Below are 56992 nucleotides of genomic sequence, written 5' to 3' on the forward strand. Positions count from 1 at the left end.
GCCCGGGACGGGTCGGACCCGGTCGGGGGCCGCCGTGGGGCCCTGCTCAGCGGCCCGAGGAGGCCAGATCGTCCGGGAACAGCCGCAGCCGGTGCGCCAGTGCGGCCGCCTCGCCCCGGCCGCCGACCGCGAGCTTGCCGAGGATGTTGGAGACGTGCACGCTCGCGGTCTTCGGAGAGATGTACAGCTCCTCGGCGATCTGCCGGTTGGTCCAGCCGCGCGCGAGCAGGCGGAGCACGTCCCGCTCACGGGGGGTGAGGTTGAAGGAGTCCCCGGCGGCCTGGGCCGGCACCGCGGCCGACCGCTCGGCCGGGGCGAGGCTCAGTCCGGCCCGCTCGGCCAGCGCGGCGATCTGCCCGCCGAGCAGCCGGTCGTCCCGGACGGCCGCCAGTTCGGCCGCCTCGCGCAGCAGTTCGGCGCCGGCCTCGCGCCGGCCGGCCTGCACCTCGGCCTCGCCGGCCCGCAGCAGGGCCTGTGCCAGCGGGTACGGCAGGCCGGTCGGCCGCAGCGCCTCGACCGCGGCGGCCCAGACCTCCGGAGTGTCCGCCCCCTCGGCGCGGGCCAGTTCGGCCTCCAGCAGCCGGGCCCAGCCGTGGTGCAGCGGGGCCCGGGGACGCAGCTCGGCGGCGGCCGCCGCGATCGCGGCCAGCGCCCCCGGCCGGCCCGCCCCGGCCTGCGGCAGGCCCCGGCTGTCCGCCTCCACCGTCGCGGCCTCGGCCAGCAGCGGGTAGACGTCGGACTCGTGACCGAGCCGGCCGTCCTCCTCCAGCACGGCGAGCGCTTCGGCCCGGGCCTCCAGCGGCCGGCCGCCGAGCGCCGCGAGCCGCACCGCCAGCCGGCTGATCGGCACGCTGTGCTGGACCTGGCCGACCCGGTTGGCCGCCCGGGCCTGCGCCAGCATGGTCCCCGCGGTGGCCAGGTCCCCCTTGAGCAGGGCGAGTTCGCCGCGCATCCGGTCCAGGAACTCGGCGTGGGTGCCGGTCGGGCTGGCCGCCTCGTAGCCGGCCAGCACCTCGGCGGCCTCCCGGACCCGCCCGAGGTCGGTCAGCGCCTCGACCAGGTTGCCGGTCAGGATGGCGCCGATGTTGCGCAGCAGGCCGTTGCCGTCCGCGAACTCCAGGCCCTCCCGGGCCAGTCGGACCGCGTCCTCGGGGTGTCCCAGTCCGCGCTGCATGCTGGCCAGGTTGTTGATGCCGCGCAGCAGCAGATCGGGCACGCCCAGCCGGCGGGCCCGCTCGACCGCCCCGGCGAGCTCGGCGAGCCCGCCCTCGGCGTCGCCCTGCACGTCGTAGCGCAGGCCGCCGAGGGTCATCCGGGCGTGCACCTCGACCGAGTGGGCGCCCACCTCCTCGGCGATCCGGATCGCCCGCTCGGCCAGCTCGATCGCCTCCGCGGTCGGCTTCTTGAGCATCGCCGTCCCGGCGCCGAGCGCGAGCACCTCGGCCTGGACCGCGGTCGGCGGCAGGTGCTCCACCAGCCGGAGCGCGTTCGCGATCTCCTCCTCGTCGCCGGAGCGGCGCAGGCTGCCCAGCATCCGGGCCCGGTTGATCCGGAACCAGGCCGCGCGCACCGGGTGCTCCGCCTCGTCGACCAGCCGCAGCCCGCGCTTGGCCAGGCTCAGGCCGCGCTCCCGGTCGCCGCAGCGCCGGGCCGCGACCACCGCCTCGGCCAGCACGTCGACCAGCTGGATCCGGTCACAGTCCTCGTCCGCGGCGCTGTGGTCGCAGGAGCCCGGCGGGTAGGTCTCGGCCCAGTCGTACGGGCGCAGGGTGTGTGCCAGCACCTCCTCGGAGACCATGTCCCACAGCTCCAGGGCCCGTTCCAGCATCCCGAGCTGCTCGGCGAAGGCGTTGCGGCGGCGGGCCGCGCGGGCGGCGTCCAGGGCCGTCGGCAGGGCGCGGGCCGGATCGTGCGCGTGGTACCAGTAGTTGGCCAGCCGGGCGGCCAGCGCGTCGCCCGGGACGAGCTGCGGCTGGGCCTCCACGACGAGCGCGAACTTGCGGTTGATCCGGTGCCGTTCGCCGGGCAGCAGGTCGTCCGAGACCGCCTCGCGGACCAGCGCGTGGCGGAACCGGTACCCCTCGCCCTCGCTGTCCGGACGCAGGATGTTGGCGCCGACGGCCGCCCGCAGCGCCTCGATCAGCGCCTCCTCGTCGTCGTCCAGGACGGCGGCCAGCAGGGCGTGTTCGACGTGCGAGCCGCCCTCGGCGGCGATCCGCACCACCCGCTGGGCCTCCTCGTCCAGGCCCTCGACCCGTACCAGCAGGATGTCCCGCAGCGAGTCGGTCAGCCCGGCTCCGCAGCCGTCCTCGAAGGCGGTGGCCAGCTCCTCGACGAAGAACGGGTTCCCCTCCGAGCGGCGGTGGATGCGGTCCACCAGCTGGCGGTCGGGGACGGTGGTGCCGAGGATGCCGGCCAGCTGGGCGGCCACCTCGCGGCGGTCGAACCGCGCCAGCTCCAGCCGCTGGACGGTGCGCAGCCGTTCGAGCTCGGCGAGGAAGGGGCGCAGCGGGTGCCGGCGGTGCAGGTCGTCGGTGCGGTAGGTGGCGACCAGCAGCACCCGGGACCGGTGCAGGGTGCGCACCAGGAAGGCGAGCAGCTCGCGGGTGGAGCGGTCGGACCAGTGCAGGTCCTCGACGGCGAGGACGAGGGTACGCTCCGCGCCGAGCCGCTCGAACAGCCTCGCGGTGTGCTCGAACAGCCGGGCCCGGCTGTACTCGTCGTTGGGTTCGCCGTCCACCTCGCCGAGCTCGGAGAGCAGCAGGGCGAGGTGGCTCTCGCTGCCGGCCGCGGCGGCCTCCAGTTCGGGGCCCAGCGAGCGGTGCAGCCGGCGCAGCGCGGCGGCCAGCGGCGCGTACGGCAGGCCCTCGGCGCCGACCTCCAGACAACTGCCGAGCGAGGTGACCGCCCCGCGGGCGGCCGCCCGCTCCAGGAACTCCTCCAGCAGCCGGGTCTTGCCGACCCCCGCCTCCCCGCCGATCAGGATGGCCTGCGGGCTGCCGGTGCCGGCGCGGCGCAGCGCGTCGGTCAGCTCGGTGATCTCGCTGCCGCGGCCGACGAAGACGGGGCTGACCGATGTCTGCTGCATGGAGGCGAGCATGCCATAGCCGGTGGGGCCCGGCCGAGGGGTTATCTCCCCTGGCGAACGGGTCGAAGGACCCGAATGCCCGGAGGGGGAGACGCTGGTGAGCGTCTCCCCCTCCGGAGCTCCTTCGGCACCGCCGTGGTGCCGCACCGTCAGCATTCGGGCCGACGCACGGGGCGCCGCTGGAAGCGGGTGGCCACCGGACGCTGCCGCAGTCGGCGGGCCTCCTTGGCCTCGCGCACCAGGCGCTCGTGCTCGGCGCGGGCCACGAGCTCGTGGGCCTGTTGCTGGAAGGTCTGGTACTCGATCATTTCCGGTTCCCCCTCGGGTTTTCCACTCCGTCTTGCTGACAGGTAAGAGCTTCCTCCGCCAGTGGGGGGTGCCGCATCGGGAGCGTGCCGCATCTTCCGGGGCCCGGATGCCTTAGATCGGTCTCCAAAAATGGTTTAAGGCCCCGCCTCACCCAGATACATAGGTGAGACGGGGCCTTAGGCCTTACTTAGAGGGCCTTAGATGCCTTAGATTCCTTAGGAAGGCAGGGTCGACAGCCTAGGCCGCACCCAGCTTCTCCAGGATCAGGTCCTTCACGCGGGCGGCGTCGGCCTGGCCGCGGGTGGCCTTCATGACCGCGCCGACCAGCGCGCCCACGGCCTGGACCTTGCCGTCGCGGATCTTGGCGGCGATCGCCTCGTTCTCGGCGATGGCCTGGTCGACCGCGGCACCCAGCGCGGAGTCGTCCGAGACCACGGCCAGGCCGCGCTTCTCGACGATCCCGTCCGGCTCGCCCTCGCCGGCCAGCACGCCCTCGATGACCTGACGGGCCAGCTTGTCGTTGAGCTTGCCCTCGGCGACCAGCGCGGCGACCCGGGCGACCTGCGCCGGGGTGATCGGCTGCTCGCTCAGCTCGGTGCCGGTCTCGTTGGCGCGACGGGCCAGCTCGCCCATCCACCACTTGCGGGCCTGGTCGGCCGGGGCACCGGCCGCGATGGTCTCCTGGATCGGCCCCACCGCACCGGCGTTGAGCACCGACTGCATGTCCTTGTCGGACAGGCCCCACTCCGCCTGCAGCCGGGCACGGCGCACCCGCGGCAGCTCGGGCAGAGCGGCGCGCAGCTCCTCGACCCACTCGCGGGTGGGGGCCACCGGCACCAGGTCCGGCTCGGGGAAGTAGCGGTAGTCCTCGGCGTTGTCCTTGATCCGGCCCGAGGTGGTGGAGCCGTCCTCCTCGTGGAAGTGGCGGGTCTCCTGGACGATGGTGCCGCCGTCGGTCAGCACGGTGGCGTGCCGCCGGACCTCGAACCGGGCCGCCCGCTCCACGCTGCGCAGCGAGTTGACGTTCTTGGTCTCCGAACGGGTGCCGAAGGTCTCGGTGCCGTTCGGGCGCAGCGACAGGTTGACGTCGCAGCGCATCTGGCCCTTGTCCATCCGGGCCTCGGAGACACCGAGCGAACGGATCACCTCGCGCAGCTCGGCGACGTACGCCTTGGCGACCTCGGGGGCGCGCTCGCCGGCGCCGACGATCGGCTTGGTGACGATCTCGATCAGCGGGATGCCGGCCCGGTTGTAGTCGAGCAGCGAGTGGGTGGCGCCGTGGATGCGACCGGTGGCCCCGCCGACGTGGCTGGACTTGCCGGTGTCCTCCTCCATGTGGGCGCGCTCGATCTCCACCCGGAAGGTCGAGCCGTCCTCCAGCTGCACGTCGAGGTAGCCGTTGAAGGCGATCGGCTCGTCGTACTGCGAGGTCTGGAAGTTCTTGGGCATGTCCGGGTAGAAGTAGTTCTTCCGCGCGAACCGGCACCACTCGGCGATCTCGCAGTTCAGCGCCAGGCCGATCTTGACGGCCGACTCCACGCCGACCGCGTTGACCACCGGCAGCGAACCCGGCAGGCCCAGGCAGGTCGGACAGGTCTGGCTGTTCGGCTCGGCACCCAGCTCGGTCGAGCAACCGCAGAACATCTTGGTCTTGGTGCCCAGCTCGACGTGGACCTCAAGGCCCATCACCGGGTCGTACGACGCGAGAGCGTCCTCGTAGGAGACCAGGTTCATGACGCTCACAGCGTCCCTTCTCACTTGAAGCTTGGGAGGTACGGGCCCGGCCACCGCGTCGCGCGGGGGCCGGGCCAGGGCGCTTAGCTCAGCTCAGCCCAGCAGCACGTCGTCGGAGCCCAGCCGGCGCAGCTCGCGCACCAGCAGGGCGGTGCCGGTGACCAGCGCGGCGGCGCCGACCAGGGCGTTGACCAGCTTGAGGGTGTCGCTCTCCTCGCGGGCCTTGCGGACGTCCTTGGCCACGGAGATCGCACCGAACGCGCTGGTGCCGATGGACAGCCACAGACCGGGCTTGGAGTGCTTGAAGCCCTTCAGGGAGCCGGAGCCCTTGGTCTTCTCGATCTTGCTCACAGTGCCGGTGCCTCCTCCAGCAGGGTGTGCCCCCACTTGTCGTTGAGTGCGGCCTCGACGGCGCCGCCCACGCGGTACAGGCGGTCGTCCGCCATCGCGGGTGCGATGATCTGGAGGCCGACCGGGAGATTGTCCTCCGGGGCCAGGCCGACCGGCAGCGACATGGCCGCGTTGCCCGCCAGGTTCGACGGAATCGTGCACAGGTCGGCCAGGTACATCGCCATCGGGTCGTCGGCGCGCTCGCCGATCGGGAAGGCGGTGGTCGGCGTGGTCGGCGAGACCAGGACGTCCACGCCCGCGAAGGCCGCGTCGAAGTCGCGCGAGATGAGCGTGCGGACCTTCTGGGCCGAGCCGTAGTAGGCGTCGTAGTAGCCCGAGGACAGCGCGTAGGTGCCCAGGATGATGCGGCGCTTGACCTCGTCGCCGAAGCCGGCCTCGCGGGTCAGCGCGGTGACCTCCTCGGCCGAGCGCGAGCCGTCGTCGCCGACCCGCAGGCCGTAGCGCATCGCGTCGAAGCGGGCCAGGTTGGAGGAGCACTCCGACGGCGCGATCAGGTAGTACGCCGGCAGCGCCAGGGTGAAGGACGGGCAGGAGACCTCGACGACCTCGGCGCCCAGCTCGCGCAGCAGCTCCACCGACTCGTTGAAGCGCTGCATCACGCCGGCCTGGTAGCCCTCGCCGGCGAACTCCTTGACGACGCCGATCCGCATGCCGCGGATGTCGCGCATCCGCGCGGCCTCGACCACGGCCGGCACCGGCGCGTCGATCGAGGTGGAGTCCAGCGGGTCGTGCCCGGCGATGGCCTCGTGCAGCAGGGCCGCGTCCAGCACGGTGCGGGCGCACGGGCCGCCCTGGTCCAGGCTGCTGGAGAACGCGACCAGGCCGTAGCGGGACACCGAGCCGTAGGTCGGCTTGACGCCGACGGTGCCGGTGACGGCGCCGGGCTGGCGGATCGAGCCGCCGGTGTCGGTGCCGATCGCCAGCGGGGCCTCGAAGGCGGCCAGCGCGGCGGCCGAACCGCCGCCGGAGCCGCCGGGGATGCGGGAGAGGTCCCACGGGTTGCCGGTCACGCCGTACGCGGAGTTCTCGGTGGAGGAGCCCATCGCGAACTCGTCCATGTTGGTCTTGCCGAGGATGACCACGCCGGCGTCCTTGAGACGGCTGGTCAGCGTGGCGTCGTACGGCGGGATCCAGCCCTCGAGCATCTTCGAGCCACAGGTGGTCGGGATGCCCTTGGTGGTGAAGACGTCCTTGAGCGCGAGCGGGACGCCGGCCAGCGGGCCCAGCTCCTCGCCCTTGGCGCGCTTCTCGTCGACGGCCCTGGCCGCGGCCAGCGCGCCCTCGGTGTCGACGTGCAGGAAGGCGTTGACCTTCTTGTCGACGGCGTCGATGCGGTCAAGGTGGGCCTGCGCGACCTCGACGGCGGACACCTCGCCCTTGGCGATGGCGCCCGCGGTCTCGGCAGCGGTGAAGCGAATCAGCTCGGTCATCTCGGTCAGTCCTCCCCGAGGATCTGCGGCACACGGAAACGCTGCTCCTCGGCGGCGGGGGCGCCGGACAGCGCCTGCTCCGGGGTGAGCGACGGCCGGACCTCGTCCGCACGCATGACGTTGGTCAGCGGCAGCGGGTGGGAGGTCGGCGGGACGTCCTGTCCGGCGACCTCGGAAACGCGGGCGACCGCGCCGATGATCACGTCGAGCTGCTCGGCGAAGTGGTCCAGCTCTTCGGGCTTCAGCTCAAGACGCGACAGCCGGGCGAGGTGGGCGACCTCCTCGCGCGTGATGCCAGGCATGCAGCGATCCTCAGGGTGAGTTCTGGTGAGACCCGGCTGTGCCTTGCGGGCGGTGCCGGGCCCGGGCAGGAGCAGCCGGTTCCGGCGCTCCGTCCTCGTGGTCTTTGGACCCCATCCTATGGGGCCCGTCCCCCGCCCCGGCCAACGAGTGAGCCGCGGCGCCCGTCACCGGCCCTCCCCGGGGCCGGACCGCGACCTCCGGCGGGCTACTGCGGCCGGGTGCGGGCCCAGCCCTGCGGTTTGATCTCCCGGTGCGCGGCCTGCACCACCTGGGCCACCGGCGGCAGCGTGGGCGGGATGACCGGCGGCCGGACCGGCGGGAGTGTCGGCGGCAGCACCGGGGGCCTGGCCGGCGGGGCGATCGGCTTGGCGTTCGGGACCGACGGGAAGCCCGCGGGCAGCTGGGGCGGCAGGCCGAGCCGCTCCACCGGCGGGGCGCCGGTGCGGTGCACCCGCAGCCAGGCGGTGGCCTGCTCGGCCGGCAGCGCGGCCGACACCAGCCAGCCCTGGACGGCGTCCACGCCCATGCAGTGCAGCCGCTCCCAGGTCTCGTCGTCCTCGACGCCCTCGGCGACCACGGTCAGGCCCAGCGAGTGGGCGAGCTCCACCGAGCAGCGGACCACCGCCGCGTCGTGGTCGTCGGCGACCATCCGGGAGACGAAGGAGCGGTCGATCTTGAGCTCGCCGACCGGCAGGCTGCGCAGCCGCACCAGCGAGGAGTGCCCGGTGCCGAAGTCGTCCAGGGACATCCCGACGCCGTAGCCGCGCAGCTCGGCCAGGGTGTCGGCGGCCCGCCGGGAGTCGTCCAGCAGCAGCCGCTCGGTGATCTCCAGCTGGAGCGCGTGGGCCGGCACCTGGTGGCGCACGAGGTGGCCGGCGACCCGCTGGGCGAAGCCGGGGTTGAGCACGTCGCGCGGCGAGACGTTGACCGCGACCTGCACCTGGAGGCCCTGGTCGCGCCAGTACGCGAGCTGGCCGACGGCCGCCTCCAGCACGTAGTCGGTGAGCCGGGGCATCAGGCCGCTGGACTCGGCGAGCCCGACGAACTCGTCCGGCGGGACCTTCCCCTGGCCGGGGCGCTCCCAGCGCAGCAGGGCCTCCAGGCCGACCACCCGGCCGTCGAAGGCCACCTTCGGCTGGTAGTGCAGCTGCACCTCGCCGGTCTCCAGCGCCCGGCGCAGGTCCCCCAACAGCCCGATCCGGTACGGCGTGTCGGCGTCCTGGGTCTCGTCGTACTGGGCGACGCCGCAGTGTCCGCGCTGGGCGTGGCCCATCGCGACGTCGGCCCGGCGCAGCAGGGCCTCGGCGTCCTGGGCGTGCTGCGGGTAGACGCAGACGCCGCCGCTGGCCTCCAGGACGAGCAGCAGCCCGTCCAGCCGGATCGGGGCGGCCAGTTCGGCGATCAGCGCCTTGGCGACCCGCTCCAGGCTGTCCGGGCAGTTGATGCCGGGCAGCAGGACGGCGAACTCGTCGCCGCCCATCCGGGCCACCATCGGGCGGCCTCGGCGGTAGTGCCGGGGCAGGCCGGCGAAGACGTCGTCGATGGACTCCCGGGTGGCGCTGCCGGCCGGTCCGCCGGAGCGCAGGGCCCGGTGCAGCCGGCGGGCGATGTGAACCAGCAGCCGGTCACCGGCCGTATGACCCAGTGTGTCGTTGAGTGATCGGAAGCGATCGAGATCGAGCAGGATGAGACCGACGCTGTAGCCCTGACCACACTCCGCGATCGCCTCCTGGGCGGCCAACAGCAGGGCCTGACGGTTGGGCAGATCCGTCAGCGGGTCGGTCAGTTGGTCGCGGGCGCGGTCCCGGGCGATCCGCCAGGCCGCCACCAGCACCGCCAGGGGCACGGCGAACAGCGGCAGCAACTCGGGTTCGTACCGGTAGACCAGGACGGCCAGCGGGATGAGCGGCGCGGCTCCGGCCAGCAGCACGCCGAGCAGCAGGACCGCACCCGCCACCCCCTGCGGCGGGCGTGTGGGCGCACCGCCGGTCGTACGATCCATAAGCCCTGTCCTCCGTCGGGCCCGCCCCGTCGGGCCGCCTTACGGTGAGGCACCGTGCCGGTACCGACAGCTGCCGGGCATGGAGCGACCCCGCGGAACACCGGCCCAGCCGGTGCCCCCACCCCTGCTGACACTCTGTTGCGCTCCAGGGTATGCCGGGGTCCACCCGGTGGGCAGACTTTCGGACAACCGGAAACGCGCCACCGCTCTCGGGTGCCGCACAGTGACACAATGCCCGCTTTCACTGTGCGGCACCCGGTGACGTTGCATCAGGACGATAACAACACCGATCCGGTCACCGACCGCTCGGGTCCGCTCCGGGTCAGTCCCCGACGGGCTCCTTCTCCGCCTCCCCGGCCTCCTCCGGCTCCGGAAGCCCCAGGTGGGCACGGGCGGCGGACGGCCCGTCGGCGAGCAGGACGGCGAACCCGGCGTCGTCCAGGACCGGCAGGCCGAGCTGAACAGCCTTGTCGTACTTGGACCCAGGGTTGTCACCAGCGACCACAAAATCGGTCTTTTTCGAAACCGAACCGGTCACTTTCGCTCCGCGCGAGGTCAGCGCCTCCTTGGCGCCGTCCCGGGTGTGGCCGGCCAGGGTGCCGGTCACCACCACGGTCAGGCCCTCCAGCGGGCGCTCCGCCTCCTCCTCGTCCGCGAACTCCTCGGTGAAGCTGACGCCGTCCGCCTCCCAGTTCCGGAGGATCTCCCGGTGCCACTCCTCCGCGTACCACTCCCGGATCGAGCGGGCGATGGTCGGGCCGACCCCCTCGACGGCCGCCAGCTGCTCCTCGCTCGCCTCGAAGATCTTCGTCAGATCGCGGAACTCCCGGGCCAGCGCCTGCGCGGCGACCGGACCGACGTGCCGGATCGACAGCCCGTTGACGAACCGCCACAGCGGCCGCCCCTTCGCCGCGTCCAGGTTGTCGATCAGGGCCTGGAGCGACTTCTTCGGCTCGCCCTTGGTGGTGGCGAAGAAGAAGACCTCCTTCTCCTTGCCCGTCCTGTCGTCCAGCTTCGGCATGCCGGTCTTCGGGTCCCGGACCAGCACCTTGATCGGCAGCAGCTTCTCCCGCGTCAGCCGGAAGATGTCGGCCTCGTTCCGCACCGGCGCCTCGGCCGGCTCCAGCGGCTGGGTCAGCGCGGTGGCCGCGACATAGCCCAGCCCCTCCACGTCCAGGCACTGCCGCCCGCCGAGGAAGGCGATCCGCTCCCGGATCTGGGCCGGGCAGCGCTCCGCGTTCGGGCAGCGCAGGTCGATGTCGCCCTCGGCCATCGGCCGCAGCTCGCTGTCGCACTCCGGACAGTGCGAGGGCATCACGAAGGCCTGCTCGGTGCCGTCCCGCAGGTCGTAGACCGGGCCGAGGATCTCCGGGATGACGTCGCCGGCCTTGCGCAGCACGATCGTGTCGCCGAGCAGCACGTCCTTGGCCTTGACGACCTCCTGGTTGTGCAGCGTCGCGTACTGCACCATCGAGCCGGCCACCTTCACCGGCTCGGCCAGCACCGCGTACGGGGTGGCCCGGCCGGTGCGGCCGATGCCGACCTTGATCTCGGCCAGCTTCCCGGTGACCTCCTCCGGCGGGTACTTCCAGGCGATCGCCCAGCGCGGGGACTTGGAGGTGGCGCCGAGCCGGCCCTGCAGGGCGATCTCGTCCACCTTCACCACGACGCCGTCGATCTCGTGCTCGACCGAGTGCCGCTGCTCGCCGAAGTGCTCGATGAAGGCCCGCACCTCGGCGAGCGTCTTCACCACCTGGTTGTGGCGGGCGGTGGGCAGGCCCCAGTCGTGCAGCAGCCGGTAGGCGTGCGACTGGTTGTCGATGTCGAAGCCCACCCGGGCGCCGATGCCGTGCACCACCATGTGCAGCGGGCGGGAGGCGGTGACGTGCGGGTCCTTCTGGCGCAGCGAACCGGCGGCGGCGTTGCGGGGGTTCATGAACAGCCGGATCAGTGCCCGGGGCCGCTTGCCCTCCTTGGCGCGCTCCTCGTTCTCCTGCCGGCGGCGCTCGTTCTCCTCCGCGAAGGAGGCGTTGAGCGCGTCGAACTCCTCGGTCGGGAAGTAGACCTCGCCGCGGATCTCCACCAGCTCCGGGATGTTCTCGCCCTTGAGCCGGTGCGGGATCTCCTTGATGGTGCGGACGTTGGGGGTGATGTCCTCGCCGACCCGGCCGTCGCCGCGCGTCGCCGCCTGCACCAACTGGCCGTTCTCGTAGGTGAGGTTGACGGCCAGGCCGTCCACCTTGAGCTCGCACAGGTAGTGGTAGTCGATGCCCTGCAGCTCGGTGGCGACCCGCTCGGCCCAGGCGGACAGCTCCTCGTCGTCCATCGCGTTGTCCAGGCTGAGCAGCCGCTCGCGGTGCTCGACCTCGGCGAACAGCCCGGTGGCCGCGCCGCCGACCTTCTGGCTCGGCGAGTCCGGGGTGACCAGGGCCGGGTGCTCGGCCTCGATCCCCTCCAGCTCCCGCATCAGCGCGTCGAACTCGGCGTCGCTGACGACGGGCGCGTCCTGCTCGTAGTACCGGGCCCGGTGGTCGGTGATCTCCTGCGCCAGCTCGGCGTGCCGCCCGCGCACCTCCGCCGGGACGTCCTCCCAGCCCTCGACAGCCGTCACCGCAAGCCCTCCTGCACTCTCATTCCGGGTTGTCCACCAGGCTCTGTGCCGCCCGCACCGCGGACGACAGCGCCCTGCGCGCGTACGCCGGGGAGGCCCCGGCCAGCCCGCAGGTCGGTGTCACCAGCACGCGGCGGCCCAGCAGCTCCGGGGCGAACCCGAGCCTGCGCCACAAGGTCCTGACACCCTGGACACTACCGGCAGGGTCGGACACCGCCTGGTCAGTGGCGGGAACGACACCGGCGAGGATCGTCGTGCCGCCCTCCACGGCCTCGCCGAGGTCGTCGTCCTGGCGCTCGGTGAGGAGCGAGAAGTCGAGGGAGATCCCGGCCACCCCGGCGCGGCGCAGCAGCGGGACCGGGACGTCCGGCGCGCAGCTGTGCACCACCACGGGTGCGTCGAGGTTCCGGATCACCTCGCGCAGCACCTCCTCGGCGACCTGCCGGTCGACGGCGCGCAGCCGCTGGAAGCCGCTGGCGGTCTTCACCGACCCGGCCAGGACGGCGGGCAGCGAGGGCTCGTCCAGCTGCAGCACGACCTCGGCGCCGGGCACCCGCCTGCGGACGTCCGCGAGGTGGCGGCGCAGGCCCTCGGTGAGCGAGCCGGCGATGTCGCGGCACGCGCCGGGGTCGGCGAGCGCCTTCTCGCCGTGCTTGAGCTCGATGTTCGCCGCCAGCGTCCAGGGGCCGACGGCCTGGACCTTGAGCGCGCCCTGGTGGCCCTGGGTGAACTCCTCCAGCGCGTCCAGGTCCTCGCCGAGCCAGGAGTGGGCGCGCCGGGTGTCCCGGCCCGGACGGTCGGTGAACCGCCAGCCGCTCGGCTCGGTCTGCGCGAACAGTTCGACCAGCAGGCCGGCGCCGCGCCCGATCATGTCGGCGCCCGGCCCGCGGGCGGGCAGCTCGGGCAGGAACGGCAGGTGCTCCAGTGCCCCGGTGGAGGTCTTGGCGGCCTCCCGGGCGTCGGTGCCGGGCAGCGAGCCGACGCCGGTGGCGGCGCCGCGCAGGTCGGGGAAGGTGTGTGGGGTGCTCACCCGCCCGAGCCTACTCAGCCGGACGGCCCCGGTGCCGGGCGCGGGGCTCGGTAGCGGGGCCGTCGGGCACGCGGAGGCCGGGCCGACATCCGGTGCGCGCACGGAAAGTCGGACCGGCCGACCTCCCGTGCGGCGCGCTACCGCCCGGGGCGGACGGTGATGTCGGTGATCTCCGCGTCCCGGGAGGCGTCGAGGGCGGCGAGGATCGCCCTGGCGACGGACGCGGGCTCGATCCAGCGGCCGGCGTCGTACTCCTTGCCCTCCTGCTGGTGCACCTTCACCTGCATCGCGGTGGCGGTGCGGCCCGGGTAGACGGAGGTGACCCGGACACCGTTGGCGTGCTCCTCCTGGCGCAGCGCGTCGGCGAGCGCCTTGAGGCCGTGCTTGCTGGCCGCGTACGCCGACCACTCGGCGTGGGCGTTGAGGCCCGCGCCGGAGTTCACGAAGAGCACATGGCCCTTGACCAGCCGGATCGACGGCAGCAGCAGGCGGGTCAGCTCGGCGGGGGCGACGAGATTGACGTTCAGCGTCTCCTGCCAGGCCTTGGGGGTCAGGTCGCCGACCGGGCCGAGCTCGACCGTGCCCGCGACGTGCAGGAGGGAGTCCAGCTCGACCGGCAGCTGCTGGTGGCCGAAGGCCCAGGACAGCTTGGCCGGATCGCCGAGGTCCCCGACGAGGGTGCGGGCCCCGGGGAAGCGCTCGCGCAGTTGGGCGGCCCGACGGGCGTCGCGGGCCAGCAGCCAGAGCTCGTCCCCGCGCTCGGCGAGTCGCTCGGCGAGTACGGCGCCGATGCCGGAGCCGGCGCCAGTGATCAGATGTGCAGCCATGGTCGTGATCCAATCAGGCCTTGAGCTGGGCGAAAACCTCGGCGGGCGTGTCCGCGAAGGTGATCAGCTCGGCGAGCGGGCGCGGCAGGAAGCCCTCGGCGTCCATCCGCTCCATCTGGGTGCGCAGGCCCGCGTAGAAGCCCTCGGTGTCCAGGACCACCACCGGCTTGTCGAACATCCCGTGCTTCTTGAGCTCCAGCACCTCGGTGACCTCGTCCAGGGTGCCCAGCCCGCCCACCAGCACGACGATCGCGTCCGCCCGCGAGGCCAGCTCGGCCTTGCGCTCCGGCAGGTCGGCCGTCCACACCAGCTCGTCGGCGCCGACGTACGCCTTGTGCCGCAGCATCTCGACCATCACGCCGACGAGCCTGCCGCCCGCCGCCTTCACCTCGTCGGCGAGCAGCCCCATCAGCCCGGCGTTCGAGCCGCCCCACACCAGCGTGTGCCCGCCCTCCCCCAGGAGCCGGGCGAACTCCGCGGCGGGGGCGGAGTAGCGGTCGTCGAGCGAGTACGCGGAGCAGAAGACAGAGATATTCATAGTGTCGTCCGGTCTATCACGCCCCGCGGCAGGACTTCACCGGGGATTCCTCGCCGGGGATTCCTCGCCGGGGATTCCTCGCCGGGGATTCCTCGCCGGGCGCGGGGCGGGCTCAGGCGGTGACGGCCGGGCGCTCGGTGGTGGCGATGGTGGCGGAGCCGACGACACGGGTGCCGTCGTAGACGACCACGGCCTGGCCGGGGGCGATGCCCCGCACCGGGGTGTCCAGTTCCACCCGCAGCTCGCCGTCGACGACCGAGGCGCTCACCGGCACCTCCTCGCCGTGGGCGCGCAGCTGGGCGGTGTAGCGGCCGTCCGCCAGGGGCTCGGTGCCGCACCAGCGGGGGCGGATGGCGGTCAGCCCGGTGACGTCGAGGCCCTCGACCGGGCCGACCGTGACGGTGTTGTTCACCGGGGAGATGTCCAGCACGTAGCGCGGCTTGCCGTCGGCCGCCGGGCGGCCGATCCGCAGGCCCTTGCGCTGGCCGATGGTGAAGCCGTACGCGCCGTCGTGCTCGCCGAGCTTGGTGCCGTCGACGTCGAGGATGTCGCCGGTGGCGGTGCCGAGGTGCTGGGCCAGGAAGCCCTGGGTGTCGCCGTCGGCGATGAAGCAGATGTCGTGGCTGTCGGGCTTCTTGGCGACGGCCAGGCCGCGGCGCTCGGCCTCGGCCCGGATCTCCTCCTTGGTGGTGTCACCGAGCGGGAAGAGCGAGTGGGCGAGCTGGCCGGCGTCGAGCACGCCGAGGACGTAGGACTGGTCCTTGGCGCCGTCCACGGCCCGGTGCAGCTCGCGCGAGCCGTCCGGCAGGTCGACGATCCGGGCGTAGTGGCCGGTGCAGACGGCGTCGAAGCCGAGCGCGATCGCCTTGTCCAGCAGCGCCGCGAACTTGATCTTCTCGTTGCAGCGCAGGCACGGGTTGGGCGTGCGCCCGGCCGCGTACTCGGCGACGAAGTCGTCGATGACGTCCTCGCGGAAGCGCTCGGCGAGGTCCCAGACGTAGAAGGGGATGCCGATCACGTCGGCCGCCCGCCAGGCGTCCCGGGAGTCCTCGATGGTGCAGCAGCCGCGCGCGCCGGTCCGGAAGGACTGCGGGTTGGCGGAGAGCGCCAGGTGGACGCCGGTCACCTCGTGCCCCGCTTCGACGGCGCGGGCGGCGGCGACGGCGGAGTCGACTCCGCCGGACATCGCCGCGAGCACGCGCAGACGGCCGGTGGACGGAGTGGTCGGGGCACCCGGGAAGTCAGTCATGATGGCAACAAGGGTACGGGGTGGCCCGCCTGTTCCCGGAGCCGAGATCAGCGCCGCACCGACGCCAGCCCCGCGTTGCGCGCCCGCTCGACGACCGGCCCGATGGCCTTCCCCAGCGCCGTGACGTCCTCCGGCACCGAGGTGTGCCCGAGCGAGAACCGCAGTGAGGCGCGCGCCAGCAGCGGGTCGACGCCCATCGCGAGCAGCACGTGGCTGGGCTGCGGCACCCCGGCCGAGCAGGCGGAGCCCGTCGAGCACTCGATGCCCTGGGCGTCCAGCAGCATCAGCAGCGCGTCGCCCTCGCAGCCGGGGAAGGAGAAGTGCGCGTTGGCGGGCAGCCGGCCCTCGGGCGACGGGTCGCCGTTGAGGATCGCGTCCGGTACGGCGGCCAGCACCGACGCCACCAGCTCGTCCCGCAGCGCGCCGAGCGTGACCGCGTGCTCGGCCCGCCGCTCGACGGCGAGCGCCGCGGCGGCCGCGAAGCCGGCCGAACCGGGGGCGTCGAGGGTGCCGGAGCGCACGTCGCGTTCCTGCCCGCCGCCGTGCAGCAGCGGTACGGGCGCAGCGCCCCGGGAGAGCAGCAGGGCGCCGATGCCGAACGGGCCGCCGATCTTGTGCCCGGTGACGGTGAGCGCGGTGAGGCCGGACTCGGCGAAGGAGACCGGGACCTGACCGAGCGCCTGCACGGCGTCGGCGTGCACCGGGATGCCGTACTCGGCCGCCACGGCGGTCAGTTCGCGCACCGGCTGGACGGTGCCGACCTCGTTGTTGGCCCACATCACGGTGACCAGCGCCACCGACGCCGGGTCGCGTTCGATCGCCGACCGCAGCGCCTCGGGGTGCACCCGGCCGTACCCGTCCACCGGCAGGTACTCGACCTCGGCGCCCTCGTGCTCGGAGAGCCAGTGCACCGCGTCCAGCACCGCGTGGTGCTCGACCGGGCTGCACAGCACCCGGGTGCGGGCCGGGTCGGCGTCCCGGCGGGCCCAGTACAGGCCCTTGACCGCCAGGTTGTCGGATTCGGTGCCGCCGCCGGTGAGCACGATCTCGCTGGGGCGGGCGCCCAGCGACTCGGCCAGCGATTCCCGGGACTCCTCGACCACCCGGCGGGCCCGGCGGCCGGCCGCGTGCAGAGCCGAGGCGTTGCCGACCACCCCCAGGTGCGCCGTCATCGCGGCGATCGCCTCGGGCAGCATCGGCGTGGTCGCCGCATGGTCCAGGTATGGCATAACCATCCGATTGTAGAGCGCGGCACCGCAGGGGGTTCCGGGGCGGGGCAGTTCCAGCCACGCACGGCCCGCACCGGCCGGCACCGGCCCGCACCGGTCCGGACGCACCGCGGACGAACCGCGGACGGACCACGGACGCGGCGCACCGCGGACGCACCACTGCCGGACGGCCGCGTCCGGCAGTGGTTTGTACCACTGAGCCACCCAGCGGTTAGCCTGACGCCATCAGTCAGCCGGATCCACAGGAAACGCCATGTCGCAGTCGGTCGACCGCGCGCTGACCCTGCTCGACGCACTCGGCGACGCGCCGCTCTCGCTGGAGCAGGCCGCCAGCAGCCTCGGGGTGCACAAGTCCACCGCCCTGCGGCTGCTGCGCACCCTGGAGGAGCACGGCTTCGCCCGCCGCCAGCCGGACCTGCGCTACCGGCTGGGCGGCCGGGTGCTCTCGCTGGCCCACCGCGCGCTGGAGGACTTCGACGTCCGGCAGGTCGCCGCGCCGTACCTGGCCGCGCTCAACGCCCGCTGCGGCTACACCGTCCGGCTGGCCGTGCTGCACGACGGCGAGGTGCTCTACCTGGACGAGGTGGCCGGGTTGCCGGGCGCCGAGCCGTCCCGGATCGGGCGCCGGGCCCCGGTGGACGGGACGGCGGTCGGCCGGGTGCTGCTCGCCGGGCTGTCGGCGGACGGCGTCCCCGAGGAGCCCGAGTTGGCGGCGGTGCGCCGCCGTGGCTGGGCGGCCGAGTCCTGCGAGCACCGGGAGCCGGTGACCTGCGTGGCCGCGCCGGTCGCGGGCAGCGGCGGACGGACGGTCGCGGCCTGCGCGCTGAGCGCTCCGGCGAGCGAGGTGCCGCCCGGCGAACTGGCCCGGATGGTGCCGGAACTGCTCTGCACGGCCGAGGCGATCTCGCTCGCATACGGCGGCTCGCCTACTCCTCGCTGGTGCGAGAACCGTTGCGGTGCCAAGCCCGCGGGGCACGCCAGCCGTACTTCAGCGCGAGCATCCGCAGCCCGAAGGCGGTGAGCGCGGCCGCGGTTCCGGTGATGCCGGTGAGGCGGTCCGCGCCGATCAGCAGCGCGACCAGGGTGGCGCCGACCAGGGCGGGGACGGCGTAGATCTCCCGGTCCCAGCGCAGCAGCGAGGGGATCTCCCCGGCCAGCACGTCGCGGATCACGCCGCCGCCGGCCGCGGTCACCATGCCGAGCGCGATCGCCGCGACCGCGCCGAGCCCGAAGTCGTGGGCCTTGGCGGTGCCGGTCACGCAGAACAGCCCGAGCCCGAGCGCGTCCAGGGTCTGCACGGCCCGGTTGATCCGCTCGACCTCCGGGTGCAGGAAGAACACCACCAGCGCGGCGGCCAGCGGGGTCACGAAGTAGCCGAGGTTGGTGAACGCGGCGACCGGGGTGGCGCCGATCACCAGGTCGCGCATCACGCCACCGCCGAGGGCGGTGACCTCGGCCAGCACACAGATCCCGAAGATGTCCATGTTCTTGCGGACGGCGAGCAGGCCCCCGGAGAGGGCGAAGACGAAGATGCCGACGAGGTCCAGCGACTGCTGCACGTCGGTCGGGAAGAGCTGGGATGTCACCGTCCATGTGTACCCGATTCGCGCGGGTGTTCCGGCGAACGTCCGTGCTCCGGATACGAACGCACCGCCGGAGCGGCGGCGAACCCCTTGTGCGCCGTGGGGCCGAACCGGTTCGGCTAGCCTCCGCCTGTGAAGCTCGCGAAGCCCGGGTCAGCCCCGAAGTCGCCGCCGGAGCCGCCGGAGCCGTCGAAGCCGCCCGGGTCGCCGGGCTCCCCCGCCTCCGCCCGGCTCGGCTGGCTCGACGCGCTGCGCGGCATCGCCGCCCTCGCCGTCGCCATGCACCACTTCGGGCTGCTCGGCAAGATCCCGCACGCGGGCGGGGTGCCGCGCCACTTGGACCTCGGCTTCTTCGGCGTGATGCTGTTCTTCCTGGTCAGCGGGTACATCATCCCGGCCTCGCTGGAACGCCGGGGCGACGTCCGGGCGTTCTGGACGGGACGGCTCTTCCGCATCTACCCCGCGGTGGTCGTCACGGTGGTGGCGAGTCTGCTGGTGCTGCCCCGCAGCGGCCAGATCGTCCAGAGCTTCCCCTTCGACCACCCGGTGCTGTCGCTCGCCGCCAACGGCCTGCTGCTCCAGGACCTGCTGGGGGTGCCCAGCACCATCGGGGTGATGTGGTCGCTCACCTACGAGATGGTCTTCTACTACTTCGTGTGCGCGCTGTTCGTGCGGGGGTGGCACCGGCACAGCGCGCCGATCGCGGTCGGCTTCGCGTCCGTCGCCCTGGTCCTCAGCACCTGGCTGCCGATCGGCGGGATCTCGGTGGACCTGGCGGCCACCGGGCACCTGGTGGCGGCGGCCGGGATCGTGGTGCTGATGGCGGCGGCCTGCATCGCCACCGCCCGCCCGGACCTGACCCGTTGGGGCGCGCTGCTGCTCGGCGGCCTGGGCCTGGTCCTGATCACGGTGAACAACCGGACCACCGGCTTCGAGACCATGCTGATCTTCGCGACCATGTTCGCCGGCACCGTGCTGTACCGGCTGGAGCACGGCCTGCTCGACCGGCTTCCGGCCCTGCTCTGCTGCGGCTTCGTGATCGTCACCGGCGTCACGGTCGGCTACCTGTACAACCGCGGCACGGCGCTCTGGCACACCTGGACGCCCTCGTGGGAGTCCTTCTCGTCCGCCTACCTGGCCGCCTGGGCCCTGTTCGCGGCCGCCATGCTGCTGCGCCGCCGCCGCTTCCCGCGCTGGCTCAGCGGGCTCGGCACGATCAGCTTCTCGGTCTACCTGCTGCACGGCCCGCTGATGTACTTCCTCGGCTGGAAGCTGCGGGACTACCCGCCGATCGTCGGGCCGAAGGGGCAGGCCACGCTCACCCTCGGCTACCTGGGGGCGGTCGTGGTGCTCGCCTGGCTGTCGTACCGGCTGGTCGAGATCCCGTTCCAGAATCTGGGCCGCAGGGCGGTCCGGGCGCTGGACCGCCGCTTCCCGGCGCCCGACCCGAGGCCGCTCGCCGCGGCCGCCCCGGGCCCGCGCGTGCCGGAGCCGGCCGCCGGCGTCTGAGGCACGGACCGCCAGGAGGCCGCCCGTCCCCGGAAGTCCGGAAACGGGCGGCCTCCTGCGTACGTGCGTGGGCCTCAGGCCGTGGCGCCGGCCGACGCCTTCTCCGGAGCGTTCTCCGGGAAGTGGCAGGCCACCTGGTGCCCGGTCGCCAGCACCGTCAGCGGCGGCTCCTGGCTCGCGCACACGTCCTGCGCCTTCCAGCACCGGGTGCGGAAGCGGCAGCCGCTGGGCGGGTTGATCGGCGAGGGGACGTCGCCCTTGAGCAGGATGCGCTCGCGGCCCGCGCGCTGGCGGCGGCGCGGGTCGGGGACGGGCACGGCGGACATCAGCGCGTTGGTGTACGGGTGCATCGGGCTGCGGTAGAGCGAGTCCCGGTCGGCGATCTCCACGATCTTGCCGAGGTACATCACCGCGACCCGGTCCGAGACGTGCCGGACCACCGAGAGGTCGTGCGCGATGATCAGGTAGGTCAGCCCGAGTTCCTGCTGGAGGTCGTCCAGCAGGTTGACCACCTGCGCCTGGATCGAGACGTCCAGCGCGGAGACCGGCTCGTCCGCGACGATCATCTTCGGCTTCAGCGCGAGCGCCCGGGCGATGCCGATGCGCTGGCGCTGGCCGCCGGAGAACTCGTGCGGGTAGCGGTTGTAGTGCTCCGGGCTGAGCCCGCACAGTTCCAGCAGTTCCTGGACGGCCTTCTTGAGCCCGCCCTCCGGCACCGCGTTCTGGAGCTTGAAGGGCGCGCCGACGATGGTGCCGACGGTGTGCCGGGGGTTCAGCGAGGAGTACGGGTCCTGGAAGATCATCTGGATGTCGCGGCGCAGCGGCCGCATCGCCCCGACGCCCAGGTGGGTGATGTCGGTGCCCTCGAACTCGATGGTCCCGCCGGTCGGTTCGTCGAGCCGGGTGACCAGTCGGCCCATGGTCGACTTGCCGCAGCCGGACTCGCCCACGACGCCCAGGGTCTCGCCGGCGTTGACCGTGAAGTCGATGCCGTCGACGGCCCGCACCGCGCCGGTCTGGCGCCGCAGCAGCCCGCCGCGGATCGGGAAGTGCCGGGTCAGGCCGGCCACCTTCAGCAGCGGCTCGCGGCCGGGGGCGGGTGCCGGCGACGGGATCGTGGCCGCCTGAGTGTCCGTCATCGGTTCTCTCCAGAAAGGTGGTACGAGGCCGGGCTCACAGCCGGGGCGCGATCTCTTCGGCGAAGATGCGGTGCCGCTCGTCGGCCGCCAGGTGGCAGGCCGCGAAGTGCCCGGGCGCGGCCTCCGCCAGCACCGGAAGCTCGCCGGTGGAGCGCCCGCCGGTCAGGTCGGCGTACGGGCAGCGCGGGTGGAAGGCGCAGCCGGACGGCACGTTGATCAGGCTGGGCGGGGTGCCCTTGACCGGCACCAGCCGGTCCTGGAGTTCCCGGTCCAGCCGCGGCATCGACCCCAGCAGGCCCCAGGTGTAGGGGTGTTCGGGCGCGTCGAAGAGGGTCTCGGCCGGGCCGCGCTCGACGCACTTGCCGCCGTACATGACCAGGATGTCGTCGGCCAGCTCGGCGACCACCCCGAGGTCGTGGGTGATGATGATGACGGCGGAGCCGAACTCCTCCTGGAGGTCGCGGATGAGGTCCAGGATCTGCGCCTGGACGGTGACGTCCAGGGCGGTGGTGGGCTCGTCGGCGATCAGCAGCGAGGGGTCGTTGACCAGCGCCATGGCGATCATGGCGCGCTGGCGCATGCCGCCGGAGAACTGGTGCGGGTAGTCGTCCACCCGGCGGTCGGGCTGCGGGATGCCGACCCGGTCGAGCATCTCGATCGCCCGGGCCCTGGCCTGCTTCTTGGAGGCCTGGGGGTGGTGCACCCGGTACGCCTCGACGATCTGCTGCCCCACCGTGTAGTAGGGGTGCATCGCGGTCAGCGGGTCCTGGAAGATCATCGCCATGTCGCGGCCGCGCAGTTGGCGCACCCGGTCCGGGCCGGCCGCGATCAGGTCCTCGCCGTTCAGCCGGATCTCGCCGCTGATCCGGGCCCGCTTGGAGCGGTGCAGGCCCATGATGCCCAGCGAGGTGACGGACTTGCCGGAGCCGGACTCGCCGACGATGCCGAGGGTGCGCCCCTTGTGGAGGTCGAAGCTGACCCCGTCCACCGAGCGGACCAGGCCGTCGTCGGTGTCGAAGTGGATCCGCAGGTCGCGGACCGAGAGGAAGGGGTCGCCCGACGGGGTCTGCGCGGCGTCCGCCGGGGACTTCTGGAGGTCGGTCACGAGAGCCTCACCCGGGGGTCGACGAGGGCGTACAGGAGGTCGACCACGAGGTTGCAGGCGACGATGAAGAAGGCGGCGAGCAGGGTGACGCCGAGGATCTTGGGCAGGTCGTTGTCGGAGATCGCCTGGACGGCGAACTGGCCGACGCCCTGGAGCGAGAAGACCTGCTCGGTGATCAGCGCGCCGCCGAGCAGCAGCCCGAGGTCCATGCCGAAGATGGTGACGATCGGGGTGAGCGCGGCGCGCAGCCCGTGCCGGGTGACGACCTTGCGCTCGACCAGGCCCTTGGCCCGGGCGGTGCGGATGTAGTCCTCGCTCATGGTCTCCAGCATTCCGGCGCGGGTGAGCCGGGCGTAGAGCGCGGAGTAGAGGAAGGCCAGCGAGATCCAGGGCAGGATCAGGTTGCGGGCCCACATCAGCGGGTTCTCGGTGAGGTTCACGTACTGCAGGTTGTCCAGGATCGGCCACTCGTAGCTGAACAGCGTGAGCAGCAGCGCGCCGGTGAAGAAGACCGGCAGCGAGACGCCGGCGAGCGCGACGCCCATGGAGAGCCGGTCGAAGATCGAGCGCGGCTTGAGCGCGGAGACGACGCCGGTGGCGACGCCGGAGACCAGCCAGAGCACCGCCGCACCGGCGGCGAGCGACATGGTGACCGGGATCCGCTTGGTCAGCTCGGGCCAGACCTCCAGGTGGTTCTTGAAGGAGTAGCCGAAGCAGGGCACGTGACAGGTGGCCGGTTCCGGGCCGAACGTGTACTCGGCACCGCTGACCAGCCCCTTGAGGAAGTGCCAGTACTGGGTGTACAGCGGCTGGTCGAAGCCGAGGTTCTGTTTGACCGCGGCGATCGCCTCGGGCGACGGGTTCTTCCCGATGTACTGGGCGGCCAGTTGGTCGGCCGTCTCTCCGGCGAGTCGCGGGAGCAGGAAGAAGATCGCGAAGGTGACCACGCTGACGACCAGCAGCAAAATCGCCGCCGCGATGATCCTGCGGATGATGTAGGCAAACACAGTTGGGCGGCTCCGGCGGCCCGCCGCCGTCCGGGATCTTCCGGACGGCGGCGGGCGCCGCTGCCTTCACCTGCCTTCAGGGATGCGGAGCCAGGCTCTTACTTGGTGGAGCCGATGTTCAGGTAGTCGTACTCACCCGAGAACGCCGAGGTGGAGACCAGGTTGGTGGCGTTGTCCGGGCGGTACAGGAAGACCTTGAAGTAGGTCAGCGGGACGTAGACCGCCTGCTCCATGACCTTCTTGTCGACGTCGCCGTAGATCTTCTCGCGGGCGCCCTTGTCGGGGTTGATCGCGGCGTCGTCGATCAGCTTGTTGACGGCGGGGTCGTTCAGCTGGGCCAGGTTGTTGTTGCCGGACGGCTTGATGGTGCGGCCGTCGACGATCTGCTGGAGGAAGCCGTAGCCAGTCGGCCAGTCGGCGCCCCACTGCATCATCATCAGGCCGATGTTGTGCTCGGCCGCGAACTGCGGGGACCCGGCGGCGTCCTGCAGGTACTTGCCCTGCGGGTACTGCTGGATCTCGGCGTTGATGCCGACCTTCTTCAGCGCGGCCTGGATCGAGGTGGCCGCGGCGACCTCGGTGGCGCGCTCGGTGCGGGCCGACAGGACGGTGTTGATGCCGCCCTCCTTGCCGCAGGCCTTGAGGGCTTCCTTGGCCTTGGCCTCGTCGCCCTTGTTGTCCTTGGTCTCGTACAGGTTGAAGTCCTGGTGGCCCGCGATGTCCGGCGGGAGGACCGTGTTGGCGATCTGGCCGCGGATCGGGCCGCCGAGCGCGGTCTGCACCGAGACCTTGTCGATCGCGTACTGGACGGCCTTGCGGCACTCGACGTTGTCGAACGGCGCGAGCTTGGAGTTGATCGCCATGTACACCAGACGGCCGCCGTAGGCGTTGTCGGTGCTGGCCTTCAGCTTCGGGTTCTGCAGGATCTGCGCCTGGGTCTGCGGGTCGACGCCGCCGCCCACCAGGTCGACCTGGGCGTTGCCGGCCAGCAGGTCCTTGTCGATGGTGGCCTGGTCGATGTTGAACTTGAGCACGATCTTGTCCGCGAGCTGCTTGCGGATCGGGTCGGTGCTCTTGTCCCAGTTGGTGTTCGGCACCAGGACGGCCTGCTTGCCGTCCTCGTAGGACTCGAACTTGTAGGAGCCCGAGGACGCGATCTTCTTCACGTACTCCGCACCGGTGTCCTTGGCCTGCGGGACGGGCACGGTCTCCGGGGCGCTGACCAGGTAGTCGAAGTCGGCGAAGGGGTGCTGCAGGTGGAAGACGATCGTGGTGTCGTCGGGCGTCTCGATCGAGTTGAGGCCGCCCTCCTTGTCCTTGTACGGACCCGCGTACGGCGTGGCGTTGTCGACCAGCAGGTCGTGGAAGTACACCGGGCCGTTGGAGTTCACGTCCAGCGCGTAGTTCGAGCGCTCGATGGCGTACTTGACGTCCTTCGAGGAGATCGGGGTGCCGTCGTCGTACTTCAGGCCCTTGCGGAGCTTGTACGTCCAGGTCAGGCCGTCCGCGCTCTGCTGGCCCATCGACTCGGCGAGGTCCGGGACGAGCTTGTTGCCCTCCTCGCCCGGCGCCGGGTTGAAGGTGGTCAGCGGCCGGCCGTACAGACGCGAGAAGTTGTAGATGTACGCGTAGTACGTGTTGCCCGGGTCGAGCGAGTCGGGGGTGCCCTTCATCTCGTAGGTCACCGTCCCGCCCTTCTTGTCCGAGGCGTTGACGATGCCCTTGGTGGCCGCGTTGGCACCGGAGCCGCCCTCGGCGGAGCCGGAGGCCGTGGAGGACCCTCCGCTCTTCGACGAACTGGTGCAACCGGTCACGACCAGGACCGCGGCGGCAGCCGCCGCGGTCAGGGCGACGGTACGGGACCTACGCATGGGTGAGATCAACCCCTTGAGGATGTGGAGGAGGGATTCTGACGCACCGTCGAGTGACGGGTAGTCCGAGTGACGCAGGGTCAGTTGTTCTTGGGGTCGAGGGCGTCGCGCAGCCCGTCGCCGAGCAGGTTGAAGGCGAGCACGGTGACGAAGATCGCCAGACCGGGGACCACCATGTACTGGGGGTCCACCTGGTAGTACCGGATCGCGTCCTGGAGCATCCCGCCCCAGGAGGCCTGCGGGGGCTGGATGCCGACGCCGAGGAAGCTCAGCCCGGCCTCGAAGAGGATGTTGGTCGGGATCAGCAGGGTCGAGTAGACCAGGATCGGACCGACCAGGTTGGGCAGCAGTTCCTTGAACAGGATGAACGGTCCGCGCGCGCCGAGGCTGCGGGCCGCGTGGACGAACTCCCGCTCGCGCAGCGACAGCGTCTGGCCGCGCACGATCCGGCCCATGTAGGGCCAGTTGAAGAAGCCGATCACGAAGATCAGCACCAGCATGTGCAGCGGCAGGCCGTGCAGGCCGAACGCGCCGCCCTGGAGCGAGGTCGAGATCGCGATGGCGAAGAGCAGCAGCGGGAACGCCAGGAAGACGTCCATCACCCGGCTGATCAGGGTGTCCACCCAGCCGCCGTAGTAGCCGGCCATGATGCCGAGCACGGTGCCGATGGTGTTGGACAGCAGGGTCGCGCCGAAGGCGACCAGCAGGGAGACCCAGGAGCCCTCGATGACGCGGGTGAGCAGGTCACGGCCCTGGAGGGGGTCGACGCCGAGCGGGTGGTCCCAGCTCATGCCGCCCCAGTCGCCGAACGGCAGACCGCCGAGGTCGGCGTCCAGCAGGTCCTGGTGGAGGGCGTCCGGGTCGAGCCCGAACATCGACTCGATCGGCTTGGCGAGCACGGCGAGCAGGATCAGCAGGATCACCACGACGCCGCCGGCGACGGCGGCCTTGTCCCGCTTGAAGCGGGTCCAGGCGATCTGGCCGAGGGAGCGGCCCTCGATCTTCTTGGCCGGGCTTGCGGTGGCGGGTGCCTCCGGATCGTTCCCGGCGGTGGTCACGGTTGCGGTCATGGTCAGTTGGTCCCCTCGCCGACGGTGGCCGGCCCACGGGTGCCGGTCGCCGGCTTCGGCGGTGCGGCTGCGGACGTGCGGAGGTGCTTAGGAGGAGCGGGTGTTGACGGCAGTGCGTCGTGCACAGGCACTGCCACCACGCGGGATGGGCGTCGCGTGGGCGGACTGTCGGCGTGCGCGCTCGCCCTTGTGGGGTTCAAGCACGCGCGGTGCGTTGCGCAGAACTCTCTGCCATCCGAACTGGCTTGCGCCAGCCCTGCCAACCGACAGATGCCCAACTGTGATCTGCGTGCATGCACCTCCCCGGTCTTCGGCATATACCTCTTCACATGGCTGTAACTGCCATGTCAAGATGACCGGAGCACACATCCGGAAATTCGTCCGGAAAGCATCGAAGCCGACTTGATGGACAATCAAGTCGGCTTCGGGGAATGAGTTTTGGGAATCAGCGCCCGGGGTAGCCGGGCCACGGCCGCTGCGGCGGCTGCTGCTGCCAGCCCTGCGCCGGCGGCTGCGTGCCGTACCCGTAACCCGGCATCGACTGCCCCGGGTACGGCGGCGGGGGCACCGGCGGGTACGGACCGGTCGGCGGGCGGCCCGCCTCCCGGTCGAAGAACGGCCGCGCGTTGGCGCGCATCCACAGCGCCACCGGGTCGTACTCGTCCGACATCGCCACCGTGGACACCGCGAGCCCCTCCGGGGCCACCGCGATCGCACGCTGCATCAGCGCCCGCACCGCCTCCACCGCCGGCGGCGAACTCTCGTACAGGTCGAGGCCGATGGCCAGGTACGGCTCCCCCACCGCGGGCTGCACCCAGGCCCGGCGCAGGGCCCGCACCGCGCGCACCTCGGCGGCCTGCCGCTCCAGCAGCGCGAAGAACGACTGGGCGTTCAGCTGCGGCTCGCTCAGCTTCAACGGCCCGGCCGGCAGCCGGTCCAGGCCCGCGGCGACCCGCCGCAGGTCCGCCCAGGGCACGCCGACACCGCCGCCGGGCGCGTGCGGGTTGAGCCACAGGCCCCAGCGGGTGCGGTAGAGCGAGGCCGCGATCTCCCGGCCGGAGATGACCTCGTGGGCCCGCGCCCAGCCGGAGGCGGTCAGCTGCTCGGACGAGGTGACGGCCGGCGCGTAGCCGTGGCCGCTGATCTCCATGTTCCCGTACTGGGCGTCCGGGCTGCCCGGCGTGCCGTGCCACAGCAGCATCCAGACCTGGCCGTCCGCCAGCGCGTGCAGCAGCCGCTCGTACGCGTCGTAGCGCTCCGGCGCGACGTCGCGCAGGGCGCGCTCCAACGCGCCGGGATCAGCTCCCGGGCGCCCGGCCGGTGCCTGGCCCCAGGGCCCCGGCACACCGCCCGCTCCCGTTCCCGCACTCATGCGCCCACCTCGCCGCGCCTCTTTCCCTCAACCCGCCGGCCCGTCGGCCGTCTGCACGCACCCTATGGCGCTGCACCGGCCACCGCCACGGCGACGTGCCTTTGATACGAACCCCGCTCAGCCCCGCGAATAGAACGGCAGTACCCGGGTGAGCAGCCACTCGACCACCGGGTCGTCGGCGAGGTCGAGCAGTACGAGGTGGACGCCGCCGGGCAGCGGCGCGGTTCCCAGCGCTCGGCCGAGCGCGTCGTTCACCGCGGCGGGATCGGCCGGTGCCGCCGGGTCCAGCTGGACGCCCACGAACATCACGGTCGGCTCGCCCTCGATGCTGGCCAGCGCCCTGCGGGCGGTCAACACTCCAGGCATTGCCGACAGTTCGCCCCGGCAGGCGGCCAGGAAGTGCTCCGGGTCCTCGCCCGGCACCGGCTCGCGCAGCGCCACCCGGCCGCCGGTCGGCGCCGTGGCGTCGTCGGCGGCCTCCCAGCGGTCCCCGCGCGGACCGCGGCGCAGCTCGGCGACCCCCTGCGGCGGCACCGGGATGCCCACGGCCGCGTCCGGGTTCACCGCGATGCCCACGCCCAGCGGCAGCCCGCGGGCGAACTCCCACACCGGCGCCACCGCGAAGGCCATCCCCGGCGCCTGCTGGAGGAACACCTCCTGCGAGGAGAACACCGGCACGTACGGGTCACCGCCCAGCTCGACGGTCGGCAGGTCCAGCGCCTGCCCCTGCGGATCGGCCCCGGCCGGCAGCGGCACCCACACCTGGCTGCGCGCCAGCACCTCGATCACCCTCGGCGTCGCGCCCGGGTCGCCCAGGGCCGCGGTCAGCACCTGCTCCAGCTCGTTGGCCGGCCAGGAACCGCCCGCCGGCGCCTCCTGCGGTCCGCCCCACTCCTGCTGCTGCTCCACCGGGTACCCCATGCGCCGCCGATCCCGCCCTCTGCCGCTCGGCCGCCCTCTGCTGCGCCGACGCGCAGCAGTCTAGGGCCCCCGGGCCCTCCCCTTTAGGGCTCGTGTTCGGGTGCCCCGCGGGCCCCGGTCCCGGGTGCCGTCCCGGGCCCGCGCCCGGGTGCCGCGCGGTGTGACCGGGTCCCCTCTCCCCTCGCCGTCCCGGACGTGCCATGATGTGCCCGTCCGACGGCATGCGCCGCGGGCCCCCACAACTCCATACCGGCCGCTCGAACCCGCGCGGGAGAGCCCGGAGTGCCGTTCAGGCACAGCCGGCGCCGAAGGAGCAAGTCCTCCCCGGAATCTCTCAGGCACCCCTACCGCACGGGTTAGGCACATCTGGAAAGCGGCGCCCGGCCCTGTCGTGCGCCCACCCACGGTGCAAGCCGTCATGCTGTCCCCCAAGCTGGAAACAGCTGCGGGCGGTGGGCGGTGAAGCTCTCAGGTTCGACGACAGATGGGGAGACCCACGCCGCCGCATGCCCGCGCGCAGGGTCGAACCCGAGCGGGTCCGGTCCGGCGCGTGCACCCCTGAGTGCCCCGACCGAGGAGTTCCTGGCCATGTCGTCCCTCCGCCTGACCGCGCTCGACGCGCTGCACCGCGCCCTCGGCGCGACCATGACCGACTTCGCCGGCTGGGACATGCCGCTGCGCTACGGCAGCGAGCGCGAGGAGCACCTCGCGGTCCGCACCCAGGCCGGCCTGTTCGACCTCTCGCACATGGGCGAGATCACCGTCACCGGCCCGCAGGCGGGCGAGATGCTGGACCACGCGCTGGTCGGCTTCGTCTCCGCGCTGGGCGTGCTGCGCGCCCGCTACACCATGATCTGCGCCGAGGACGGCGGCATCCTGGACGACCTGATCGTCTACCGCCTGCGCGAGGACGCCTTCCTGGTCGTCGCCAACGCCTCCAACGCCCAGCTGGTCCTCGACGAGCTGATCGCCCGCGCCAAGGGCTTCGACGCCGTCGTCACCGACGACCGCGACACCTACGCGCTGATCGCCGTCCAGGGCCCGGAGGCCACCGGCATCCTGGCGAAGACCACCGACGCCGACCTGCCCGGCCTGAAGTACTACGCGATCCTCCCGGCCCGGGTGGCCGACCGCGACGTGCTGCTCGCCCGCACCGGCTACACCGGTGAGGACGGCTTCGAGATCTTCTGCCGGCCGGCCGACGCCGAGCCGGTCTGGCAGGCGCTGACCGCCGCGGGCGAGGGCCACGGCCTGATCCCGTGCGGCCTGTCCTGCCGCGACACGCTGCGCCTGGAGGCCGGCATGCCGCTGTACGGGCACGAGCTGTCCACCGACCTCACCCCGTTCGACGCCGGCCTGGGCCGGGTCGTCCGCTTCGACAAGACCACCAACGAGGGCGCCTTCATCGGCCGCAAGGCGCTGGAGCAGGCCGCCGCCGCGGCCGAGACCAACCCGCCGAAGGTGCTGGTCGGCCTGGTCTCCGAGGGCAAGCGGGTGCCGCGCGCCGAGTACGCCGTGGTCTCCACCGAGGGCGAGCCGATCGGCCGGATCACCTCCGGCGCGCCGTCCCCGACCCTGGGCAAGCCGATCGCGATGGCCTACGTCGACGCCGCCCACGCCGCCCCCGGCACCACGGTCGCGGTGGACGTGCGCGGCAAGCACGAGCCCGTCCAGGTCGTGGCGCTGCCGTTCTACAAGCGCGCCCGCTGAGCCTTCGCCGAGGCCCCCGTTTTTCCGTTTGCGCACGTCGCGGCCGTCCGCGCGGCGGCCCGCTTCGTCGTACCCGCTTCCCATCCTGGAGAATGACGCCATGAGCAACCCCCAGCACCTGCAGTACACCAAGGAGCACGAGTGGCTGACCGCGGCCGCGGACGGTGTCTCCACGGTCGGCATCACGGAGCACGCCGCCACCGCCCTCGGTGACATCGTCTACGTGCAGCTGCCCGAGGTCGGCGAGACCGTGACCGCCGGCGAGACCTGTGGCGAGCTGGAGTCCACCAAGTCGGTCAGCGACCTGTACTCCCCGGTGACCGGCGAGGTCACCGAGATCAACCAGGACGTCATCGACGACCCGGCCTCCGTGAACGCGGACCCGTTCGGGAACGCCTGGCTGTTCAAGGTGCGCGTCGAGGCCACCGACGAGCTGCTCAGCGCCGACGAGTACGACGCGCTCATCAACCCCCAGGGCTGAGCCACCCGACGGGACGGGCCGCGTACGGCGGTCCGCCCCGTCCCGGCCCCTTTCCCTCCTCCTCCCGGGAAGACCACACCATGACGGTTCTCAACCAGTCCCTGCACGCCCTCGACCCGGAGATCGCCGCCGCGGTCGACGCCGAGCTGCACCGCCAGCAGACCACCCTGGAGATGATCGCCTCCGAGAACTTCGCCCCGGTGGCGGTCATGGAGGCCCAGGGCTCGGTGCTGACCAACAAGTACGCGGAGGGCTACCCCGGCCGCCGCTACTACGGCGGCTGCGAGCACGTCGACGTGGTCGAGCAGATCGCGATCGACCGCATCAAGGCACTGTTCGGCGCCGAGCACGCCAACGTCCAGCCGCACTCCGGCGCGCAGGCCAACGCCGCCGCGATGTTCGCGCTGATCCAGCCGGGTGACACCATCCTGGGCCTGAGCCTGGCCCACGGCGGTCACCTGACCCACGGCATGAAGATCAACTTCTCCGGCAAGCTCTACAACGTGGCCGCGTACCACGTGGACGAGAAGACCGGCCAGGTCGACATGGCCGAGGTCGAGCGCCTCGCCAAGGAGCACCAGCCGAAGCTGATCATCGCCGGCTGGTCGGCCTACCCGCGCCAGCTCGACTTCGCCGCGTTCCGCCGGATCGCCGACGAGGTCGGCGCGCTGCTCATGGTGGACATGGCGCACTTCGCCGGTCTGGTGGCCGCCGGGCTGCACCCGAACCCGGTGCCGTACGCGGACGTGGTCACCACCACCACCCACAAGACCCTGGGCGGCCCGCGCGGCGGCGTCATCCTGTCCAAGGCCGAGTACGCCAAGAAGATCAACTCCGCGGTCTTCCCCGGCCAGCAGGGCGGCCCGCTGGAGCACGTGATCGCCGGCAAGGCGGTCGCCTTCAAGGTCGCGGCCTCGGAGGAGTTCAAGGAGCGCCAGCAGCGCACCCTGGACGGCGCCCGCATCCTCGCCGAGCGCCTGCTCCAGGCCGACGTGGCCGAGGCCGGCGCCAGCGTGCTCTCCGGCGGCACCGACGTCCACCTGGTCCTGGTCGACCTGCGCAACAGCCAGCTCGACGGCCAGCAGGCCGAGGACCGCCTGCACGAGGTCGGCATCACCGTCAACCGCAACGCGATCCCGAACGACCCGCGCCCGCCGATGGTCACCTCGGGCCTGCGCATCGGCACCCCGGCCCTGGCCACCCGCGGCTTCCAGGCCGAGGACTTCCGCGAGGTCGCCGACATCATCGCCGAAGCACTCAAGCCCGCCTTCGACGAGACCGTCGCCGCCGCGTTGAAGGCCCGGGTCACCGCCCTGGCCGACAAGTACCCGCTGTACCCGAACCTCTGATCACTCCGGTGATCGTTCGGGCGGGGTGACCGGCCTCACCCCTCCGGCGTACCTGGCACTCCGGGGCACCGCGCACACTGGACAGTGCGCGCGGTGCCCCGTCCCGTGTCGGCCCCTCCCTGCCCGCAAGTCCTTCCACGAGACCAGACAAGGACGTCCCCCGTGGCCATCAGCGTCTTCGACCTCTTCTCCATCGGCATCGGCCCGTCGAGCTCCCACACCGTGGGCCCGATGCGCGCCGCCCGGATGTTCGCGCGCCGACTGCGCTCCGAAGGCCTCCTGGACGGGGTGACGGGGGTGCGCGCCGAGCTGTACGGCTCGCTCGGCGCCACCGGCCACGGCCACGGCACCCCGAAGGCCGTCCTGCTGGGCCTGGAGAACGCCTCGCCCCGCACCGTCGACGTCGACCAGGCCGACAAGGACGTCGAGCGGATCATCGCCGAGAAGCGGATCAACCTGGTCGGCGAGCACACCATCGACTTCGACCCGGACACCCAGCTGGTCCTGCACCGCCGCCGCTCGCTGCCGTACCACGCCAACGGCATGACCCTGTGGGCGTACGCGGCGGACGGCTCGACCCTGCTGGAGAAGACCTACTACTCGGTCGGCGGCGGCTTCGTGGTGGACGAGGACGCGATCGGCGCGGACCGGGTCAAGCCCGACGACACCGCGCTGAAGTACCCCTTCCGCACCGGTGACGAGCTGCTGCGGCTCAGCCGGGAGACCGGCCTGTCGATCTCCGGCCTGATGCTGGAGAACGAGAAGGCCTGGCGCAGCGAGGAGGAGATCCGGACCGGTCTGCTGGAGATCTGGTCCGTGATGCAGGAGTGCGTGCGGGCCGGCATGTCCCGCGAGGGCATCCTGCCGGGCGGGCTGAAGGTCCGCCGCCGGGCCGCGTCCGGCGCCCGTGCGCTGCGCGCCGAGGGCATCGGGCCGGCCAACGCGATGGAGTGGGTGACCCTCTACGCGATGGCCGTCAACGAGGAGAACGCCTCCGGCCGCCGGGTGGTCACCGCGCCGACCAACGGCGCCGCCGGGATCATCCCGGCCGTCCTGCACTACTACCTGAACTTCATCCCGGGCGCCGACGACGACGGCATCGTCCGCTTCCTGCTCGCGGCCGGCGCCATCGGCATGCTCTTCAAGGAGAACGCCTCCATCTCCGGCGCCGAGGTCGGCTGCCAGGGCGAGGTCGGCTCCGCCTGCTCGATGGCCGCGGGCGGCCTCGCCGAGGTCCTCGGCGGCACCCCCGAGCAGGTCGAGAACGCCGCCGAGATCGGCATCGAGCACAACCTCGGCCTCACCTGCGACCCGGTCGGCGGCCTGGTCCAGATCCCCTGCATCGAGCGCAACGGCATGGCGTCCGTCAAGGCCGTCACCGCGGCCCGGATGGCCCTGCGCGGCGACGGACGGCACCACGTCTCGCTGGACAAGGCGATCAAGACGATGAAGGAGACCGGGGCCGACATGAAGATCAAGTACAAGGAGACCTCGCGCGGCGGCCTCGCCGTGAACGTCATCGAGTGCTGATCAGCCGCTGATCCCGACAGCCTGACGGCCCCCGGCGGAGTCCTGCTCCGCCGGGGGCCGTTTCGCGTGCCTCGTACGCCTCAGGCCTTCGGCTCCGCCCGGGCTTCGGCCGGGGCATCGGCCGGGGCATCGGTCCGGGCATCGGCCGGGGCATCGGCCGGGGCATCGGTCCGGGCATCGGTCCGGGCTTCGGTCCGGGTTCCGGCTCCGGCCGGCTGCGGGGCCCGGCTCGGGCGGACCAGGCAGGCGAGGGCCGTCGCCGCGGCCGCCAGTAGGCCCCCGCCCGCGACCGTGCCGTGCAGGCCGCCGGTGACTGCCGCCCCGACGGCGTCGCGGACCTCCGCCGGGAAGCCGTCGAGGGAGGCCGGCGTCAGCCCGCCGCCGGTGAGCCGGCCGGCCTCGGCGGACCCGAGGCGCTCCGTGAGGGAGTCCGTGAGCCGCGCCGTGTAGACCGCGCCGAGCGCCGCCATGCCGAGCGAGCCGCCGATGCTCCGCAGCAGCGTGACCACGCCCATCGCCGCCCCCATGTCCCGGGGCGGCACGGCCCCCATCGAGGTCAGCAGGGTGCTCTGCATCACCAGGCCGAGGCCGATCCCGGCGACGGCCGTGAGGGCCGAGGCCAGGGCGATCGGGGTGTCGGTGCGCAGGAGCAGCAGCAGTGCGGCGCCGACCAGGGTGAGCGCGCCGCCCAGCAGCGGGTAGCGCCGCTCGCCGCCCGGCCGGCCCATCAGCCGCGCCGTCACCAGCTGGGTGCCCATCATGCCGAGCATCAGCGGCAGCAGGAGCAGGCCGCCGGCGGTGGGTGAGGCGCCCCGGGCCAGTTGCAGGTAGAGCGGCAGGTAGCCGACCAGGGCGATCATCACCGCGCCGGTGAGGAAGCCGAGCACCTGCGCCACCGTGAAGTTGCGGTCGCGGAACAGCGCGGGCGGGATCAGCGGCCCGGGGGCGCGCAGTTCGGTCCGGACGAACCAGCCCAGCGCGACCAGCGCGACGAGCGCCGTGCCGAGGAGCACCGGGGAGGTCCAGGAGTAGGCGGCGCCGCCCCAGCTGCTGACCAGGGTGAGCGCGAGGATGCCGGTGGTCAGCAGGACGACCCCGGCCCGGTCGAACGGGGCGCGCACCCGCTCGGTCCGCAGCCGTACCCCGACGCCGACCGCGAGCAGCGCGACCAGCCCGACCGGCAGGTTGACGTAGAAGGCCCAGCGCCAGCTCAGCCGTTCGGTGAGGAAGCCGCCGAGCAGCGGTCCGCCGACGAAGGCGATCGGCATCAGCACGCCGACCACCGACTGCACCCGCGCCCGGTCGGAGGCGGGGACGAGCACCCCGATCACCGAGAGCGCGCCGACCATCAGCCCGCCCGCGCCGATCCCCTGGAGGCCCCGGAAAGCGATCAACTGCCCCATGTCCTGGGCGAGTCCGGCCAGCACCGAGCCCGCCAGGAACACCATCACCGCCCACTGGTAGGCGCCCTTGCGCCCGTACAGGTCGCCGAGCCGGCCCCAGAGCGGGGTGGCCGCGGCGGAGGTCAGCAGGTAGGCGGTGACCGCCCAGGAGAGGTGCTCCAGTCCGCCGAGGTCGCCGACGACGGTCGGCAGCGCGGTGCCGATGATCTGCCCGTCGAGGGCCGAGAGGAAGATGCCGAGCATCAGCCCGATGACACCGAGCAACGGCGGCTTGGGCCGCTCCCCGGCCTGCTTCTCGGCCTGGCCCTCGGCTTGCCTCTCGGCCTGGCCCTCGACCGGTTCCGTGGCCATGGTCTCCGCCCCCTGCCCCGGCTCAGGCCGCGAACGGGCGGGCCCGGCGGGCGTCCCGCAGTGCCTGGGCCCACCAGACGAGCTGGTCGAGCATGGTCTTGGCGGCGGCGTCGGCGGCCGGGTCGATCGCCTTGCCGTCGGCGTCGAAGCACTGGCCGGCGCCGTGGAAGCTGACCGTGTTGCGGATCGTCGCGGCGTTCAGCTCGGCCAGCACCACCCGGAGCTGTTCGACGGCCCGCAGGCCCCCGGACAGGCCGCCGTACGAGACGAAGGCGACCGGCTTGCCGTGCCACTGCCGGTTGTGCCAGTCGATGGCGTTCTTCAGCGGGGCCGGGAAGCTGTGGTTGTACTCGGGCGTGACGATCACGAAGGCGTCGGCCGCTTCCAGTCGGGGCGACACGGCGGCCAGCAACTCGGCGTCGCCCGGGGGAAGTTCGCCGCCGAAGGACGGGAAGGTGGTGGGCAGCGGGGTCTCCACCAGGTCGATCCGGTCGGCGGTCAGGTCGCCGTGGGCCTCCAGGTGGCCGAGCAGCCAGTCGGTGACCACCGGGCCGAAGCGGCCCTCGCGGGTGCTGCCGACGAGGACGGCGACCTTCAGGTTCTGCTCCGTCAGGCTCTGCTCCGTGGACATGGGAATCCCCCTCCGGGACAACTGCTGTGTACGGCGTATCTGCCGGATACAACGTACACATCGGCGTGTACGTCGTCCACTGCGGATACGCCGTACACGCGGAGTGCTACGGTGGGCCCGACCCCAGTCGGAAGGAGCCCGCCCCGTGCCCGCTCAACAGGCCCCAGCCGGGGACACCCCCGCCGGCGACGACAGGCCCCCGGTCTCGCTCTGGGAGCGCCTGGCCCGCCCGGCCCCCGCACCGCGCACCACCCTGACCCCGCAGCGGATCGCCGAGGCCGCCGTCGCCGTCGCCGACGCCGAGGGCCTGGAGGCCGTCACCATGCGCCGACTGGCCGCCGAACTCGGCGTCGCCCCGATGGCCGCCTACCGGTACGTCTCCGGCAAGGACGAGCTCATCGAGCTGATGGTCGACTTCGTCTACGGCCGGCTCCCGCTGGGCACCCCCGCCGAGGGCTGGCGGGACACCATGCGCGCCCTGGCCCTCAACCTGCGGGCCATGCACCTGGCCCACCCGTGGACCGTCCGGGCGGCCACCCCGTTCTCCCTCAGCCCCCACCAACTCGCCGTCCCCGAGCACGCGTTCGCCGCCCTGGCCGAACACGGCCTGGACGCCGACACCACCATGGCGGTGTTCCGCACCGTCACCGGCTACGTCCACGGCTCGGTCACCACCGAGGTCACCCTGAACGCCCTGCGCCGCGAGCGCGGCTGGTCCGACGGCGACCAGACCCGGGCCGGCCTAGCCCCCCGGATGAGCTGGCTGATGGGCACCGGCCGCTACCCCAACTACCAGCGCTACCTCCACGCGGCCACCCGCAAGGACGACCCCGACTGGCAGTTCGAGACCGGCCTCGACTGCGTCCTCGACGGCATCGCCGCCCACTTCGCCCTCTGACCGGCCCGCGCCGGAGGCCGGCCGGGCCGACGCCCTACTCCCCGGCCTCCAGCCGCGCGGCGACGGCACCCAGCCGCCCCATCGCACGGGCCACGCCCAGGCCGTCCATGTAGTCCCGGACGTGCACCAGCAGCCCGCCCCGGGCCCGCATCACCAGCAGGCCCGGCACGGTGAACGGCTCGCCGGTGCCGGCGTGCGTCCCGACCACCTGCTGCTCGACGGTGAGCACCTCCGGATCGGCCCCCGGGTGGACGGCCACCTCCCGGATCTCCCGCGGCCGCGCCGCGCTCGGGCCCCAGATCGCGCGGTACCCGGCCCGGATCTCCTCCCGTCCCCGGTACCGCTCTGGCACCCCGGGGAACAGGAACGGGAACTCGTGCACCCCGTCCTCCGCGTAGAGGTCGGCCAGGGCGTCCGCGTCCAGGTCGAGCATCGCCCGCCGGTAGCGGGCGAGCAGGTCGAGCGGGCCGGTGGCGTTGTCGGGCATGACGGGAATCCCCTCGTACGGCACGGAAGTCGGCGGCCTCGATCGGGCCCGCCGCCCGCAAGCCCAACAGGCGGGACCACCGACGGCAACCGGGTTCCGCGAACTCGCCGCTGCCGCACGGGAAGTCGGCCGGGCCGACTTCCCGCGCAGGAGCAGCCGCCCTACCGCCGGGCGGGGAGCGCCAGGAAGGCCAGGCCGGCGGCGAGGACGGCGAGGCCGCACCAGGAGAGCGCCGGCAGGCGCTCGCCCAGGGCGGCCACGCCGAGCACCGCCGCGACGGCCGGTTCGGCGAGGGTCAGGGTGGTGGCGGTCTGGGCGGTGGTGTGCCGCAGGCCGTGGCCGAACAGCCAGTACGCGAGGAAGGTGGTGACCACCGCGAGGTGCAGCACCACGCCCGCCCCGCGCGCCGAGGCGAGCCACTCCAGGTCACCCGCGAGCAGCACCGGCAGCACGATCAGCGCCCCGCCGCCGAACATCGCGCCCATCACCCCGCCCGAGGGGTGCCCGGCCGCGATCAGCCGCCCCCCGATCAGCGAGTACCCGGCGTACGAGAGCCCCGAGAGCGCCGCCAGCAGCACCCCCAGCGGGTCCACCGCCCCACCGCCCCCGGCGAGTTCGGGGCCGAGCACCAGGAGCGCGCAGCCGAGCACGGCCAGCGCCGTGGCCCCGGCCCACCGCCCGCCCGGCCGCCCCTGCCGGGTGAGCCGGCCGAGCAGCCCGGTGAACACCGGCGCGCTGCCGAGCGCGATCACGGTGGCCACCGCCACGCCCGTACGGCCCACCGCCGGGTAGAAGGTGACCGGATACCCGGCCACCGCGACCGCGCCGGCGGCGAGCAGCCACCGTTCGCGCGGCCCGCACTCCCGGGGCAGCACGCGGGCGGCGCGGTCGGTGAGGAGCAGCAGCAGCCCGCCGAGCACCAGCCCGGCGGCCCCGATCCCCGCCGCCGGGGCCCCGCCGGGCGCCAGCGAACTGGCCGTCCCGGTGGTGCCCCAGAGGACGGCGGCGATCAGGATCGGCCCCGCGCCACCGCGCGGGCGGGTGCGGCGGGGAGCCGTGGGAAGGGAACGGGCGGGCGAGGACAAGCGATTCGGCACAGTCGTGAACTTCCGTCGTCGAAAACCGTCGGGGGAACTGGTTCCGAGAACGGGCGCACGCCGTCGGCCCACGGCGGCCGCCATCGGGCCGGGCCGGGGTCGCAGGGGTCAAGCCACCGAAGCGCGCGCCCGATCAGGCGCTGAGCGGTGGCAGCACGACGTGCCAGTACAGGTTCACGGGCCCGATGCTATCCGCCCGCACAGGAAGTCGACAGGCCCGACTTCCTGCGCGGCCACCATCGGGCCGGGCCGCCACCGGACCGGGCCCCGGCGCAGGCGCCCCACCCGCCCCCGGGACGCCGCCCCGCCCCTCCCGGGGGCGCGTTGCCCCACGCGTGCACCGACTGCCGGCCCGGGCCGCGACGTCCGGACGTAGCGGACCGTTCATCCACCCCTACGCTGAGTATCGACCCATCGACACATGCCGGAAGGACCCGCCCGTGCGCCGCTCCCGCCTCGCGTTGTCCCTGGTCCTGACCACCGTGGTCGCCTCCGGCCTGGTCGCCGTCGACACCGTTCAGGACGAGCCGTACCTGTCCGTCAGCCTGCCGGTGCTCCGCGACCCGCAGGCCCAGCAGCTGCTCCACCGCATGACGGACCCGGTGCAGGACTGGGTGGAGTCCGGGGATCCGGCGGCCGTCGGCTACGCCGGGACGGTGATCGACCCGGCGAATCAGCACGCCGACATCTACTGGAAGGGCGAGGCCCCGGCCGAGCTCCGTTCCCTGCTCGACGCTAACGCCGCGAGCGCCGGCCCCGGCTACACCGTCGACGTCCACCGGAGCCCGTACTCCCGCGCCGAGATGCGCGCCGCGATCGACCGGTTCACCGCCGCCGTGGCGCGCGACGCGTGGACGTCGATCGGCCCGCAGGAGGACGGCACCGCCATCGCGATCACGTACGCGCGGGCGACGGCGAAGCAGCTGACCGGCGGTGACACTGCCGTGCAGGCGTACTCACGGCAGGCCGCCGAGATCGCCGGGATGCCGGTGACGGCCGGCGTCGAGGAGACCCCGGTCGCGCTGTCCGGCAGCCGGCACTCCGACAGCGCGCCGCACTACGCGGGTGCCGAGGTGAGCACCGGAAAGGCGTCGTTCTGCTCGACGGCGTTCAGCGGCTGGAAGGGCGGGACGAAGGTGGTACTGACCGCCGCGCACTGCGGCGGCGGCCGGTACTACAACGGCACCGGGAGCTACATCGGCGACCTGTCCTCGGTCGGGGACGGCCTGGACGTCGGCATGATCGCGATCAGCGGGAGCGGCGGCGGCCGGTTCTACGACGGCGCCTGGTCGGACAGGGGCGGCTCGTCCCGGCACACGTACGGGGCCGGGCGGAACAACGTCGGGGACCTGATCTGCCTCAGCGGTGCCCAGTCGGGGTGGAAGTGCGACGTGCAGATCAAGCGGGTCGACGTGGAGACGACGAACGACGAGGGCACGAGGATCAAGCCGGTGGACGTCGCGGAGTCGAAGGGCGGCGACCGCCGGGCGATCGCCGCGAAGGGCGACAGCGGCGGCCCGGCACTGGCGAACCCGTCCGGCCCGAACGGCGACATGGAGGCCCGCGGCGTGATCGTGGCCGCCCGGTCGGAGGTCGGCTGCCCGGCCGGGTCCACGGCGCACCCGACGACCTGCTACGCGCAGGTGATGTACGTGCCGATGACCCCGGTGGTGAACCGGATGGGCTTCTCCATCTCCTGACCCCGGGCGGTCGTCGGTGGGCCGCGCAACGTGAGAAGTCGGCCGGGCCGACTTCCTGCGCGGCGGACCTCGGGTAGAGGGGCCGGGCTCGAAGGCGACGGAAACGGGCGAGGAGCCCCGGGCGTGAACGCCGGGGCTCCTCGGCAGGCTGCACGGTCACCGCGCGGCCGGCTGCGGGGATCCGATGGGCCAGCGCGGGCCGGTGTCCGGGGCGCCCTGCCACGCCCACTGGGAGTCGGGGGTGACGGTGACGCCGTAGTCGTACAGGTCGGGGCGCCCCAGGTCCTCCCACTGGGACCAGGCGGCCAGCAGTTCGTCGCCGAGGCGGCGCGGCCCGCCCTGGAGGAGCAGCGGCCGACCGTCCGTGCCCGGGCGGATCTCGGCCCATGAGCGGTCCCCGTCGTGGACCAGGACGGCCGGCCCGTCCGCGCTCTGTTCGGTGAACAGCACGGCCTCCGGGACGGCGACGCGCAGCGCGAACCGGAGGTGCCAGTCCTCCAGGCCGGCCGGGTCGCGGTCCAGTGCCCGGCGGGTCTCGGGTTCGGCGTCGCCACGCACCTGCGCGTACGCGGCGGGGCCGGTGCTCGGCTGGGCCGGGCCGGTCCGGTCGCCCATGAACTGGGCCAGGCCGTGGACCCAGCCGTGGGCGGCGGCACCGTCGTCGGCGACGGTGAGGGCGACGTACCCCAGCCGCCCCCAGGGGTAGACGATCCGTCCGCCCGGCCGGACCGCCGCCACCCAGGACCAGGGGACGGTCTCGACGGCGTAGGCGGCGTGGAGGCGGTCGACCGGGCCGCCGCCCGGCACCCCGCCGCCGGTACCGTCCCCGGCCGTTGCCTCGACGTCGAGCCCGGCGTCCGCGAGCCTGGCCCGGGCAAACGCGGCCAGGTGCTCGTCGACCTCGGTGGTGACCACCCGGCCCGGCCCGGCCCGCCAGGCGGACAGCGCCGCAGTCCAGCCCTGCCCCGTGCCGATGTCCCACACCCGGTGCCCGGGTTCCACCCGGAGGCTGTCCAGCATGTCCGCCACCACGGAGGGCGCGGACAGCGACGACGACGGGAGGCCGCCGGTGAGCTGGGTGACGGCTGGCGCATCGACGCCGGAGTACAGCTCGGCGGCCCACCTGTCCCGGTCCTCCGCGCGGTCGATCGGCACGTAGGCCCAGCCGTCCCACTGCCACAACCGGTCCGGCGCGAACCAGTCGCGCGGCAGCACGGCGAAGGCGTCGCGCAGCCACGGCGAATCCTCCGGCCACGCCCCGCGCCGCTCCATCTCCACGTACAGGCCTGCCCGATACCCGGCCATGCCCCCGTCGTCGCTCGTCATCACTTCTTGTGCTTGCCGTTGCTCGGCGGCGGCGGGGTGACCTTCCCATCGGCGTTGTTCGGCGGCGGAGTCCCCTGGCTCGGGTCCTGCGGCGGCTTCGAGTGCTCTCCCATGCTGTTCTCCTGTCGCTGGGACGGACACAACCGGTTGCCATCCTGGCGCCGCATCGCGTCCAAAGGTAGGGGCGTGCGGGAGCGGCCATGGGCGCGTCCGGTGGCCTTTGCCCTGTTCGGCGGGCGTCATCATGGTTCGCTCCGGATGCAGGCTTGGGTACCGACGGTCTTAAGGTCGAGGCATCGGCTGGTTGACGAGAAACAGGTTGTACGGATGTCTTTGGAGCGGGATCGCCGACGGATGCTGCGCGACGCCTACAAGGCGGAGAGCAAGCGTGATGAGTGGAATGTGCTCGGCATCGACCGCCAACAACTCGACGATCTCCTCGATCACGTCGAAGCTCGCCTCGCGGATGCAGGCTGCGATCACACGCTGAGGCACTCCCGGACATGGGCGGAGTCCAGGTCGGTGGCGTGGTCCGAGCTGGAAGCGGGTCTACTGACCGGCGGCGCCGGCTGCGACTGCGAGGTGCTCTCGAACGTCGACCCGGACGAACGGGTCTGATGCCACTCGGGTGACGTTCGCCCTGGGAACGTTCGCCGCCGCCCACGCCACGACCCGCTGGTATCGAGGTGGACGGCCGAGGACGTGGCCGCACATCCGATGGCCACCCCGTCCGCGATGTCCCTGGGTGGTCTGTCCCGTGAGGCTGGGGATGCGGCTGCCACCGGAGGCGTCGGCGCCCGGAAAACCCCGGCGGGCGTTCCGGGCGCTGCCGTAGGATCCGGCCCCGTGCAGAGTGACGATACGACCGATTTCGAGAGTGCCCAGGGGGCCGAGAAGCCCAGCGGCCTCCGGGCGATCTGGGCGAACACCCTGGAGCCGGTGGCTCCGCTGCCCTGGTACCGGCGGGTGCCCCGCAAGGCTGTGATCGCGGGGGTCGTGGTCGTCGGCCTGTTCACCGCACTGACCGTCGCGGCGGTGACCGGGGCCGGCGCCCCGACGCGGCACCGGATCGTGCTCACGGACCGGATCGGCGACCAGGTGCGGCTCCCGGACGAGGACAGCACCTTGGCCCTGCGCGCCGACTACGAGCGGCGGATGACGGCCCTGCGGCCGTACCGGGAGCTGACGGTGGCCGGCTACGGCGCCGCCGGGTCGCCCAGGACGACGCTGACCGTGATCGGGTTGACCGGCAGCTACCCGGACGTCCGGCGGGAGCTGGACAAGTACTTCGGCAGGCTGACGATGAGAGACCCGTCGGGTGATCCGGTGGTTGACCGCCAGGACTATCCGACCGGCCCCCTCGGCGGCGCGCTGGACTGCGCGGTGCTCGACTACCCTGCCGCGTTCCAGACCACCTGCGCCTGGGCGGACGGCACCACCGTCGGCATCGTCGTCGACGAGACGGGCGCCAGCGAGCCCGAGGAACTGGCCCGGCGCACACTGGACATCCGGGCCGCCGTCGAGGTCGAGGCGAAGGACTGATCGACGGCCCGGCCGGAACTGTCGGACACGTCTTGGCGTCGCCGGAATGAAACCCAACCTTGTGGACCCGGCAACGGTCACCACGGAGATGGCCGTGCGGATTCGCACGTGGCGAGTCGACGAGGAGTTCAGCCGGCGCGCCGTGGCCCGGGCCGCCACCGACCTGTGGGGCTCCGAGTACGGCAGCAATCAGATCTACGGCAGGGACCTCTGCGTGGCCGCCGCGAAGGTGCTGGGCGAAGACCCCGACGGGGAACCGTGGAACTGACCCGGGGGGGTGAGCACAGGAAGTCGGGCGGGCCGACTTCCTGTGCGGGCGGCGAACCTTGTGGTCAGTCGCGGGCCGGTGGCGGGGACCACAGGCCGAGCCACTGGTCGGCGCCGAAGGCCTCGAAGCGCTCCACCTCCGTGAAGCCCAGCTTCGCCGCGAGGCGCATCGAGGGGAGGTTGGCGGTCTGGGTGGCGAGCACCACCGGCTCGCCGGGGAGCACCCCGGCGAACCAGTCGAGCGCCGCCGCACACGCCTCGGCGGCGTAGCCGCGCCCCCACGCCTGCGGCAGGAACAGGTAGCCGAGCTCGGCCCTCTCGCCGACCCGGCCGACGCGCCCCGCCTCCTTGCGGAGCAGGACCTGGCCGATCGTCTCCCCGTCGAGATCGACCGCGAGGACGCCGGGGCTGCGGCTGGGCGCCCCGGGCATCTCGCGCTCGATCTCGTCACGCGGCCGGGCCCCACCGAGGTAGGTGTTCACCTCCGGCGAGGCCAGCAGCTCGATGAACGCCGCACGGTCCCGGGCCTCGGGCTCGCGGAGCACGAGCCGCTCGGTCCTGATCGGGGCGGACGGCGGCCAGGGAAGGGGGCGCACGGTGGTCTCCTGATCCTCTCGGGCGGCGACTTCCGGCGCCGTCGAAGATCAGGACGCGCTCCGGTGCGACGCCAGTTGCGTGCGCCCGGAGAACGGGCTCAGCCGTGCGGGTTGGCCGGGGTGGGGAGGGCCAGTTCACACCAGACGGTCTTGCCGATGTAACCCTCACCACGCAGGTGGGCACCCCAGGAGGTGGAGAGGGAGGCGACGAGTCCGAGGCCACGGCCCGACTCGTCGTCGAGGGTCGCGTGGCGCAGGGTCGGGAGGTTGGCGTTCGCATCGGAGACCTCGATGCGGAGGAGGGAGTCGGTGGGGAGGAGGACGCGGACGCCGATCATCCGGTCGCGCTGGGAGCGGGCGTGACGGCAGGCGTTGGTGACGAGTTCGCTGAGGAGGACGAGCCCGGTCTCGGCGGAGTCGACGGGCACCTCCCACTCGAAGGCCTGCCGGATGAAACGGATCCGGGCACGGCCGGCGCTGCGAGGGAGGCGGGGGAACATCCACTCGACGACATCGACGGGGTGAGTGAGCATCAGAGTCCTTGGGGGGGCGTACGGACGGCTTCACTCGGGAGAGCTGAGTTCGGCCATTTCACCCTTCAAGCGTCGGCAGCCGGGCATAGCCTCAGCAGTAACGCGATATGTACAGCGAGAGCTTGAACCGCCCTGTGACCAGGGCAGGAAGGAGCACGGGGGCCGTGAGCACGCCGAAGGAGAACCCGATGTCGTGGAAGTACTGCGGCGATCAGCTCAAGCGGTGGCGTGCGAAGGCGGGCGTGACCCGGGAGCAGCTGAGCAAGGCGGCCTCCTATGACATCGAGAGCGTGCGGTCGATGGAGGCAGGGAGGCGGCGACCGTCGCTCAAGCTGCTTCAGGCTGCGGATGAACTGTGCGACGCGAAGGGGATGTTGCTGGGGGCAGCGGACTACCTGGCGCCTGAGAAGTTCCCCTCCTTCTCGCAGGACTTCATGAAGTACGAACCCGAGGCAACTGTCTTGGGCTCGTACGAGAACCAGCTCATTCCTGGATTGCTTCAGACCGAGGCCACCGTCCGATCCCTGTTGAATGCACACTGGCCTCCGCTGGATGACGACACCGTGGAGGAACAAGTCGCGGCCCGATTGGCCCGGCAGGTGATCCTGAGCAAGCAGACCAAGTCATTCAGCTTCCTCATCGATGAGTTCGCTCTCCTGCGCCAGGTCGGCACCGCTTCGGACCACAGGGACCAGCTCAATCACCTCCTTGACGCCGGCAAGCCCAGGCACATCGACATTCAGGTGGTACCCGCCCGGTGTCTTCACCCGGGAGTCAATGGCGCATTCGTCCTGCTGGAGACTGCCGATCATGAACGCCTTGTCTACGAGGAAGGGCAGTCCATGGGCGTGCTGTCTGCCGACCCGGAGAAGGTGAACCTGCTATGGCAACGCCATGCGATGATCCTCCGGCAGGCCCTCAGTCCGGAGGAGTCGGCCACTTTCATCAACAAGTTGGCGGAGGAGCTATGAGCACCGACCTGGCCTGGGTGAAGTCCAGCTACAGCGGAACAGAGGGCGGCAACTGCATCGAGGTCGCCCCCTGCCCCTCCACCGTCCACGTCCGCGACTCCAAGGACAAGACGGGGCCGACCCTCGCCTTCTCCCCCGCCGCCTGGTCCACCTTCGTTGCCTTCGCGGCCGAAGCTCAAGCCACCGAGCCCGAGTGACCCCTTAGTGGAACGGGTGGGTAACCACCTTCCAACCACCCCCGCACGCAGCAGATATGACTTATCGTCACGACTTCTCCACGGGCAGTTCCCCCATGTAGCGTGCGCACTAACGAAACAACCCCCGCCGGTGCAGCAACACCGAACGGGGGTCTGACCGGCACGATCGAAGGCTCGATCCTGTGGCTACCCAGAACTCTACCGTCATGGCGTCCCCCGGATACGGCAAGCAGTCGGCCCCCGGGCAACTCCCCCCGGCGGCAGACGACTTCACTCACCTCCCGGCCCGCGAGGCATACCTCGCCAGCCTGATCAACCAGCTCCCCGACGGCGCCGCGATGGACGTGAAGACCCTCGCCGCACACCAGCCCCTCTTCGGGCAGATGGCCGTCCGCTCGGCCCTCAACAAGCTCTCCACCGCAGGTCACCTGCGCCGTGTCCGGGAACGGGTCAACGCCGAACACCCCCAGTGGGTGTTCCGCACCTACTTCTCCCGGACGCCCCGCTCCGACGCCTGGTGGAACCACTTCCTCGCCACCGGGGGCGCCGGGGAGGCGTCAACGGATTCCGCACCCGATCCCCCGGAAGAGCGAACGCGCAACCGCACCCCCCTCACCTCGGTGGCCTATGCCGCCCTCGCCGGCCTCGGCATCGCGGACGCCCGCCTCTCCCTGTCCGCCACCGACTGCGAAGCGCTCGAACCGCTCGCCGCCGAATGGTTCGCCCGGGGCGCCACCCTGGCCCTCTTCATGAACGCCCTCACGTCGGGCCTGCCCACCCCGATCCACAGCGCGGCGGCCCTCACCCGCCGTCGCCTGATCGACAAGCTTCCGCCCGAACGCCCGCATCTGCCGGAAGCCGTCCGCATCCCCGAGTGCACCGACTGTCGGACCCCCTGCCGACCGCAGGCCCTCCTCGGCGGCCTCTGCCGCGCCTGCCGCAGCGGCAGCGGAACCGCGACCCCACCGCCCCGCTCCGGCGGTCTCTCCCCGACCGCCGTCCGCGCGCACGCCGCGCGAGCCCGCCAAGCCATGGTCACATCGCCGCGATCGTGAATATTCACAGGCAATGGCGTTAACCCATGCAAAATCCAAAGGTGAACTAGGTAACAAGCCTTGCATTCCAAGACGCCTGGTTTGCCCGCATGCTGAGATCCGTGCGATAGTCGAAGCAGCCCAACGGCGGGCGACACCGCACGCCGCCCTGGGCCGATGACTTCGGCGGGCCCGACCTGGCACTGCCGACGCCCATCGCGCGGCACGCACCCCCTTGGCCGGCGCGATGACCTGCAAGGGCCCCCGCCCGCCGGACCACGGCGAATCCGGGGGCCTTGCGTGTTTTCCGGGGAAACCATCGGACCCGCCCGGACCCCAGAGCCACCCCCCGGGCCCTGAGCGGCCCGCCCCGACCCTCAGGGCCGCTCGCGCACCTTCAGCTCGAACCAGACGCCCTTGCCCCGCGGCAGCAGGTCCGCGCCCCAGCGGTCGGCGAGGTCGTCGACGATCTTCAGCCCCCGCCCCCGCTCGTTCACCGGCCTGGCCTCGGCGAGGATCATGCAGGGCAGCGCCCGGGAGGAGTCCCGGACCTCGATCCGGAGCCAGCCGGGCTTGCGGCTGACGTGCAGGCCGATGGTGCGCCCGGCGGCGTGCCGCACCGCGTTGGCGACCAGCTCGCTGGTGAGCAACTCCCCGGCCTCCAGGTGCTGGTGGAGCTCCCAGGACTCCAGGACGGAGAGCACCAGCCTGCGGGCCACCGGGCCGGACTCCGGCCGGGACGGCAGCCGCACCTCGTTGGGCGCCGACTGGTCGCACAGTCTGCCGGAGTACAGCTCCTCCAGCTCCTCGGAGGTGAGCCGTTCCAGCGCCGAGAGCCCGCCGCCCTGGACGTCGATCCAGGAAACCTCGGCCACCGCGCCGACCCCGGGAACCGATGACTGATCTGCTTCGCCCCAACCCGCCATGCGGACCATCATTGCGGAACGCAAGCAGCCGCGTACGGACAATGAGCAAACGATCTCCGCGAGTCGGCATATGCCGGAAGCAAGAAGGGGTCACCCGGGCCGACTTCCGTCAATCCCGGGTTGACCCCTCACGCGCCTCAGCAGCCGGTCACCAGTTGCTCCACGGCATGTTCCAACCGCTCAGCCCGTTCGCCGGGTCGAGCGTCTCCTTCCGGATCGAGTTCTTCACGACCATCACGTCGCCGACCAGCGAGCCGTCGTAGAACTTGCCCATGGAGGTGTTGGCGCCGCCGCCCTCGACGTCCTTGAGGCCCACGCAGCCGTGGCTGACGTTGTCCTCGCCGAAGGTGCTGCTGCTGCTCCAGTAGTTGCCGTGCACGTACGTGCCGGAGTCGGTGAGCCGCATCGAGTGCGGGACCTGGAGGTCGTACGGCGCGCCGGTCATCCCGGGCAGGGTGCTGGACTGCATCCGCACCACGCCCTCCTTCGACATGACCACCATCGTGCCGTTCCAGGTGGGGTGTTCGGGCGCTCCGGCACTGATGTCGATGTCGCTCGACGCACCGTCCCGTACGACCGTCATCTTGTGTGCCGCGGCGTCAACCGTCGAAACCTGGGACCGCCCGATCGTGAAGGGCTCGTCCCGGTCCGCGCCGTACACCCCCGGGGCGATCTCGACGCTCTTGAGCCGGTAGTGCACGACCACCCTGGTCCCGGGCGCCCAGTACTGCTCCGGGCGGAAGTCCAGCCGACGGTCGTTGAACCAGTGGCCCTTGACCACGGTGCCGTTGTCGGTCTGGAAGGTGATGCCCCGCAGGACCTCGTCCTTGTTCTTGACGTCCTTGCCGAAGTTCACCGAGACGATCATGCCGACGCCGTACGTGGCGTCGTTGTCCACGTTGTCGGAGGCCTTGACGAGCGCCGTCGGCGTCAGCGTGGTGAAGCTGCTGTCCGCCGTGGCGACCGCACCGTTCGCGTCCGCGGCCATCGCGCTGACCTGGTAGGCGGTGCCCACCTCCAGGCCGGCCGTGGGCGTCCAGGAGGCGCCGTCGGCGGAGATGGTGCCGGGGACCTCCTTGCCGGCCTTGTCGCTCACCTTGACGGTGGTGAGCCTGCCCCCGGTCGCGCCGATCCTGAGCGCGTTCGGCGCCACGTCCACCGAGCCGGCCTTGGGCTCGATGCTCACGGCGGCCGTGGAGACCTTCGGCACCGCGCTGGTGGGCGCCGCCGCGGGCGCCGTCGCCGCGGGCGTGGCAGCGGCCGCGCCGGCCCCCAGGTCGGCCTTGGCCGCGCTGCCCCCCGTACCCCCGCCGCCCCCGCCGCAGGCCGCCGTCAGCGTCATCGCCCCGCCGACCAGACCGACCGCCACCACTCTGCGTATCGACCTCAACGTCGATTCCCTCCCTCAGAAGATCCGAGAAACTCCCCGTGGACCCGACGGACCCGACCGGTTGCACGCATCCGGCCACCGGAAAGGTTGCGCCACGCGTGGGGCTGATCGCCCCGGAAACCGCGGCGGCCCGACCCCAACGGGTGAGGATCGGGCCGCGCGGCGAAGGACTCGCCGGAGGGCCCGGGTATCCGGGCCCTCCGGCGGGTAGGGCCTACCAGTTGGCCCAGTCCACGTTCCAGCCGCCCAGCCCGTTGGAGGGCGCGACGGTCTTCTCCTTGGTGTTCACGACCTTGATCGGGTCGCCGATCATCGAGTCGTTGAAGAACTTGCCCGCGACCGAGCTGTCGCTGCCGCCCTTCACGTCCTGCATCGACACGCAGCCGTGGCTGGCGTTGGTCTTGCCGAACGGGCTGGCCCAGTAGTTGCCGTGCACGAAGGTGCCGGAGGTGGTCAGCCGCATCGCGTGCGGCACGTCCTGGATGTCGTACTCGCCGCCGAGACCGACGGTCTGCGAGTTCATCCGGGTGACCTTCTCCTTGGACATGACCACCATGGTCCCGCCCCAGGACGGCGTGGCGTCCGCGCCCAGGGTGACCGACAGGGTGGCGCTCTGGCCGTCCCGCTCGACGGTCATCTGGTGCGACTTGGCGTCCGCGGTGGAGATCATCGACCGGCCGATGGTGAACGGCTCGTCCTTGTCCACGTCGCCGTAGATGCCGGGCGCGACCTCGACGTTCTTCAGCCGGTACTTGACGGTCACCTTGGTGCCCGGCGCCCAGTACTGCTCCGGGCGGAAGTCCACCCGGCGGTCGCCGAACCAGTGGCCCTTGACCACGGTGCCGTTGCTGGACTCGATGCTGATGCCCTTGACGACGGCGTCCTTGTTCTTGACGTCCTTGTTGAAGTTCACCGAGACGATCATGCCGACGCCGTAGGTGGCGCCGTCGCTGATGTTGTCGTTGGTGGCGATCTTCTTGTCCGGCGTCAGGGTGGTGAACGAGGTGGTGGACGCGGCCACCAGGCCCTCGCCGTCCTTCGCCTGCGCGTTCACCTTGTACGCCATGCCGACCGCGAGCGCCCCCGCGGGCTTCCAGCCGGCGCCGTCCGGGGTGATCGCCCCCTCGACCGGCTTTCCGTCCTTGTCGGTCACCTCGACCGTGGTGAGCCGGCCGTTGGAGACGGACACCTGGAGCCCGTTCGGCGGAACGTCCTGGGCGCCGTCCTTCGGCTCGACGGCGAGCACCGCGGCCGAGGGCTTCGGCGTGGCCGACCCGCCCCCGTCCGCCGCGGCCGAAGCCGAGGCCCCACCGCCGGCCGCCGAACCGCCCGAACCACCCGAACCGCTGCCCTTGTCGTCATTGCAGGCGGCGGTGAGCAGCAGCACCCCACCCATGACCAGCGCCATCGCGCTCCTGCGCCCGTAGCGGTTGGTGGTGCGTATCGCTGCGCCGGCCGTCTTACCCGTCTTCACGGTTTCTCCCCTCCCGGTATTCACTCACTTGACGCGTTGAGTGCCCCCATGAGTTGCACTGTCCGGCCGATCTTTCCGGCCGGACCCCGGACGCGCCGGAGCAGGATAACTAAGCCATCCGAGTGAAAGCTGAGGGGAGTCGGGTTGACGGCATGTGAAGCAGCCGTGAAGTCGGGACGGAACGGGACGGAAACCCCTTACGGCACGGCCGGCACCGGCGTCACGGGCGTCACGGGCGTCACGGTCGGCACGGAAACCACGGCCGGCACGGAAACCACGGCCGACGGAACCCCGGACTCGGACGCCCCGACCGACGCCGCCTGCGGCAGCGCGCTCCCCGCCACCCACTGCTCCCACGGCACGTTCCAGCCGTTGAGCCCGTTCTGCGGCGGCACGAAGTCCCCGGACGAGGCCCTCACCTCCAGCACGTCCCCCGGGATGGTGTGCTCGAACAGCCAGCCCGCCGGGGAGTCCTTGCTCGCCCCGCCCTTGGCGTCGGCCAGCCCGATGCAGCCGTGGCTGGTGTTGGCGGCGCCGAACACCCCCGGGTCCGCCCAGTAGTTGCCGTGCACGAAGGTGCCGGAGGTGGTGAGCCGCATGGCGTGCGGGACGTCCTTGATGTCGTACTCGTCGCCCATGCCGACGGTCTGCGAGTCCATCCGGGTCACCTTGTACTTCTCCGACACCACCATCACGCCCCGGTAGGTGGAGTGGTCCCGGCTGCCGCCGGAGACCTTGAGCACCCGGACCACCGCGCCGCCCTGGCCGGCCCGGACGGTCAGGGTGTGGGCGTCCAGGTCGACGGTGGAGACCTGCGCCCGGCCGACGGTGAAGTGCAGGTCCCGGCTCTGGGTGCCGAACTCCCCCGGCGCGCCCTGCACGTCCTTGAGCCGCAGCGCCACCGCGACCTTGGTGCCGGCCGCCCAGTACTGCTGCGGGCGGAAGTCCAGCCGCTGGCCGCCGAACCAGTGCGCGGCCACCGGCACCGGCGGGTCGGCGGCGACCTGGACGGCCTTCTCCACCGCCGCCCGGTCGGTGATCGGACGGCTGAAGCGCAGCGAGACCGGCATGCCGACGCCGACCGTGGAGCCGTCCTCCGGGGTGAAGAAGGCCACGAAGGTGTGCGCCCGGGCGACGGTCGTGAACGCCGAGTGCTGGGCCGCCTTCTGGCCCTGGTCGTCCTCCGCGACGGAGTCCAGGGTGAACGCGGTGCCGAGCGGCAGCGGGCCGTCCGGCGCCCAGCCGGTGCCGTCCGGGGCGATCGTGCCGGGAACCTCGGTGCCCTTGGCGTCGGCCAGCCGGACGGAGACCAGCCGGCCCTGCGCGGCGCTCACCCGGACGGCGCCCTCCGGCTGCACGTCCTGCGCGCCGTCGGCCGGCGTCACGGTGAGCACCGCCCGGGACGGCACCGCCGGCGCGGTGCGCCCACCGGCCGCGACCGCGTCCCCGTCCGGCACGGCCGTGGAGCCACCGCCGCCGCAACCCGTCAGGACGGCCAGGCAGCAGGCCACCGCCGCCGCGCCCCGCGCCCACACCCGTCCTCGGCGCCGCATCCCGGGGCCCTCCCACTGTTCACGTCCGACGCCGGGAACAACGAGGCGCATCGACGCGGGGACACGCCGATCGCCCCGGAATCCCCCTGTCCCGTCAACCCGCCACCCTGGCCGCCATCCGCCGGTAAGCCCCCGTTCAACGGCTTCCGATCTGCGCAATCCGGGAAGGAGAAGATGAACGGGGTCCGGGACACCCCGCCCAGGGAGGGTGCGGCCATGGCGTCAGGGCAGGAGCTGGAAGCCGGGGTACGGCCGGTCGGCGGTCCGCACCGCACCGCCGAACCGCCCTGGCCCGGCAGCTGGCAGCCGCTCGGCGCCCGCTGCCGCACCGACCGGCGCGGCCGCCGGGGCACCAACTTCGCGCTCTGGGCGGCCGGCGCCGAGGCCGTCGAACTGTGCCTGTTCGACGAGGACGGCCGGGAGAGCCGGCACCACCTCACCGAGCAGGACGTCCAGGTCTGGCACGGCTTCCTCCCCGGCGTGCGCCCCGGCACCCGCTACGGCTTCCGCGTGCACGGCCGCTGGGACCCGTGGACCGGCGCCCGCTGGAACCCGGCCAAGCTGCTGCTCGACCCGTACGCCCGTGCCGTGGACGGCTGTTACACCTCGCACGACGCCGTCTGCTCCGCCGTCCGCAACTGGCCCGAGGCGGACGTCGCCGACACCGTCCGGGACAACCGCGACTCCGCGCCGTACGTGCCCAGATCCGTGGTCGTCCACGACGACGACGACTGGTCCGACGACCACCGCCCGAGGACCCCGTGGGCCGAGACGGTGCTCTACGAACTGCACGTGCGCGGCTTCACCATGCGCCACCCCGACGTCCCGCCGCAGCTGCGCGGCACCTACGCCGGCCTCGCCCACCCCGCCGCCGTCGCCCACCTCACCCGCCTCGGGGTGACCGCCGTCGAGCTGCTGCCGGTGCACCAGCACGCCAGCGAGGACCACCTGCAGGCCCGCGGACTCGTCAACTACTGGGGCTACAACACGATCGGCTACTTCGCCCCGCACGCCGGCTACTCCGCCTCCGGCTCCCGCGGCGGCCAGGTCGGCGAGTTCAAGCGGATGGTCCGCGCCCTGCACGCCGCCGGGATCGAGGTGATCCTGGACGTGGTGTTCAACCACACCGCCGAGGGCGGCGCACTCGGCCCGGCGCTCTCGCTGCGCGGCATCGACAACGCCGCCTACTACCGCCTCCCGCCCAACCGCCCCCGCGGCTACGCCGACTACACCGGCTGCGGCAACACCCTGGACACCCGCCGCCCCCAGGTGATCCGGCTGATCACCGACTCGCTGCGCTACTGGGTCGCCGAGATGGGCGTGGACGGCTTCCGCTTCGACCTGGCCGCCGCGCTGGCCCGCGGTGGCCCGAACGGCGGCGACGCCGTCGACATGGACCACCCCTTCCTCGCCGCCGTCGCCCAGGACCCCCTGCTCAGCCGGGTGAAGCTGATCGCCGAGCCCTGGGACGTGGGCCCGGGCGGCTACCAGGTCGGCGGCTTCCCCCCGCTGTGGGCCGAGTGGAACGACAAGTACCGCGACACCGTAAGGGACTTCTGGCGCGGCGCCCGCCCGGACGTGCGCGAGCTCGGCTACCGCCTCTCCGGCTCCTCCGACCTCTACCAGCGGGCCGGCCGCCGCCCGGGCGCCTCGGTCAACTACGTGACGGCGCACGACGGTTTCACCCTGCGCGACCTGGTCTCCTACGACCGCAAGCACAACGAGGCCAACGGCGAGGACAACCGGGACGGCACCGAGGACAACCGCTCCTGGAACCACGGCGCCGAGGGCGAGACCGCCGACCCGGCGGTCAACTCCCTGCGCCTGCGCCAGCTGCGCAACCTGACGGCCACCCTGCTGCTCTCCGCCGGCGTCCCGATGATCACCGCCGGCGACGAGCTGGGCCGCACCCAGGGCGGCAACAACAACGCCTACTGCCAGGACAACGAGGTCGGCTGGCTGGACTGGTCGCTGCTGGAGCAGCCCGGCTGGCAGGAGCTGTGCGAACTCACCGCCCGGCTGGTCCGGCTGCGCCGGGCCCACCCGGTGCTGCGCCGCCGGGCGTTCTTCTCCGGCCGCGCCACCGCCCCCGACGGCCGGCCCGACCTCGTCTGGTTCACCCCGCGGGGCACCGAGATGACCGAGGCCGACTGGTTCGCGCCGACCGCCTGCCTCGGCATGCTGCTCTGCGGCACCGCGCTGTCCGAACGGGACGAAACCGGGCTGCCGCTCAGCGACGACAGCTTCCTGCTGCTGCTCAACGCGGGCCACGAACCGGTGGTGTTCACCCTGCCCGGCGAGCCCCGCGCGGCGCCTGCGGCCGGGCGGGAGACGGCGGCCGGTTGGGAGACGGTGGTCGACACCGCCGCGGACCCTGACGGACCGTACCCGCGCGGCGCCGTCGTACTGGGCGGGCGCTCGCTGCGGCTGCTGCGCGCGCCCGCCGCCTGAGGGCCCGGGCTCAGCCGCGGGCGTGCCCGAGCTCGACGTTCTCCAGCACCCCGATCGCGTCCGGCACCAGCACCGCCGCCGAGTAGTAGGTGCTGACCAGGTAGGAGGCGATCGCCTTCTCGTCGATGCCCATGAACCGCACGTTCAGGCCCGGCTCCACCTCGTCCGGGATGCCGACCTGGGTGAGGCCGACCACGCCCTGGTTGTCCTCGCCGACGCGCATCGCGATGAACGCGGTGGTCTGCTGGTCGGACACCGGGATCTTGTTGCACGGGAAGATCGGCACCCCGCGCCAGGTCGGCCGCTGCTTGCCGAGGACGTCGACGGTGGACGGGTAGACGCCGGCCCGGTTGCACTCCCGCTCGAAGGCCGCGATCGCCCGCGGGTGGGCGAACAGGTAGTCGGTGTCACGGCGCATGCTCAGCAGCTCGTCCAGGTCGTCCGGGGTGGGCGCCCCGGCGCGGGTCTGGATCCGCTGGTCGAAGTCGGCGTTGCCGAGCAGGCCGAACTCCGGGTTGTTGATGATCTCGTGCTCCTGCCGCTCCCGCAGGGCCTCGACGGTCAGCCGCAGCTGCTCCTCGGTCTGGTTCATCGGCTGGTTGTAGAGGTCCGCGACCCGGGTGTGCACCTTGAGCACGGTCTGCGCGACGCTCAGCTCGTACTCGCGCGGCTTCAGCTCGTAGTCCACGAAGGCGCCGGGCAGCTCGTACTCGCCCCGGTGGCCGGCCGAGAGGTCGATCCTCGCCTCGCCGTGCTCGTTCTGCGCCTGCGCGACGTCGGCGGCGAAGCCCAGCAGCTGCTCGCGCAGCGGCTCGGAGCGGCCGATCAGCTCCTGGAGCACCGGCCAGGACAGCGTCATCGCTACCCCGGAGGTGTTCGCCCGCACGGTGTACGGCCAGGTGCCGCCGCCCTCGGTGATCGCCTCGTCGCCGAGGTGGCCGCCGTCCGCGAGCGAGCCGAGCACGGTCTGCTCGCCGTACTTGCCGGTGCCGATCCGGTCCACCTTGCCGTGCGCGATCAGGAACACCTCCTCGATCGGCTCCCCCTCCCGCACCAGCACGTCGCCCTGCGCGAAGTCCCGCTGCACGAACCGGCGGGCCATCTCGGCCAGCACCTCCTCGTCCTCGAAACCGCGCAGCGCCGGAACCTCGGCCAGCGAGGGGGCGATCACCGCCACCGCGGAGCCGGTCTTCGCGAAGCTCACCCGGCCCTGCCCGGGGGCGAAGCTCAGCCGCCGGTTGACCCGGTAGGTGCCCGCGCTGACCTGCACCCACGGCAGCATCCTCAGCAGCCAGCGGGAGGTGATCTCCTGCATCTGCGGCTTCGACTTGGTCGTCGTCGCCAGGTTCCGCGCCGCGGTCGTGCTGAGGCTGAGCTGGGCCCGTACCTGCACGATTGCGGAGCCGGGCCCCGGGGTGGGTTCGGTTTCGACCGTCATGTGTGCACTCCTGTCACTCGCGCATCAAAGGGCATCCGTCAGGAGGTGTCATCGACCGATCAGCAGGGCGCTCGCAAGAGGCGCGCGGCGCACTCCTCCCCGCACGAACGGCTGCGCGCGCCCCCGTCCTTGGCGCCCGACCCGGCCATTCGGGTGGCCGGTTCTCGGCGGGCCGCACCGACAGGGGCGAAAAACCGGATGAGAAGTGACGGGCTCTGTGCCTACCCTCACCGCGATGGCCGAGAACAGGCAGGACCACGACAACCCGCCCGACGAACCCGACGGAACCGGCCGGACCGGGACCGGCCCGCGGCACTCCGCGGTCCGCTCCCTGCTGCGCCTGTGGCCGTACGCCCGTGCCGTCCGCGGCCGGCTGGCCGTCTCGGTGACGGCCGCGACGCTCGCCATGCTGAGCACCCTCGCCGTCCCGGTGGTCCTCGGCCGGATCGTGGACGGCCCGCTCGCCGAGCGCGACCTCGCCGGACTCTGGCCCCTGGTCGGCCTGCTGCTGCTCCTCGGCCTGGTCGAGTCGGCACTGTTCTACACCCGCCGGGTGGTGCTGGCCCGCCCGCTGGCCGGGCTGGAGACGGCGATGCGCGGGGACCTCTTCGCCAAGCTCCAGCGGCTGCCGGTCTCCTTCCACGACCGCTGGGGCTCCGGCCAGTTGCTCTCCCGGGCCACCGCCGACATGTACACCATGCGGCTGTTCCTGGCCTTCCCGCTGGTCTTCCTGATCGTCAACTCGGTGATGTTCCTGGCCGGCACGGTGCTGATGTTCACCCAGGACTGGCGGCTCGCCCTGATCGCCCTGATCCCGGTCGTCCCGCTGTTCGTGGTCACCCGGCGGTTCGAGACCGGCTACTCCGGCGCCACCCGGCGCGCCCAGGACCAGAACGGGGACCTCGCCACCGTGGTCGAGGAGTCCGTCCTCGGCATCCGCATCCTCAAGGCCTTCGGCCGCCACCGCTCGATGGCCGAGCGCTTCCGCGCCCAGTCCCAGGAGCTGCGCCGCACCGAGCTGCGCAAGGCGCACCTGCTCGCCAACCTGTGGGCGATCACCGTCGGCCTGCCGGAGATCGCGCTGGGCTGCGCCCTCGCCGTCGGCGCCTACCTGGTGGCGAACGACGGCCTGAGCGCCGGCACCCTGGTCGCCTTCCTCTCCACCGCGCTCGCGCTGCGCTGGCCCGTCGAGTCGCTCGGCTGGCTGCTCGCCTACGGCAACGACGCGGCCACCGCCACCGACCGCTTCTTCGAAGTGATGGACGAGCCGGAGACCCCGGACCCGGGCACCGCCGCCGAACTCGCCGCCGCGGACGGCA

At 72.4% G+C, this 56992-nt stretch carries 49 protein-coding genes and 1 riboswitch (1 of these 50 cut by a window edge); of the genes, 16 read left to right on the forward strand and 33 right to left on the reverse strand.

Going from position 1 to position 56992, the window contains the following annotated elements; all coding sequences use genetic code 11:
- Nucleotides 1-46 precede the first annotated feature (46 nt).
- The 13 genes from ACFWJ4_RS01200 to ACFWJ4_RS01260 all read right to left on the reverse strand — a co-directional run bounded on the left by ACFWJ4_RS01200 (nt 47) and on the right by ACFWJ4_RS01260 (nt 16761).
- A complete protein-coding gene (locus ACFWJ4_RS01200) occupies nt 47-3088 on the reverse strand; it encodes an AAA family ATPase (RefSeq protein ID WP_380538106.1) in 3042 nt (1013 codons plus the stop codon).
- A 149-nt stretch (nt 3089-3237) separates the two neighbouring features.
- The gene (locus ACFWJ4_RS01205; protein WP_380538108.1) at nt 3238-3396 is read right to left on the reverse strand and encodes a hypothetical protein; all 159 of its coding nucleotides are present in this window, start codon (nt 3394-3396) and stop codon (nt 3238-3240) included.
- A 238-nt stretch (nt 3397-3634) separates the two neighbouring features.
- On the reverse strand, nt 3635-5140 hold the full coding sequence (gene gatB, locus ACFWJ4_RS01210; protein WP_359901544.1) for an Asp-tRNA(Asn)/Glu-tRNA(Gln) amidotransferase subunit GatB: 1506 nt from the start codon (nt 5138-5140) through the stop codon (nt 3635-3637).
- Between the two features lie 84 nt (nt 5141-5224).
- Nucleotides 5225-5482 (reverse strand): hypothetical protein, encoded by a 258-nt coding sequence (locus ACFWJ4_RS01215; RefSeq protein ID WP_359901541.1) that lies wholly within the window; start codon nt 5480-5482, stop codon nt 5225-5227.
- Complete coding sequence (gene gatA / locus ACFWJ4_RS01220; RefSeq protein WP_359901538.1) at nt 5479-6972, reverse strand: Asp-tRNA(Asn)/Glu-tRNA(Gln) amidotransferase subunit GatA; 1494 nt, start codon at nt 6970-6972, stop codon at nt 5479-5481. Before gatA ends, ACFWJ4_RS01215 begins: the two co-directional genes overlap by 4 nt.
- A gap of 5 nt (nt 6973-6977) precedes the next feature.
- Nucleotides 6978-7274, reverse strand: a complete 297-nt coding sequence (gene gatC / locus ACFWJ4_RS01225) for an Asp-tRNA(Asn)/Glu-tRNA(Gln) amidotransferase subunit GatC (protein WP_030057414.1) — start codon at nt 7272-7274, stop codon at nt 6978-6980.
- Between the two features lie 206 nt (nt 7275-7480).
- Complete coding sequence (locus ACFWJ4_RS01230) at nt 7481-9277, reverse strand: bifunctional diguanylate cyclase/phosphodiesterase (RefSeq protein ID WP_359901535.1); 1797 nt, start codon at nt 9275-9277, stop codon at nt 7481-7483.
- A gap of 322 nt (nt 9278-9599) precedes the next feature.
- Nucleotides 9600-11888: an NAD-dependent DNA ligase LigA gene (gene ligA / locus ACFWJ4_RS01235; protein ID WP_380538110.1), complete on the reverse strand. Its 2289-nt coding sequence runs from the start codon at nt 11886-11888 to the stop codon at nt 9600-9602.
- A gap of 19 nt (nt 11889-11907) precedes the next feature.
- Nucleotides 11908-12918, reverse strand: coding sequence for a methionine synthase (locus ACFWJ4_RS01240; protein WP_380538112.1), 1011 nt, complete (start codon nt 12916-12918; stop codon nt 11908-11910).
- A gap of 137 nt (nt 12919-13055) precedes the next feature.
- Nucleotides 13056-13745, reverse strand: a complete 690-nt coding sequence (locus ACFWJ4_RS01245) for an SDR family oxidoreductase (RefSeq protein WP_380538114.1) — start codon at nt 13743-13745, stop codon at nt 13056-13058.
- Nucleotides 13746-13758: 13 nt separating this feature from the next.
- Complete coding sequence (locus tag ACFWJ4_RS01250) at nt 13759-14283, reverse strand: TIGR00730 family Rossman fold protein (RefSeq protein WP_380538116.1); 525 nt, start codon at nt 14281-14283, stop codon at nt 13759-13761.
- Between the two features lie 112 nt (nt 14284-14395).
- Nucleotides 14396-15532: a tRNA 2-thiouridine(34) synthase MnmA gene (gene mnmA, locus ACFWJ4_RS01255; protein ID WP_380538118.1), complete on the reverse strand. Its 1137-nt coding sequence runs from the start codon at nt 15530-15532 to the stop codon at nt 14396-14398.
- Between the two features lie 47 nt (nt 15533-15579).
- Nucleotides 15580-16761, reverse strand: a complete 1182-nt coding sequence (locus ACFWJ4_RS01260; RefSeq protein ID WP_380538119.1) for a cysteine desulfurase family protein — start codon at nt 16759-16761, stop codon at nt 15580-15582.
- A gap of 253 nt (nt 16762-17014) precedes the next feature.
- Here ACFWJ4_RS01260 and ACFWJ4_RS01265 point away from each other — a divergent pair, with 253 nt between their 5' ends.
- Entirely contained in the window at nt 17015-17782 is a 768-nt protein-coding gene (locus tag ACFWJ4_RS01265; RefSeq protein ID WP_380538121.1) for an IclR family transcriptional regulator, read from the forward strand.
- On the opposite strand, the gene ACFWJ4_RS01270 is transcribed toward ACFWJ4_RS01265, so the two are convergent.
- Entirely contained in the window at nt 17688-18347 is a 660-nt protein-coding gene (locus ACFWJ4_RS01270) for a trimeric intracellular cation channel family protein (RefSeq protein ID WP_380538123.1), read from the reverse strand. The genes ACFWJ4_RS01265 and ACFWJ4_RS01270 overlap by 95 nt on opposite strands.
- Nucleotides 18348-18476: 129 nt before the next feature.
- Here ACFWJ4_RS01270 and ACFWJ4_RS01275 point away from each other — a divergent pair, with 129 nt between their 5' ends.
- Nucleotides 18477-19853: an acyltransferase family protein gene (locus tag ACFWJ4_RS01275; RefSeq protein ID WP_380538125.1), complete on the forward strand. Its 1377-nt coding sequence runs from the start codon at nt 18477-18479 to the stop codon at nt 19851-19853.
- Nucleotides 19854-19927: 74 nt separating this feature from the next.
- Here the strand turns inward: ACFWJ4_RS01275 and ACFWJ4_RS01280 are convergent, their stop codons facing one another.
- The 7 genes from ACFWJ4_RS01280 to ACFWJ4_RS01310 form a co-directional block, all read right to left on the reverse strand.
- Complete coding sequence (locus tag ACFWJ4_RS01280) at nt 19928-20992, reverse strand: ABC transporter ATP-binding protein (protein ID WP_380538127.1); 1065 nt, start codon at nt 20990-20992, stop codon at nt 19928-19930.
- A gap of 34 nt (nt 20993-21026) precedes the next feature.
- Complete coding sequence (locus ACFWJ4_RS01285; protein WP_359901503.1) at nt 21027-22097, reverse strand: ABC transporter ATP-binding protein; 1071 nt, start codon at nt 22095-22097, stop codon at nt 21027-21029.
- Nucleotides 22094-23104 carry an ABC transporter permease gene (locus ACFWJ4_RS01290; protein ID WP_380538129.1) on the reverse strand — a complete coding sequence of 337 codons (1011 nt, stop codon included), beginning with the start codon at nt 23102-23104 and terminating at the stop codon, nt 22094-22096. Before ACFWJ4_RS01290 ends, ACFWJ4_RS01285 begins: the two co-directional genes overlap by 4 nt.
- A 98-nt stretch (nt 23105-23202) precedes the next feature.
- Nucleotides 23203-24975, reverse strand: coding sequence for an ABC transporter substrate-binding protein (locus tag ACFWJ4_RS01295; RefSeq protein WP_380538130.1), 1773 nt, complete (start codon nt 24973-24975; stop codon nt 23203-23205).
- A gap of 80 nt (nt 24976-25055) precedes the next feature.
- Nucleotides 25056-26045, reverse strand: a complete 990-nt coding sequence (locus tag ACFWJ4_RS01300; RefSeq protein ID WP_359901496.1) for an ABC transporter permease — start codon at nt 26043-26045, stop codon at nt 25056-25058.
- Nucleotides 26046-26490: 445 nt separating this feature from the next.
- A complete protein-coding gene (locus ACFWJ4_RS01305; protein WP_359901493.1) occupies nt 26491-27417 on the reverse strand; it encodes an enhanced serine sensitivity protein SseB C-terminal domain-containing protein in 927 nt (308 codons plus the stop codon).
- 117 nt (nt 27418-27534) lie between these two features.
- On the reverse strand, nt 27535-28338 hold the full coding sequence (locus ACFWJ4_RS01310; RefSeq protein WP_359901491.1) for an enhanced serine sensitivity protein SseB C-terminal domain-containing protein: 804 nt from the start codon (nt 28336-28338) through the stop codon (nt 27535-27537).
- Nucleotides 28339-28596: 258 nt separating this feature from the next.
- Nucleotides 28597-28698: riboswitch (glycine riboswitch) on the forward strand.
- 228 nt (nt 28699-28926) lie between these two features.
- Between ACFWJ4_RS01310 and gcvT the strand changes: the two genes are divergently transcribed.
- The 4 genes from gcvT (at nt 28927) to ACFWJ4_RS01330 (ending at nt 33408) form a co-directional block, all read left to right on the forward strand.
- Nucleotides 28927-30048 (forward strand): glycine cleavage system aminomethyltransferase GcvT, encoded by a 1122-nt coding sequence (gene gcvT / locus ACFWJ4_RS01315; protein ID WP_380538132.1) that lies wholly within the window; start codon nt 28927-28929, stop codon nt 30046-30048.
- A gap of 100 nt (nt 30049-30148) precedes the next feature.
- A complete protein-coding gene (gcvH, locus tag ACFWJ4_RS01320) occupies nt 30149-30529 on the forward strand; it encodes a glycine cleavage system protein GcvH (RefSeq protein WP_359901485.1) in 381 nt (126 codons plus the stop codon).
- An 80-nt stretch (nt 30530-30609) separates the two neighbouring features.
- Nucleotides 30610-31878 (forward strand): serine hydroxymethyltransferase, encoded by a 1269-nt coding sequence (glyA, locus tag ACFWJ4_RS01325; protein ID WP_380538134.1) that lies wholly within the window; start codon nt 30610-30612, stop codon nt 31876-31878.
- A gap of 162 nt (nt 31879-32040) precedes the next feature.
- The gene (locus ACFWJ4_RS01330) at nt 32041-33408 is read left to right on the forward strand and encodes an L-serine ammonia-lyase (RefSeq protein WP_380538136.1); all 1368 of its coding nucleotides are present in this window, start codon (nt 32041-32043) and stop codon (nt 33406-33408) included.
- Between the two features lie 80 nt (nt 33409-33488).
- On the opposite strand, the gene ACFWJ4_RS01335 is transcribed toward ACFWJ4_RS01330, so the two are convergent.
- Nucleotides 33489-35162, reverse strand: a complete 1674-nt coding sequence (locus ACFWJ4_RS01335) for an MDR family MFS transporter (RefSeq protein WP_380538138.1) — start codon at nt 35160-35162, stop codon at nt 33489-33491.
- 22 nt (nt 35163-35184) lie between these two features.
- Nucleotides 35185-35793, reverse strand: coding sequence for an NADPH-dependent FMN reductase (locus ACFWJ4_RS01340; RefSeq protein ID WP_380538140.1), 609 nt, complete (start codon nt 35791-35793; stop codon nt 35185-35187).
- Between the two features lie 145 nt (nt 35794-35938).
- On the opposite strand from ACFWJ4_RS01340, the gene ACFWJ4_RS01345 reads away from it, so the two are divergent.
- On the forward strand, nt 35939-36691 hold the full coding sequence (locus tag ACFWJ4_RS01345) for a TetR/AcrR family transcriptional regulator (RefSeq protein ID WP_380538142.1): 753 nt from the start codon (nt 35939-35941) through the stop codon (nt 36689-36691).
- Nucleotides 36692-36725: 34 nt separating this feature from the next.
- Here the strand turns inward: ACFWJ4_RS01345 and ACFWJ4_RS01350 are convergent, their stop codons facing one another.
- Both ACFWJ4_RS01350 and ACFWJ4_RS01355 read right to left on the reverse strand, forming a co-directional pair.
- On the reverse strand, nt 36726-37178 hold the full coding sequence (locus ACFWJ4_RS01350) for a nuclear transport factor 2 family protein (RefSeq protein WP_380538144.1): 453 nt from the start codon (nt 37176-37178) through the stop codon (nt 36726-36728).
- A 161-nt stretch (nt 37179-37339) separates the two neighbouring features.
- Nucleotides 37340-38275: a DMT family transporter gene (locus tag ACFWJ4_RS01355; RefSeq protein ID WP_380538146.1), complete on the reverse strand. Its 936-nt coding sequence runs from the start codon at nt 38273-38275 to the stop codon at nt 37340-37342.
- Between the two features lie 440 nt (nt 38276-38715).
- Between ACFWJ4_RS01355 and ACFWJ4_RS01360 the strand changes: the two genes are divergently transcribed.
- Complete coding sequence (locus ACFWJ4_RS01360; RefSeq protein ID WP_380538148.1) at nt 38716-39975, forward strand: hypothetical protein; 1260 nt, start codon at nt 38716-38718, stop codon at nt 39973-39975.
- A gap of 156 nt (nt 39976-40131) precedes the next feature.
- On the opposite strand, the gene ACFWJ4_RS01365 is transcribed toward ACFWJ4_RS01360, so the two are convergent.
- A complete protein-coding gene (locus ACFWJ4_RS01365) occupies nt 40132-41301 on the reverse strand; it encodes a protein-L-isoaspartate O-methyltransferase (protein ID WP_380538152.1) in 1170 nt (389 codons plus the stop codon).
- A 354-nt stretch (nt 41302-41655) separates the two neighbouring features.
- Between ACFWJ4_RS01365 and ACFWJ4_RS01370 the strand changes: the two genes are divergently transcribed.
- From ACFWJ4_RS01370 to ACFWJ4_RS01380, 3 genes are all read left to right on the forward strand, one after another.
- Nucleotides 41656-41919 carry a DUF2695 domain-containing protein gene (locus tag ACFWJ4_RS01370; protein ID WP_380538154.1) on the forward strand — a complete coding sequence of 88 codons (264 nt, stop codon included), beginning with the start codon at nt 41656-41658 and terminating at the stop codon, nt 41917-41919.
- 228 nt (nt 41920-42147) lie between these two features.
- A complete protein-coding gene (locus tag ACFWJ4_RS01375) occupies nt 42148-42843 on the forward strand; it encodes a hypothetical protein (protein WP_380538156.1) in 696 nt (231 codons plus the stop codon).
- Between the two features lie 94 nt (nt 42844-42937).
- A complete protein-coding gene (locus tag ACFWJ4_RS01380) occupies nt 42938-43111 on the forward strand; it encodes a hypothetical protein (protein ID WP_380538158.1) in 174 nt (57 codons plus the stop codon).
- 64 nt (nt 43112-43175) lie between these two features.
- On the opposite strand, the gene ACFWJ4_RS01385 is transcribed toward ACFWJ4_RS01380, so the two are convergent.
- Entirely contained in the window at nt 43176-43706 is a 531-nt protein-coding gene (locus ACFWJ4_RS01385; protein ID WP_380538160.1) for a GNAT family N-acetyltransferase, read from the reverse strand.
- 98 nt (nt 43707-43804) lie between these two features.
- On the reverse strand, nt 43805-44239 hold the full coding sequence (locus tag ACFWJ4_RS01390) for an ATP-binding protein (protein WP_359901449.1): 435 nt from the start codon (nt 44237-44239) through the stop codon (nt 43805-43807).
- A 164-nt stretch (nt 44240-44403) separates the two neighbouring features.
- On the opposite strand from ACFWJ4_RS01390, the gene ACFWJ4_RS01395 reads away from it, so the two are divergent.
- The 3 genes from ACFWJ4_RS01395 (at nt 44404) to ACFWJ4_RS01405 (ending at nt 46462) form a co-directional block, all read left to right on the forward strand.
- Complete coding sequence (locus ACFWJ4_RS01395) at nt 44404-45210, forward strand: helix-turn-helix transcriptional regulator (protein ID WP_380538162.1); 807 nt, start codon at nt 44404-44406, stop codon at nt 45208-45210.
- On the forward strand, nt 45207-45407 hold the full coding sequence (locus ACFWJ4_RS01400) for a DUF397 domain-containing protein (RefSeq protein ID WP_380538164.1): 201 nt from the start codon (nt 45207-45209) through the stop codon (nt 45405-45407). Before ACFWJ4_RS01395 ends, ACFWJ4_RS01400 begins: the two co-directional genes overlap by 4 nt.
- Before the next feature lie 206 nt (nt 45408-45613).
- The gene (locus tag ACFWJ4_RS01405; RefSeq protein ID WP_380538166.1) at nt 45614-46462 is read left to right on the forward strand and encodes a hypothetical protein; all 849 of its coding nucleotides are present in this window, start codon (nt 45614-45616) and stop codon (nt 46460-46462) included.
- A gap of 356 nt (nt 46463-46818) precedes the next feature.
- Here the strand turns inward: ACFWJ4_RS01405 and ACFWJ4_RS01410 are convergent, their stop codons facing one another.
- The 4 genes from ACFWJ4_RS01410 to ACFWJ4_RS01425 form a co-directional block, all read right to left on the reverse strand.
- A complete protein-coding gene (locus tag ACFWJ4_RS01410; protein ID WP_359901437.1) occupies nt 46819-47316 on the reverse strand; it encodes an ATP-binding protein in 498 nt (165 codons plus the stop codon).
- 199 nt (nt 47317-47515) lie between these two features.
- Nucleotides 47516-48757, reverse strand: a complete 1242-nt coding sequence (locus tag ACFWJ4_RS01415; protein ID WP_380538168.1) for an Ig-like domain-containing protein — start codon at nt 48755-48757, stop codon at nt 47516-47518.
- Between the two features lie 214 nt (nt 48758-48971).
- A complete protein-coding gene (locus ACFWJ4_RS01420) occupies nt 48972-50231 on the reverse strand; it encodes an Ig-like domain-containing protein (protein ID WP_380538170.1) in 1260 nt (419 codons plus the stop codon).
- A 197-nt stretch (nt 50232-50428) separates the two neighbouring features.
- Nucleotides 50429-51784 carry an Ig-like domain-containing protein gene (locus ACFWJ4_RS01425; RefSeq protein WP_380538172.1) on the reverse strand — a complete coding sequence of 452 codons (1356 nt, stop codon included), beginning with the start codon at nt 51782-51784 and terminating at the stop codon, nt 50429-50431.
- Nucleotides 51785-52000: 216 nt separating this feature from the next.
- Here ACFWJ4_RS01425 and glgX point away from each other — a divergent pair, with 216 nt between their 5' ends.
- Complete coding sequence (gene glgX, locus ACFWJ4_RS01430) at nt 52001-54235, forward strand: glycogen debranching protein GlgX (RefSeq protein ID WP_380538174.1); 2235 nt, start codon at nt 52001-52003, stop codon at nt 54233-54235.
- Nucleotides 54236-54245: 10 nt separating this feature from the next.
- Here glgX and ACFWJ4_RS01435 read toward each other — a convergent pair whose 3' ends face one another.
- The gene (locus tag ACFWJ4_RS01435; protein ID WP_380538176.1) at nt 54246-55673 is read right to left on the reverse strand and encodes a family 2B encapsulin nanocompartment shell protein; all 1428 of its coding nucleotides are present in this window, start codon (nt 55671-55673) and stop codon (nt 54246-54248) included.
- Between the two features lie 235 nt (nt 55674-55908).
- Between ACFWJ4_RS01435 and ACFWJ4_RS01440 the strand changes: the two genes are divergently transcribed.
- A protein-coding gene (locus ACFWJ4_RS01440; protein ID WP_380538178.1) for an ABC transporter ATP-binding protein crosses the window boundary here: on the forward strand, nt 55909-56992 show its 5' portion. It continues 767 nt past the right edge of the window; 1084 of the gene's 1851 nt are visible here — the first part of the coding sequence; the start codon lies at nt 55909-55911; its stop codon lies off the right edge, out of view.

The organism is Kitasatospora sp. NPDC127067 (genome assembly GCF_042724755.1).
GTDB lineage: Bacteria > Actinomycetota > Actinomycetes > Streptomycetales > Streptomycetaceae > Kitasatospora > Kitasatospora lactacystinica.

Bases quoted from the DNA above. Each gene is read 5' to 3' on its own strand.
- ACFWJ4_RS01200 (WP_380538106.1), bottom strand. From the start codon at position 3,088: ATGCAGCAGACATCGGTCAGCCCCGTCTTCGTCGGCCGCGGCAGCGAG.
- ACFWJ4_RS01205 (WP_380538108.1), bottom strand. From the start codon at position 3,396: ATGATCGAGTACCAGACCTTCCAGCAACAGGCCCACGAGCTCGTGGCC.
- gatA (WP_359901538.1), bottom strand. From the start codon at position 6,972: ATGACCGAGCTGATTCGCTTCACCGCTGCCGAGACCGCGGGCGCCATC.
- gatC (WP_030057414.1), bottom strand. From the start codon at position 7,274: ATGCCTGGCATCACGCGCGAGGAGGTCGCCCACCTCGCCCGGCTGTCG.
- ACFWJ4_RS01230 (WP_359901535.1), bottom strand. From the start codon at position 9,277: ATGGATCGTACGACCGGCGGTGCGCCCACACGCCCGCCGCAGGGGGTG.
- ACFWJ4_RS01245 (WP_380538114.1), bottom strand. From the start codon at position 13,745: ATGGCTGCACATCTGATCACTGGCGCCGGCTCCGGCATCGGCGCCGTA.
- ACFWJ4_RS01250 (WP_380538116.1), bottom strand. From the start codon at position 14,283: ATGAATATCTCTGTCTTCTGCTCCGCGTACTCGCTCGACGACCGCTAC.
- mnmA (WP_380538118.1), bottom strand. From the start codon at position 15,532: ATGACTGACTTCCCGGGTGCCCCGACCACTCCGTCCACCGGCCGTCTG.
- ACFWJ4_RS01260 (WP_380538119.1), bottom strand. From the start codon at position 16,761: ATGCCATACCTGGACCATGCGGCGACCACGCCGATGCTGCCCGAGGCG.
- ACFWJ4_RS01265 (WP_380538121.1), top strand. From the start codon at position 17,015: ATGTCGCAGTCGGTCGACCGCGCGCTGACCCTGCTCGACGCACTCGGC.
- ACFWJ4_RS01280 (WP_380538127.1), bottom strand. From the start codon at position 20,992: ATGACGGACACTCAGGCGGCCACGATCCCGTCGCCGGCACCCGCCCCC.
- ACFWJ4_RS01295 (WP_380538130.1), bottom strand. From the start codon at position 24,975: ATGCGTAGGTCCCGTACCGTCGCCCTGACCGCGGCGGCTGCCGCCGCG.
- ACFWJ4_RS01300 (WP_359901496.1), bottom strand. From the start codon at position 26,045: ATGACCGCAACCGTGACCACCGCCGGGAACGATCCGGAGGCACCCGCC.
- ACFWJ4_RS01305 (WP_359901493.1), bottom strand. From the start codon at position 27,417: ATGAGTGCGGGAACGGGAGCGGGCGGTGTGCCGGGGCCCTGGGGCCAG.
- ACFWJ4_RS01310 (WP_359901491.1), bottom strand. From the start codon at position 28,338: ATGGGGTACCCGGTGGAGCAGCAGCAGGAGTGGGGCGGACCGCAGGAG.
- gcvT (WP_380538132.1), top strand. From the start codon at position 28,927: ATGTCGTCCCTCCGCCTGACCGCGCTCGACGCGCTGCACCGCGCCCTC.
- gcvH (WP_359901485.1), top strand. From the start codon at position 30,149: ATGAGCAACCCCCAGCACCTGCAGTACACCAAGGAGCACGAGTGGCTG.
- glyA (WP_380538134.1), top strand. From the start codon at position 30,610: ATGACGGTTCTCAACCAGTCCCTGCACGCCCTCGACCCGGAGATCGCC.
- ACFWJ4_RS01335 (WP_380538138.1), bottom strand. From the start codon at position 35,162: ATGGCCACGGAACCGGTCGAGGGCCAGGCCGAGAGGCAAGCCGAGGGC.
- ACFWJ4_RS01340 (WP_380538140.1), bottom strand. From the start codon at position 35,793: ATGTCCACGGAGCAGAGCCTGACGGAGCAGAACCTGAAGGTCGCCGTC.
- ACFWJ4_RS01350 (WP_380538144.1), bottom strand. From the start codon at position 37,178: ATGCCCGACAACGCCACCGGCCCGCTCGACCTGCTCGCCCGCTACCGG.
- ACFWJ4_RS01365 (WP_380538152.1), bottom strand. From the start codon at position 41,301: ATGACGAGCGACGACGGGGGCATGGCCGGGTATCGGGCAGGCCTGTAC.
- ACFWJ4_RS01370 (WP_380538154.1), top strand. From the start codon at position 41,656: ATGCTGCGCGACGCCTACAAGGCGGAGAGCAAGCGTGATGAGTGGAAT.
- ACFWJ4_RS01390 (WP_359901449.1), bottom strand. From the start codon at position 44,239: ATGCTCACTCACCCCGTCGATGTCGTCGAGTGGATGTTCCCCCGCCTC.
- ACFWJ4_RS01400 (WP_380538164.1), top strand. From the start codon at position 45,207: ATGAGCACCGACCTGGCCTGGGTGAAGTCCAGCTACAGCGGAACAGAG.
- ACFWJ4_RS01405 (WP_380538166.1), top strand. From the start codon at position 45,614: ATGGCGTCCCCCGGATACGGCAAGCAGTCGGCCCCCGGGCAACTCCCC.
- ACFWJ4_RS01425 (WP_380538172.1), bottom strand. From the start codon at position 51,784: ATGCGGCGCCGAGGACGGGTGTGGGCGCGGGGCGCGGCGGCGGTGGCC.
- glgX (WP_380538174.1), top strand. From the start codon at position 52,001: ATGGCGTCAGGGCAGGAGCTGGAAGCCGGGGTACGGCCGGTCGGCGGT.
- ACFWJ4_RS01435 (WP_380538176.1), bottom strand. From the start codon at position 55,673: ATGACGGTCGAAACCGAACCCACCCCGGGGCCCGGCTCCGCAATCGTG.